This window comes from Leisingera sp. ABD4_442 (assembly GCF_056160905.1).
The window spans coordinates 1-57,122 of sequence record NZ_JBSWYB010000014.1; the positions used below are offsets into that span (position 1 = coordinate 1).

Sequence of the window (57,122 nt, forward strand, 5' to 3'; positions counted from 1 at the left end):
CTGGGGGTGCCCGCGCGCTTCACCGAACGACCGTATCACGCCAACCCCTATCTCATGCTCAATCCCCTTCGCTCTCCCCCCCCCCCCCCCCCCCCCCCGCCCTCTGGCGATTTGCGAAGCAAAGCGCAAAACCTCGGGCACACGCAAATTTGCGTGCCTGGAAAGGATTAAAATTCCACGCCCTTCTGCGCCTTCACCCCGGCGCGGAACGGGTGTTTGATCTGGCCCATCTCGGTCACCAGATCGGCGATCTCGATCAGCTCCTCCTTGGCGTTGCGCCCCGTCAGCACCACATGGGTCATCGGCGGTTTCTGCTCCACCAGGAACTCCAGCACCTCCTCAAGGTCCAGATATTCATAGCGCAGCGCGATGTTGATCTCATCCAGCAGCACCATGGTGTTGCGCTCGTCCAGGATCATCTCCTTGGCCTTCTCCCAGCCCTTCTGGGCGGCAGCGATATCACGCGCCTTGTCCTGGGTCTCCCAGGTAAAGCCCTCGCCCATCGCGTAGAACTGGCAGAGATCGCTGAAGTTCTCCTCGATCAGAGTGCGTTCGCCGGTCTGCCAGGCGCCCTTGATGAACTGCACCACCGCAGACGGCATCCCATGGGCAATGCAGCGCATGATCATGCCAAAGCCCGATGAGGATTTTCCTTTGCCCGGCCCGGTGTGGACGATGATCAGTCCCTTCTCGCCCTCCTTGGTCTTCATCATCCGGTCGCGCGCGGCCTTCTTCTTAGCCATCTTCGAGGCGTGACGGGCGGCTTCTTCTTCTGAAATGCCGGTTTCAGACTTTTCGCTCATAGGGGCTCTCCAGCTGTTTGACCCCATGTCTTGACAAAGAAGCCCGCCATAGCGCAAGGGGGTTCCGCTGGTTCCTGTGAAAACAGGCGAAGAGGGAATGTGAAGGCCTGCTCAGGCTGAAGCACAGCCGCCCCCGCGACCGTGACCGGATGAGGCCGCCATGCCACTGGGAGATATCCCGGGAAGGCAGGATGGCCGGCAAGGCGAACGCCTTGGCATCCGCAAGCCGGGAGACCTGCCAGCGACGACGAGATCAACGGGCAGACGGGGTGTTCTGCAACCGGGTGAGGGGCTGGCACGACACTGCCCCTTTCTGGCCATCCCGCACGCCCTGCCGCGACAGGAGACGCGCTGATGGCTGACGATATGGCAGGCAAGACTGCCAGCACCCAGGGACCGGTCACGCTGACCGTTTGCCTCACCTGCCGCCGCGAGGGCGCCGATCCCGAGGCCGCACGCCCCGGCGCCATCCTGCACGCAGCGCTGGAAGAGGCCGGAATGCCCGAAGGCGTCCGTTTGCGGGGCGTGGAATGCCTGTCCTCCTGCAAACGCGGCTGCGCTGTTGCGCTGGTCGGCGGCGAAGAACGCTGGACCTATGTCTATGGCGACCTGGACCCAGACCAGCATGTCCCCGAGATCCTGGAAGGCGCAGCCGCCTATGCCGCCACCGCTGACGGCGTCGTGCCCTGGCGCGAGCGCCCGCAGACCTTCCGCAAGCAATCCGTTGCCCGCATCCCGCCGGCCAAGTTCTTCTCCCAGGAGTAAACATGAGCGACCTCAATAAGATCCCCGTCACCGTCATCACCGGCTTCCTCGGTGCAGGCAAGACCACCCTGATCCGCCACCTGATGCAGAACCCGCAGGGCAAGCGCCTGGCGGTTGTGGTGAACGAGTTCGGCACCGCCGGTGTCGACGGCGACATCCTGAAATCCTGCGCCGATGACAATTGCCCGGCCGAAAACATCATGGAGCTGGCAAACGGCTGCATCTGCTGCACCGTGGCCGATGACTTCATCCCCACCATCGAGCAGCTGATGGACCTGCCGGAAAAGCCGGATCACATCGTGATCGAAACCTCCGGCCTGGCCCTGCCCAAACCGCTGCTGAAAGCGTTTGACTGGCCCGCGATCCGCTCGCGCATCACCGTTGACGGCGTGATTGCGCTGGCCGATGCAGAGGCCGTTGCCAAAGGCCAGTTCGCCCCCGATCTGGACGCGGTTGCCGCCCAGCGCGAAGCAGATGAGAGCCTGGACCACGAAACTCCGCTCAGCGAAGTCTTCGAAGACCAGGTCTCCTGCGCCGACATCGTGCTTCTGTCCAAGGCCGACCTGGCCGGCGACGAAGGCGTCGAGAAGGCCCGCGCCGTGATCGAGGCCGAGGCGCCGCGCAAGCTGCCGATCCTGCCGATGAGCGAAGGCGTCATCGACCCGCGCATCATCCTAGGGCTCGAGGCGGCTGCCGAGGACGATCTGGACGCCCGCCCCAGCCACCACGACGGCCATCACGACCACGAGCATGACGATTTTGAAAGCATCGTTGTCGAAATGGGCGAAGTCTCCGATCCGGAAGCGCTGCAAAATGCCATCGTGAAACTCGCCCGCGAGCGCAATATCCTGCGCGTCAAAGGCTATGTCGCGGTGGAGGGGAAACCGATGCGGATGCTTGTGCAGGCCGTGGGCGAGCGCCTGCGTGCCCAATACGACCAGCCCTGGGGCGCGCAGCCGCGCAAGACCGCCCTGGTGGTCATCGCCGAGCATGACGACATCGACGAACAGGCCATCCGCGCCGAGCTGGGGGCCTGAAGCATGCTCTTGACCCGCAATTTTCATGAGCGGAAAGGATCGCGCCCGTCCCGGGGTGGGCGCAATCGCGCCCGCCCATGGGGGCGGGTCGGGCGCGATCCGGGGCTTGCGCCCCGGGACTCCATTTTGCTGGCCGGGAAAGGCAGAAACTGATGCACGTCGTCTTCCGCGAAAGCCACGGCCTTGACGAGACCGATACCCCGCAGGACCTTGGGCAGACGCCTGCGGACCTTGTGGTGCTGTCGTTTTCCGACAGCGACCTCGGCGCCTTTGCGGCGGGCTGGCACCGCGCGGGCGGCAAGTTGCCCAGCTTGCGCCTCGCCAACTTGGTGGCGCTCAAGCACCCGCTGTCGGTCGACGTGTATGCAGAACAGACACTGGAGGGCGCCAAGGGCGTCCTCGTCCGCCTGATCGGCGGCGAAAGCTACTGGTCCTACGGCCTCGCCACCCTGCAGGACCTCGCCCGCCGCAAGGGTATTGCGCTGGCGATCCTGCCCGCTGACGGGCGCGAAGATGCGCGGCTTGATGAGCTGTCCACCCTGCCCGTCTCCACTCTGCGCCGCCTGCAATCCCTGTGCGACGCCGGCGGTGCGGTTGCGGCCCAGGCAGCACTTGCCCAGCTGTCGCTGGCTGCAGGGCTTTACGCCGGCCCCGTCCTCGGCCTCAAGACGACACCGGAACACGGCTTCTACGACCCGGCCAAGGGCGTGCTCGCCGACCTGCCGCCGCAGGACAAACCGCTGGTGCTGGTGAGCTTCTACCGCTCCTACCTCACCGCCGCCGACACCGCCCCGGTGGATGCGCTGATCGCGGAACTGCGCGCCCGCGGCTATGCCGCTTATGGCGCCTTTGCCGCCAGCCTCAAGGCGCCTTCTGCCGCGGACTGGCTGCGCAAGAAACTCCCACAGCTGGCCCCCGCCGCCATCATCAACGCCACCGCCTTTTCAGCGCAAGGAACAGACGGCAGCGCCTCGCCGCTCTCCGCCACCGGCTGCCCGGTGTTCCAGGTCGCCCTCTCCACCGCCCGCAAGAAGGACTGGGCCGAGGCCGACCGCGGGCTGTCGCCCGCCGACCTCGCCATGCATGTGGTGCTGCCGGAGGTCGACGGACGCATCTTTGCCGGTGTCGTCAGTTTCAAATCGCCAGGCAAGAAAGACCCGGACCTGCAGTATTCCCGCTTTGCTCACCGGGCTGATGCGGACCGCATCAAGGCGGCTGTGGACCGCGTCGAAGGCTGGCTGCGCCTCGCCAAGCTTCCAAATGCAGACAAGCGCCTTGCCCTGATCCTCTCCACCTACCCAGGCCGCGACCACAACCTGGCCCATGCCGTGGGACTGGATGCGCTGGCGTCCTGCGACGAAACCCTGCGCACGCTCTGGGACCAAGGCTATACCGTTGAGCCGCAGGAAAACACCGGCCTGCGGCTGATGGACGAAACGCTAAGCGTCCCGCTCACGGAGTACAAAACTGCTCTCGCCGCCCTGCCGCAAGACCTGCAGAACACTTTGGCTGAGGCCTGGGGAGACCCGGAGGAAGATATTGATTGCCGTGACGGTGCCTTTCACTTCAAGGCCTTGCGTGCAGGCAACGCCCTGATTGCCCTGCAACCCGAACGCGGCGAGGTCAAAACCCGCGTCGACGACTACCACGACCTCGACCGCACCCCGCGCCACGCCTATGTGGCGTTTTACCAGTGGCTACGCGCCCAGACCGACGCGTTGGTCCACATCGGCGCCCACGGCACGCTGGAATGGCTGCCGGGCAAGGCGGTGGCTCTGTCCGGCGCCTGCTGGCCCGAGGTTCTGACCGGCCCCCTCCCGGTTGCCTATCCCTTCATCGTCAACGACCCCGGCGAGGCCGCACAGGCCAAACGCCGCATCGGCGCTGTCACCATCGGCCACCTGCCGCCGCCGCTGGCGCAAACCAACCTGCCCGAAGGCATGTCCCGCCTCGAAAGCCTGCTGGACGAATACTCCACCGCCGACGGCCTCGACCCGGCCCGCCGCGACCGCCTGATCGGCGACATCCGCGCCGAGGCACAGGGCACCGGCGTCGAAGCCGACCTGGGCCTTACCCCTGAAACGTCGCCCGCAGAGGCGATCACCCGCATCGACGCCTTTGTCTGCGACATCAAGGAAAGCCAGTACGGCGAGGGGCTGCACATCTTCGGCTCCGGCCAATGCGGGGCAGAGGAACGCGCCGGGCTGATCGCTGCGCTGGAAGGGAAGATCGTCACGCCCGGCCCCTCCGGCTCGCCGTTCCGCGGCCGCGCTGATGTGATCCCGACCGGGCGCAACCTCTTTACCACCGACCCGCGGGCGGTGCCGTCGCGGGCGGCGCATGCGCAAGGTGTCAAACTGGCTGAAGAGCTGCTGCGCCGCCACCTCCAGGACCACGGCGACTGGCCCAAGGGGCTGGTGATCGACCTCTGGGGCTCCGCCACCATGCGCACCGCGGGCGAGGAATTTGCCATGGCGCTGCACCTCGCGGGGCTGGCGCCCAAGTGGGACGAAGGCTCCGAACGCGTCTCCGGCTTCGACGTGCTGCCGCTCTCCATGCTGAACCGCCCGCGCATCGACGTGACCCTGCGGGTTTCCGGCCTGTTCCGCGACGTCTTCCCGGGCCTCGCCCAGATGTTCGAAAGCGCCGCCACCGCGCTGGCAAACCGCGAAGAGACCCAGGCCGACAACCCCTATCTTACCGAGACACCGCGCGTCTTCGGCCCCAAACCGGGCCAGTACGGCCTGTCGATGAACCCGCATCTGGATGACTACAGCGACGAGGCCCGTGCCGCGGCGGGCGAGGCCTGGCTCAACGCTTCCTCCCACGCCATCGACGCCAAGGGCGCGATCACCGACGCCCGTGAGGCGCTGGAGACCCGCCTGCAAGGCGCCGACAGCTTCGTGCATCTGCAGGACCTGCCGGAAACCGACCTGCTGGTCGCCTCGGACTACGCCGCGCATGAGGCCGGCTTTGCCGCCGCCATGGCCCGCATCGGCCAGACCGCCCCGGCGCTCTACCACATGGACGCCACCCGCCCCGACAAGCCGCAGGCGCGTTCGCTGGGCGAGGAGATTGCCCGCGTCACCCGCGCCCGCGCCGCCAATCCGGACTGGGCCACCTCGATGATGAACCACGGCTTCCGCGGCGCTGCTGAGATCGCCGCCACGCTGGACCACATGGCCGCCTTTGCCCATCTGGCGCAGGTGGTGCAGCCGCATCTCTTTGACCTCTACTTCGAGGCCACCCTGGGCCGCGATGATCTGGTCGATTTCATGGAGCGCGAAAACCCCGAAGCGCTCGCCGCCCTGCGCGACCGCTTCCGGGCGCTGTTCGATGCAGGCCTCTGGAGCACCCGGCGCAATTCGATCATGGCTGAGCTGGAGGGCGCCGCATGAGTGCCGCCGCCGCCCCCAAGGTCTACGGCTGGTGCCCCGGCGCCCTGCGCCCGATGATGTCCGGCGACGGGCTGGTGGTCCGCGTGCGCGCGCCGCTCGGTAAACTGTCCGTTAGCCAGGCGCGCGGTGTCGCAAGACTTTCTGAAGAGTTCGGCAACGGCCTCCTCGACATTTCCGCCCGCGCCAACCTGCAGATGCGCGGCATCCGCGAAGACGCCCATGATGAGCTGATCGCAGGTTTGCGCGATCTCGGCCTGATCGACCCGGACGCACAGGCCGAAGCCCGCCGCAATGTCCTGCTTGCTCCGTTCTGGAGCGAAGGGGACGACACCCACGCAATCGCCACAGACCTGAGCGCTTCTCTGACCGCGGCAACGGACCTTGCCCTGCCCGGCAAGTTCGGCTTCGCTGTCGACTGCGGCGCCGAACCCGTCCTGCAAGACACCGGCGCCGACATCCGCATCGAGCGCGCCGGCGAAACCCTGGTTCTGCGCGCGGACGGCGCAGACGCCGGCAAGCCGGTCACACGTGAATCCGCGGTGCCCGAAGCCCTGGCGCTGGCCCGCTGGTTCCTGGAACAGGGCGGCGCGCCCGAAGGCCGCGGCAGGATGCACCGTCTGATTGCGCGCCGCGGGCCGCCGCCGGAGCATACCGCTCTCCGGGCCGCGGCAAGCTTCACCGCAAAGCCGGACGCTGTCCCTGCAGGGACACTCGCCGCTTTGGAGTTCGGCCAGATGCCTGCTGCCACGCTCGCCAGTCTCGCAGAGTACGGCGCAATCCGCCTGACTCCCTGGCGGATGCTGCTGGTCGAGGGCGCGGCCAGCCTCCCGCCCCTGCCCGGCCTGATCCTGGATACGGCGGATCCGCGCCTGCAGGTAGTCGCGTGCACCGGCGCGCCCGGCTGCCTGCAGGCGCTTTCCTCCACGCGCGATCTGGCACGGGAACTGGCGCCCTATGTCCCTGCCGGAACAAAGCTGCATGTCTCCGGTTGCGCCAAGGGCTGCGCCTGCCCCGGTGCCGCGCCGCTGACCCTGACCGCCACCGGTCCGGGCGAATTCTCCCTGATCCGCCATGGCACTGCCGCGGATCTCCCGCTAAAGACCCGCCTGAGCGCCGACGCCTTGCGCGCCGCTCCCGAACTTCTGAAAGAGGGCAGCTGACATGCTCCACACCTACGAGACCAACGGCGCCGCGATCTACGCCGAGAGCTTTGCCACCATCCGCCGCGAAGCCGACCTGGCGCGCTTCAACAAGGACGAGGAAAGCGTTGTCGTCCGCATGATCCACGCCGCCGGCATGGTGGGGCTGGAAGAGCACGTGCGCTTTTCCGAAGGCATGGCCGAGACCGCCCGTGCCGCGCTGGCCAAGGGCGCGCCGATCCTTTGCGACGCCTATATGGTGAGCGAAGGCATCACCCGCCCGCGCCTGCCCGCGGACAATGAGGTGATCTGTACCCTGCGCGACCCGCAGGTGCCGGAGCTGGCCAAGGAGATGTCCAATACCCGCTCAGCGGCCGCGCTGGAGCTGTGGCGCCCGAAGCTGGAGGGCGCCGTGGTCGCCATCGGCAACGCCCCCACCGCACTGTTCCACCTCTTGAACATGCTCAAGGACCCGTCCTGCCCCCGCCCCGCCGCCATCATCGGCTGTCCCGTGGGCTTCGTCGGCGCGATGGAATCCAAAGACGCGCTGATGGAGGACCTTCCGGTTCCGTCCATGATCGTGAAGGGCCGCCTGGGCGGTTCCGCCATCACCGTCGCCGCCGTGAACGCGCTGGCGAGCTGGAAAGAGTAACCATGGGTACAGTCTTTTGCGCAGGGCTCGGCCCCGGTGATCCAGACTTGATGAGCGTCCGCTCGCACCGGCTGATCTCAAACGCGCGCCACATCGCCTATTTCCGCAAGGCCGGCCGCCAGGGCCAGGCCCGCGCCATTGTCGAGGGCATGCTGGCCGAGGGCGTCACCGAACACGCGATGGAATATCCGGTGACAACCGAGATCCATTTCTCGGACCCCGAATACAACCGGGTGCTGGCTGAATTTTATGACCAATGGGCCGATACGCTCGCCGAGATCGCGCAGGACGAAGACGTGGTGGTGCTGTGTGAGGGCGACCCGTTCCTCTATGGCTCCTACATGCATCTTTACACCCGCCTGCAGGGCCGCGCCGCGCAGGAGATCGTGCCGGGCATCACCGGCATGTCCGGCTGCTGGACCGCCTCCGGCCAGCCGATCACCTGGGGGGACGATGTGCTGACCGTGGCGATGGCCACCCTCAGCGAGGATGAGCTGGCTAAACGCGCCGCCGAGACGGACGCGCTGGTGGTGATGAAGATCGGCCGCAACCTGCCCAAGCTGCGCCGCGCGCTGGAGCGCGCGGGCCGCGCGGATGACGCCTGGCTGGTCGAACGCGGCACCATGCCCGGCCAGACCGTGCAGAAGCTCTCGGAGATCACGGGCGAGGTTCCCTATTTCTCCATCGTATTGGTTCACGGACAGGGGCGCCGGCCATGAATGTATCACAAAACGGCTGGGTGGTGATTGCGGGGCTTGGCCCGGGCAACGAGGCGCTGGTGACCCAGGAAGTGCGGGACGCCATTGAGGAAGCCACTGATATCGTTGGCTATATCCCTTACGTCAAACGCATCGAGCCGCGCGAGGGTCTGACCCTGCACGCAACCGACAACCGGGTCGAGGTCGACCGCGCCACCCACGCGCTGGAGATGGCCGCCGAAGGCAAGCGGGTTGTCGTGGTGTCCTCCGGTGATCCGGGTGTCTTTGCCATGGCCTCCGCCGTGTTCGAAGCGCTGGAGAACAATGCGGAAACCCATCCCGCATGGCTGAACCTGGACATCAAAGTGCTGCCCGGCATCACCGCGATGCTGGCCGCTGCCGCCGCCATCGGCGCGCCGCTGGGGCATGACTTTGCCGCCATCAACCTCAGTGACAACCTGAAACCCTGGAGCCTCATTGAACAGCGCCTGCAGCTGGTGGGCGAGGCCGGGCTGGCGATGGCGTTCTACAACCCGCGCTCCAAATCGCGGCCGCATCAGTTTGCCCGCGCGCTGGAAATCCTGCGGGAGGCTTGCGGTCAGGACACGCTGATCACCTTTGCCCGCGACGTGACCAAGCCGGGGCAAGAGCTGCTGACGGTGCCGCTGAAAGAGGCCACGCCCGAGATGGCCGACATGCGCACCGTGGTGATTGTAGGCAACCGCGATACCCGCCGGGTCGGCAACTACGTCTATACCCCCCGCTACGCGGCTGAGGCCTAAGCCGGGGAATGGGACAGCCAGGCCATAACCTCTGCCACGCTGCCCAGGACGGGCCGTTCGGGTACCTGCGGTCTGCCGATCATGATGACCGGCAGGCACAGCTCGCGTGCGGCGGTGAGCTTGGCTGCGGCCCCCGTGCCGCCTGCATTCTTGGCCACCACATGGGTGATACCTTGGCGCTGCATCAGCGCGGTGTCTCCCGCCGCATCAAACGGCCCGCGGGCGATCTCAACCGTGGTGTATGGCAGCGGCAAAGGGGCCTCGGGTTCATCGACCAGCCGCAGCAGGTAGTGATGCTGAGGCTTGGCCGCAAACTGGGCAAGGTTCTGCTTGCCGATTGCGAGGAACACCCGCGCAGGGACCTGGGGCAAAGCGTCTACGGCCTCTTCAATGCTGAGGGTGTGGATCCAGTTGTCACCCTGCCCCGCCTGCCAGGCAGGGCGTTCGAAGGCGCAGAGCGGCACGCCGGCCATCTCGCAGGCATGCACCGCGTTGGTGCTCATCTGCGCCGCAAAGGGATGGGTGGCGTCAACCACATGGGTGATGGCTTCGGCCTGCAAATAGGCCGCCAGCCCTTCGGCGCCGCCAAAGCCGCCGACACGGGTCGGCAGCGGCTGGCTGACCGGCTTGGCGGTGCGGCCCGCGTAGGAAAACACCGCATCCGCACCCGACTCTCCCAGGGCTTTTGCCAGCGTCGAGGCCTCAGAAGTGCCGCCCAGAAGAAGGATGCGTGTCATGTCTGATGGCCTTTCCAAACACTGGCTTACGATCATTGGTCTGGGCGAAAATGGACTGGAAGGCTTGGGGGATGCAAGCCGGAAGGCGCTGGCCGAAGCCGAAGTTATCTTTGGCGGTCCGCGGCATCTGGAACTGGTGGATGCTGGCAGCAAAGGCCAGCCCTGGCCGGTGCCGTTTTCCACCGGACCGGTGCTGGAAATGCGCGGGCGCAAGGTGGCTGTTCTGGCCTCGGGCGATCCGTTCTGGCATGGGGCCGGCGGCTCGCTGATGCGGGATCTGACGCCCGATGAGTGGGTCTCACACCCGGTGCCATCCTGTTTTGCACTGGCGGCCAACCGGCTGGGCTGGAAGCTGGAGGACGTTCTGTGCCTTGGCCTGCATGCCGCGCCTTATGCGCGGCTTCTGCCGCTGTTGGGCCGGGGTGTGCGGGTTATCTGCACCCTGCGGGATGGAAAGGCCCCGGCAGAGTTGGCGGAATGGCTGGTCGCGCATGGTCAGCCTGATGCTGAACTGACCGTAATGGAACGGCTTGGCGGCCCCAGGGAACAGCTGCACCGCACCACGGCCGAAGGCTGGGATATGCCGCCAGGGGGGGCTCCGGTCCTTATGGCCATCGAGGCCATGCAGCCCGGGCTGCCGCAGGCGTCGGGGCTGGCGGATGCGCATTTCATCAGTGACGGGCAGATCACCAAACGCCCAGTGCGGGCGCTGACGCTGTCGGCACTGGCGACGCGGGCGGGCGAGCTGCTGTGGGACATTGGCGGCGGCTCCGGCTCGGTCTCGGTGGAGTGGTGTCTGGCGGCGCGCAGGGCACGGGCGATCACATTTGAGCCGCGCGAGAGCCGGCTGGAGAATATCCGCGCCAATGCAGCGGCGTTCGGGCTGGATCATCGGATGACTGCGGTACTGGGCAAGGCGCCGGAGGTGCTGGAAGGCCAACCGCTGCCCGATTGCGTGTTCATCGGCGGCGGCGGCTCCCAGACCCTGCTGGACCACCTGTGGGAGCTGCTGCCAGAAGGCACGCGGCTGGTCGCCAATGGCGTGACGCTGGAGACCGAGACCCTGCTGATGCAGGCCCATGCGGCGCGCGGCGGGCATTTGCTGAAGGCGGAGATTGCCGAGGCCGGGCCGCTGGGGTCGATGCGCGACTGGCGGCGGGCACGCCCTGTGATCCAGTGGAGCGTCACGCGATGAAAGTGGCAGGGATCGGATTTCGCGGTACTGCCACGGCGGCGGATTTGCAGGCGGCGCTGGCGCTGACCGGGGTGCAGGTGGATGCGCTGGCTTCAATCGCGGAGAAGGCCGCAGCGCCGGCCATGCAGGCGTTTGCACAGGCCGCCGGGCTGCCGGTGATTGCCTTGCAGGAACAAGATATTAGCGGGGAGCAGACCTTGACCTGCTCGCACCGGATCAAGGCGCGGTTCGGCACCGGCTCGCTGGCGGAAGCCGCGGCGCTGGCCGGGGCGCGCCATGGGGCAGCGGGTGCAAAATCGCGCCTTCTGGCCCCCAGAGTTGTCACCGCGGATGGGCTTGCCACCGCGGCCATAGCAGAAAGACTTGAGCCATGACCGTTCACTTCATTGGCGCCGGACCGGGCGCTGCCGACCTTCTGACCTTGCGCGGGCGCGACATCATCGCGTCCTGCCCGGTGTGCCTGTACGCCGGTTCGCTGGTGCCGGGGGAAATCCTGAGCCACTGCCCAGCGGACGCGAAAATCGTGAACACCGCAGCGATGGACCTGGAGGCCATCGTGGCAGAGATCAAGGCGGCGCATGAGGCGGGCCAGGACGTGGCGCGGCTGCATTCGGGCGATCTGTCGGTGTGGTCGGCGATGGGCGAGCAGCTGCGCCGCCTGAAGGCCGAAGGCATCCCCGTCAGCGTCACTCCCGGTGTGCCGTCCTTTGCCGCTGCCGCTGCTGCGCTTGGCACTGAACTGACGCTGCCGGGCCTGGGCCAGTCGGTAGTGCTGACCCGCACCCCGGGCCGCGCGTCCTCCATGCCTGAGGGCGAGTCGCTGGAGAATTTTGCGCGTACGGGCACCACCCTGGCGATCCACCTGTCGATCGGCAATCTGGACCATGTGGTGGACAGCCTGACGCCGCATTATGGCGGCGATTGCCCGGTGGCCGTGGTCTACCGCGCCAGCTGGCCGGACCAACAGATCATCCGCGCGACGCTGGACACGCTGAAAGAATCGCTGGACGAGAAGATCTCCCGCACCGCGCTGATTCTGGTGGGTCCGGTGCTGAAGGGCGAGGGCTTTGACGAAAGCTGCCTGTACGCCGCCGACTACGACCGCCGCTACCGGCCGCAAAGCGCCGACAGCCCTTGGTCGAGCTGGAACCATGGGGACGACTAAGGCCATGACCAACATGAACCCTCCCGGGCTGATGATCTCGGCGCCTTCCTCGGGCACCGGCAAGACCACCGTGATGCTGGGCCTTTTGCGTGCGCTGGCCGAGGACGGGCTGACCGTGCAGCCCTACAAGAGCGGGCCGGATTATATCGACCCGGCCTTCCACCTGGCAGCGGCCAAGCGGCCCAGCTTCAACCTCGACACCTGGGCGATGGACGGCGGGCTGCTGGATGCGGTCACCAGCCAGTCGGCAGGCGCAGAAATCTGCGTCGGTGAGGGCTCGATGGGCCTGTACGATGGTGTGGCAACGCGCGGGCAGTCGGGCTTTGGCTCCTCTGCCGAAACAGCAAAACGGATGGGCTGGCCGGTGGTGCTGGTGGTGGATGTGGGCGGCCAGGCGCAATCCGCGGCGGCCACCGCGCTGGGGTTCAAGAACTACGACCCTGACCTGCCCTTTGCGGGCGTCATCCTGAACCGGGTGGCCAGCCCGCGGCATGAACGCCTCACCCGGTTGGGGATGGAGAAGACTGGCATCAAGGTGCTGGGCTCCCTGCCCCGCCGCGGCGACCTGACCCTGCCGGAGCGCCATCTGGGCCTGATCCAGGCGGTGGAACACCCCGATCTGGAGGCCGCCATCGCGGGCTATGCGGCGTTCCTGCGCGAGCATGTGGATCTGGAAGCCATCAAAGCCGCGGCACTGGCGGGCCAGGCGCCCGCGCCGGCAAGCCTGCCAACTCCGCCTGCCCAGCGGATTGCGCTGGCGCGCGATGCGGCGTTTTCCTTTACCTATCCGCATCTGCTGACCGGCTGGCGCGCGGCAGGGGCAGAGATCCTGCCATTCTCGCCGCTGGCCGATGAAGCGCCCGCGGCGGATGCCGATCTGGTCTGGCTGCCCGGCGGCTATCCCGAATTGCATGGCGGCACGCTGGCGGCGGCGGAGACCTTCCGCGCCGGTGTCCGCAAGCACGCCGAGACCAAACCGGTGCACGGCGAATGCGGCGGCTACATGGCCCTGGGCGAGGCGCTGATCGACAAGGAAGGCAACCGGCATGCAATGCTGGGGCTCCTGGGCCTTGTGACCTCCTACGAAAAGCGCAAGTTCCACCTTGGCTACCGCCGTGCCATTCTGCAGGCCGGGATGCCGGGCTTTGACGCAGGCACGGCGCTGCGCGGGCACGAGTTCCACTACTCCACCATTCTGGAAGAACCCGACGCGCCACTGGCAAATGTCATGGACGCCGACGGCGGCCCGGTGCCGGAGACCGGTTCCATTAAGGGCCATGTGACAGGCACCTTCTTCCACCTGATCACGGGAGAACAGGCATGAGTGGCTTTGTGAGCTTTGTCTCCTCCGGCCCCGGCGATCCGGAACTGCTGACCGTCAAGGCGGTGAAGCGGCTGGAAGCAGCGGATGCGATCCTGTTCGACGATCTATCCTCAGGCCCGATCCTGAGCCATGCCCGTGCTGAGGCGGATCTGGTGGGCGTGGGCAAACGCGCCGGCCGCCCCTCTCCCAAGCAGGATCATGTGAGCCAGCTGCTGGTCGATTACGCCCAGAGCGGCCTCAACGTGGTGCGGCTGAAATCCGGGGACTCCGGCGTCTTCGGACGGCTGGAGGAAGAGATGACCGCGCTGCGCGAGGCCGGCATCGGGTTTGAGATTGTGCCCGGCGTCACCGCAGCCTCTGCGGCAGCGGCGGCGGCCAACATTCCGCTGACCCGGCGGCTGACAGCGCGGCGGCTGCAATTCATCACCGGCCATGACGTGACCGGCGGTCTGCCGGACGACCTGAACATGGCGGCGCTGGCCGACCCGCATGCCACAACCGTGGTCTATATGGGTAAACGCACCTTTGCCGATCTGGCGGAAAAGCTGATGGAGGCAGGCCTGCCCGCGGACACACACGCGCTGGTGGCGCAGGGGGTTTCCACTCCCGAACAGAAACTGTTCTGCCACAATGTGGGCGAGCTGCCATCAGTGCTGCGCGCGATGGAAACCAAGGCACCGGTGCTGATCCTGTACGGCCCGCTGGCCGATCAGGACCTGCCCGCCGCTTGAGCCTGCAATTCAGAAAGACCCTTCTATGATAGAGCTTTCCCTGATCGGCATCGGCACCGGCAACCCGCAGCACATGACGCTGCAGGCGATCGAGGCGCTGAACGCGCAGGATCTGATCCTGATCCCCAATAAGGGTGCGGGAAAGGACGACCTTGCGGGGCTTCGCCGGGAGATCTGCAACCGGGCGATCAAGGGCGATGCCCCGAAGATCGTCGAATTCGCCTTGCCGGTGCGCGACGAGGCCACCAAGAGCTACCGCAAGCGCGTGGACGACTGGCATGACGCCATCGCCGGCATCTGGTGGCAAACCATCACCGCCAACCTGCCGGAGGGCGGCAAGGCCGGCTTTCTGGTCTGGGGCGATCCATCGCTTTACGACAGCACCATGCGGATTGCCGAACGGCTGAAGACGCTGGCCGAAATTAAGCTGACGGTGGTCCCGGGCATTACGTCGATGCAAGCGCTGACCGCGGCCCATGCTATTCCAGTCAACGAAATTGGCGCCCCCTTCACTGTCACCACCGGACGGCAGCTGCGCGAAAACGGCTGGCCGGACAGTGCTGATACGCTGGTGATCATGCTGGACGGGGAGTGCTCCTTTCAGGCGATTGCCCCGCAGGGGGTGGAGATCTTCTGGACGGCCTATGCCGGGATGGAGAACCAGATTTCCGTCGCCGGGCCGCTGGCGGATGTCACCGGGCAGATCATCGCCACCCGCGTCAAGGCGCGCGCAGAGCACGGCTGGATCATGGACATCTACCTGCTGCGCAAGACCTGAACAGCCCGGCCGTTGCATGAAACGGCCGGATCACATCTGCAGCTGTTTGATTTGGCCGCGAGGACACGGGGTTGCGGCCCCTGGGAACGCTGTCACGTTCAATGGTTTTAATGCCTGCGGTATATTAAGCGAATTCAGCCGCTTAGTTTAAAGTCACGCAAAACACATGCGAAACAGGGAGTGACGGTTAAAGTCATCTCCGTTCCTGATTATTCTCTTTGTGCGCTAAACTACGCAGCATCCCTTGGCCGGTGCTGCGCAGTTAACTGCGCCTATTCCCCCAGCAGCCGGCTCACCACGAATTTTCAACCGCCTGCAAGGTGCAGCGGCACTCGGCAGTACAAACGCCGGCGGGGGTTCGGCAACAGACGTCAGCCAGGAGTTCAAACCTGCCGATCTTCGCCACAAGGAAGTCAGCAGCGCCGCAACCCTCGGCATAAGTCAATGTTCCAGTTGCGGCAGAAAAGCTCAGCTTCTCCTGTATCCTATCCGACCGACACCTTCGTAAGCGACAAAGCCCGCGGCTTTTGCATCGTCTGCAGAATGCACATTCCGCAGATCCGCCAATCGCGGAACATCCATTCGTTTTGCAAGCTCTTGCAGATCCAATGCACGGAACTCGTTCCACTCAGTGAGAATGACCAACAAGTCTGCACCCTCTGCGGCCGCATAGGGATCTTCCAGCCAAGCCACCCCCGGTAAAAGCTCTTCGCCTTCACGCCGTCCTTGCGGATCGCAGACCCTCACTTTTGCTCCATGACCAATCATGTTGGGAATGATTGTCAGACTAGGAGCATCGCGCATATCGTCAGTGTTCGGCTTGAAGGTTACGCCTAGAACGGCAACGACCTTGCCGCTGAAACTACCATCGCAAAGATCAAGCAGCTTCTCGATCATACGATGCTTGATTTCCTCATTCACCTTTATCACGGTCTCGGTAATCTGCATCGGAACACCGTACTCATGGCCGATCCGCGACAAGGCTTTGGTATCTTTCGGGAAACATGATCCGCCATAGCCAGGACCGGCATGCAGGAACTTATTACCAATCCTGCCGTCAAGCCCGATTCCCCGAGAAACCTCTTTCACATCCGCTCCGACACGTTCGCAGAGTCTGGCAATCTCGTTAATGAAAGTAATCTTCGCTGCCAAGAATGCGTTCGCAGCATACTTGATCATTTCAGCGGACTCGAGATCCGTGCTCAAAATCGGAAAATCACGCAAGTAAAGCGGCCGGTAAATGTCAGCCATTACTTTCTCTGCGCGCTCGCTCTGCACACCGACAACCACGCGATCAGGGCGCATGAAGTCTTCGATTGCAGCTCCCTCTCTCAGGAATTCAGGATTAGAGGCCACGTCAAAATCCAATTCAGGATTTGCCTCTTTGATTACGGATTGAACTTTGCGGTTGGTACCAACTGGCACCGTGGATTTGGTAACAACCACCAAATACCCCCGAGCAAATTCCGCAATCTCCTTAGCAGCAGCCATAACATAAGAAAGGTCAGCGTGGTTGTCTCCGCGCCGGGTGGGAGTTCCAACAGCGATAAAAACCGCCTGGGCACCCTCAATAGCGGAAGCAAGATCTTGCGTGAATGAAAGGCGTCCAGCCTTCATATTCCGGGAAACAAGTTCGTCCAGGCCAGGCTCAAAGATAGGCACTTCACCTTGGTTGAGTTGCTCAATCTTTTGGGGATCTTTATCCACGCAGACGACCTCATGCCCGAAATCGGAAAAACAGACACCAGACACCAGCCCGACGTAACCAGTGCCAATCATAGCAATCTTCACAGAACTTCCTTTGGACTGCGTTAGATTTCCCTGACCTGAACCAAGTCAGGTCAGACACGGCGAAGAATCATCCCAAGTGCTTGGCAAGACACTCTGAGACTTCTTCAATCGGCGCCGCGAAAGAAGTCGAGTGATCTTTTTGATCATCTTCTGCGCACACAACCGCAAAATTCAGATCACGGGCGGCAGCAAGCTCCCAGAAAATTCGCACGCGATCCAGAGTGAAGGTCTTGGTTATTTCCAGAACAAAGGTGCCGGGACGGCAATATCCAATGTTCGTTAGCCCTGCTCCGTGTCCCGCGACGACCGCTTCTGCATTCGAGAACAGCTCGACCTGCTCATCAATGGTCATACCGCTCAACACGACTTCTTCAAACCCGAACTTCTTCAGAGTTTCTACCAGCTCAGCTTCGTTCAGAAGCCCTCGTTTTGAGACATCCTTGCGAGAAATGAAAATTCGTTTGGGTGTGCTGCCGCGGTTGCCGCCCCGATAATTGTCAACAGCGAAGTCAAAATAATCGAGCGTGGCAGCCGTAACAAACGTTCCCCTCGTTTCCGTATGCATCGCAACATCAGGCCTGATTAATAGCGGTGCAGTCATATACGCGGCGTCAGTAAACAGCACTTTCTGAGTATCAATCTCCAGAAATTCGAGCATCTGCAGCGTCAAATCAAGAAAGTCATTACGCCTCAGAAGCACTTTAATCCCTTTGGGCTCAAACACCTCTTTCCATGTGAGCAAATGGCACACTTGCTCTATAATAAAATGATAGTAATTGACCATCGGATGACGTTGAAAAAGGAAAACGGGCTCACCCAGGTCATCCGGTTCTTCATCCAAATCGACATGCCAGCCCAAACCAGGGGCAAAGTAGACACCAGACAATTTGTGATGCCCAACACGATTGGTGTTAATGGCTTCAAAGTCCCTGGTTACGAATGCTCCTTTCGCACTATACCGTGCGTTCGGAAAAGCAACAGTTCTGGAACCAGGAAGCTCAATAGTGATGTCGCGGTGTTTGAATTCGGGGTGCTGTTGAACTTTCTCCGGGAGATCCTGAAAGTTCAGTGGCGTCCTCAGCTTGAAGGACCTGCCGTTGTCACGAATTGAAACTGGCGGGATATCCGGATAATCGCTGCCTGCTGCCAGAACCCGGCTTTCAAGTTCCGGATCACTTTGCGAGACCATTTTCAGCGACTTCGGATTGGATGGCTTCACAGGGCCAGGGAGAAGGCGCCGCGCCTCTTCATCGCGGTTGCATCCCCGATAGGCTTGAGCCAAGGCCTCCCGCGTTGCTGTGTCGAAATAATTCTTTTGAAGAAGGTCCTTGCCAACCTCGACAGCCCTGGCGGCCCCTTGTGTTTCAAGGGTCGCCAGAATCTGCATCGACGGGCTTATTTCCTCAGTAGCACCATGCGCTTGGTCATTATTCTTGGTCTTCATTACACGTGATATCCTCAAGCGTTTCCTGCAGAATTGTCCAAGTATTGGCCCGGCTCGTGTCCTTTAACGCGTTTTACCGCTTTATAGCCTGACATGGCACAGGGTGGATTTGGCCCGTATTTTAGAGGAGCTCCAACTCCTTCAAACGCTTACTAAAGTACTCAATTGTTTTGCCCAAACCTTCTTTGAGTTGAACCTCAGGCTCCCATCCCAGTGTATTTTTGGCCAGGGTAATATCGGGTTGTCTTTGCTTTGGATCGTCCGAAGGCAGAGTTTCATAGACGATTTCGGATTTCGACCCCGTCAACTCCACCACAGCCTCTGCAAGCTCGGATATCGTAAACTCACAAGGATTTCCCAAATTCACAGGACCAGTTACGTCACTTGACGTTTCCATCAAGCGCATGAAGCCCTCGACCAAATCCGAAACGTAGCAGAAGGATCTCGTTTGGCTGCCGTCGCCGAAGATCGTGATTGGCTGCCCTGACAATGCCTGAACAATGAAGTTCGACACCACGCGGCCATCAGCGTGGTGCATCCGCGGCCCATAGGTATTGAAGATCCTCGCAACCTTGATTTCAAGGTTATGCTGCCGGTGGTAATCAAAGAACAAGGTCTCTGCACAGCGCTTGCCTTCATCGTAGCACGAGCGAATGCCGATGGGGTTCACGCTGCCCCAGTACCCTTCAGGCTGCGGATGAACATCCGGATCGCCATACACCTCACTGGTGGAAGCCTGAAAGATTTTGCATTTCAGCCTCTTGGCAAGCCCCAGCATGTTGATCGCGCCGTGGACAGAAGTCTTCGTCGTTTGCACTGGATCGTGCTGATAGTGCACCGGCGATGCCGGGCAGGCCAAATTGTAGATTTCATCAACCTCAACATAGAGCGGGAAGGTGACGTCTTGCCGAACGAACTCAAACCGCGGATGGCTATGAAGATGGTCAATATTCCTCTTCGTGCCCGTAAACAAATTGTCGACACAGAGAACTTCGTGACCTTGCTCAAGCAACCTGTCCGTGAGATGGGACCCGAGGAAACCAGCTCCACCGGTAACAAGGATGCGCTTTCTGCTTTCGTAATAACGTGCCATTTAGGCCCTCTGGTTGCTGTATCAAAATTTGTGGCTGCGCTATCTTGGCGATCAACAGCTGCCTAAGATCATTAGTTCCATCTAAGGGTCAAGACAGATCCATCAGATTTGTTCGGGACTTTTTTTCACCCATTGAACTGCCCCCATAGGCCTTGGAAAGGTTTCCGCATAGATCCTGCCCTTCTCCCCCTCCATGCTGGCCGGGCTGGGGTTTGAACCACCACCCCCGGCAGGAGAATTGCCGCCCAGTACGGCCCGGGTGCACTTGCGGCTGCAAAGCCGGATCCATTTTTTATGTCTGCCTCTGCTTCTGCTCCGCCTTCCTGGGTGCGCCGGCAACCACATCCGGGCTTCGGGCCTAGCCACAACCCTTGCACGAAAAATGTTCGCGGAGAAGCGCCCCTTTTCAGCCTGTCAGGATCCGGGCGCAGTACAGGCGCAGGCAAAGCCCGCCCCCCCAAAGACCAGCACATCACCGCAGCATTGTCTCAGAAGACTTTTGACACCCCTAAAGAACTGGCAAGCAGCATGTCAGAAGCAATTGGCATACTGAGGCGTGAAGTCTCCGGGACAGAACCGGAAGCAGACCATGACCGCATTAAAATACTGGAACCACCCGGCGGCCCGGCCTCTTTGGCACTCTTATTAGTCAGCAGCACTTATCTGATTTGGTGGCGGGGAGACAGGGATTCGAACCCTGGGAACGCTCTCACGTTCAACGGTTTTCAAGACCGCCGCATTCGACCACTCTGCCACCTCCCCGGTCCGTGCAGCGGTTTAGGACGCAACGCGCAGCGAGGCAAGGGGGAATCCGCACTGCAAGAGAAATCCGCACGCGCCTCTGCGCCGCGCGGATTTATGCCACCGCCGCGGGTTTACCGGACACCGCAGCCCGTCAGGGTTTTCATGGCTGGATGTGCAGGCTATCATGCCGCCAAATCAAAAAGACCGGACATCCCGGCGGGGGCGCAAAAGCGCCGCGGGCACAGGCAAGGATGAGAGCATGAAAGACACCGTGTCGAGAGCAAGGACGGCCCCGCGGATCGCCGTGGCGGTCGCAGGACTGCTGGTACTGGCCGGCTGCGAAGACGGGCCGAAACTGGGCTTTCTAGAGCCGAAACCGGAAGCCGCCGCCACTGCCGGCAGCAGCAGCGGCGCCAAGGCGTCCAGCCGCACCAAGCTGGTTGAACGCGACGTCGAAGCGCCGGATGTGTTCCAGGTCACCGAAGCGGGCCTGTGGGACGGGCGGCCCTCGATCGGCGGCGTCTGGGTGGCGCATCCGGACACCAAGGACCCGGAACGGGTGATCATCCGCAACAATGCAAACGGCCAGTTTGTGATCGGCGCCCTGTTCCGGCGCGAGCGGGAGATCCCGGGCCCGCGCCTGCAGGTCTCCTCGGACGCTGCCGCCGCTCTGGGTATGCTGGCAGGCGCCCCGTCCGAGCTGAACGTGACCGCATTGCGCCGCGAAGAAGTCAGCAATGAACCCGCCGCAGAGGATCCGGCTGCGAAACTGCCCGCTGCTGAGGCCGAAACGGATGCCGCCTTGGAGCTGGCCTCTGCTGCCGGCGCGGACATCACCGAAACGCCACTGGACCCGATTGCCGGTGCTGCCGCTGCAATTGACGCCACGGCGCCCTCAGCCCTGGCTGCAACCGCGCCGCCGGCCCGGGCGGAACCAGCTGCTGCGCCGGCCCCTGCCGCCAAGCCGCAGAAATCCTCGCTGGACAAGCCTTTCATTCAGATCGGTATTTTCAGCGTCGAAGCCAATGCCAAGCGCACAGCCAATATGATGCGCAGCGCCGGCATGGTACCAGTGGTGCGCGAACAATCCTCCAGCGGCAAAGCCTTCTGGCGGGTGCTGGTCGGACCGGCGCAGAACAAGTCCGAACGCAGCCAGCTGCTGAAAAGCGTAAAGGAAACCGGATTTGCGGATGCCTATGCTGTCACTAACTAAGCAGAACACGGCGCGGCCGGCCCGCGCTTTCCCGTCTTCGCTGCGTCTCGCCTTGGCCGCAGGCCTGGCTGTCAGCCTGTCGGCGCTCTCTGCCGCGGCTTTCGACACCAAGGCCCGCGCGGCCTATGTGCTGGATGCCGGGACCGATACAGTGCTTCTGTCCAAGAACGCCGATGTGCCGCTGCCGCCTGCCTCCATGTCCAAGCTTATGACACTCTATGTGGCCTTTGAGGCCCTGCGTGACGGAAGGCTGACACTGGACGAGCGGCTGCCGGTCAGTGAACACGCGATGAGCTACAAGGGCTCCACCATGTTCCTGGACACTCAGGACCGGGTCCGGGTCGAGGATCTGTTGCGCGGCATCATCGTGCTGTCCGGCAATGACGCCTGCGTGGTGATTGCCGAGGCGCTGAGCCCGGACGGAACCGAGGCCGGTTTTGCCCGGTACATGACCAAGCGCGGGCAGGATCTGGGCATGACTGCCTCGACCTTTGCCAATTCCAACGGCTGGCCTGCTGCCGGGCACCGGATGTCCGTGCATGACCTGGCGATCCTGGCGGAGCGGCTGATCGAGGACTTTCCCGAGTACTACCCGCTGTTTGCCGAGACCCATTTCGAATTCGACGGCCGCGCGCCCTCCAACACCCGCAACCGCAACCCGCTGTTGAAGCTGGGGATCGGGGCGGACGGTCTGAAGACCGGCCATACCGAGGAAGCAGGCTATGGCCTGGTCGGCTCCGCCAAGCAGGGCGACCGGCGGGTAATCTTTGTGGTCTCTGGACTGGACACAGAGCGCGGCCGGGCAGAGGAGGCAGAGGCCCTCGTTAACTGGTCGTTTCGCCAATTTACCAAGAAAACCGTTGCCAAAGAGGGCATCTCCATCGCGGAAGCCGAAATTTGGCGGGGCGCGCAACGATCGGTAGGGCTGGTGCCGGCCAAGGATCTGGAAATCCTGCTGCCCTCGCTGTCGGCCAAGACCATCCAGGGTGAAGTCGTCTATAACGGCCCGATCGAGGCACCGGTGAAAAAGGGCCAGCGCCTGGCCGAACTGGTCCTGCAGCCCGAGGAACTGCCAGAGGTGCGGCTGCCGCTGGTGGCAGAAAGCGATGTGCCTGCGGGCGGCTTTGTTGTGCGGGTGAAAACCGCGGCCCAGGTGCTGATCAAGCAGTTCCTGACCGGTCCCGAGGGGGCGCTGTGACGGCTGACACGGGACGCGGCCTGTTCATCACCTTTGAAGGTATTGACGGGTCAGGAAAATCAACGCAATGCCGCCTGCTGGCAGAGGCTTTGCGCGCAGCAGGCCGCGATGTGGTGCTGACGCGGGAGCCTGGCGGCTCGCCCGGGGCTGAGGAAATCCGCCGCCTGGTGCTGGAGGGCGATCCTGACCGCTGGTCGGCGGAGACAGAGCTTCTGTTGTTCATGGCGGCGCGGCGCGACCATCTGGAGCGCACCATCGAGCCTGCCCTGGCGGCGGGCAAGGTGGTGATCTGCGACCGCTTTGCCGACAGCACCAGGATGTACCAGGGCCTGTCGCGCGGCGACCTGCGCGCGGCTGTCGACCAGATGCACAAGCTGATAATCGGCCGCGAGCCGGATCTGACCCTGCTGATCGACATGGACCCGGCTGAGGGCCTGGCCCGCGCCAAGGGGCGGCAGGGCAAGGAAGAACGGTTCGAGGATTTCGGCGTCGGGCTGCAGGAAAAGATGCGCGCAGGCTTTCTGGCGCTGGCGCAGGAATTCGCGGACCGCTTCCGCGTGGTCGATGGCGCCCGCCCGGTGGAGGAGGTCGCCGCAGACGTCCGCAAGCTGGCGGAAGAGGCCCTGGCATGAGCGCTGACGACGAGCTGCCACGCGCCGACCAGGCCGAGGGCGCGCCGCATCCGCGCGAGACCCTGCGCCTGATCGGCCAGGAGGCGGCAGAGCAGGATTTCCTGACAGCTTATAATTCCGACCGGCTGCACCACGGCTGGCTGCTGACCGGCCCGCAAGGCGTCGGCAAGGCAACGCTGGCCTGGCGGATTGCGCGCTTTCTGCTGGCGACACCCCCGGCCGAGGACGGGCTGTTCGGTGCCCCGCCGCCGCCGCAGTCGCTGGACATCGATCCCGAACACCCGGTCTCGCACCGGATCCAGGCGCTGGCTGAGCCCGGCCTGGCGCCGATCACCCGCTCTTATGACGACAAGGGCAAGCTGCGCAGCCAGATCGTGGTCGACGACATCCGCAAGCTGAACCGGTTCTTTGGCCTGTCGGCCACCGACGGCGGCCGCCGGGTGGTGATCGTGGATGCTGCCGACGACATGAACGTGAGTGCCGCCAATGCGCTCTTGAAGATGCTGGAGGAGCCGCCGGCGCGGACCACGATCTTCCTGATCTCGCACCAGCCTTCGCGGCTTTTGCCCACCATCCGCTCCCGCTGCCGCACCCTGCGGCTGGGGCCGCTGTCCGCACCGGACATGGAGGCCGCCTTGGCCCAGTCCGGGGTGGAGCTGCCCGAAAACATGGAGAACCTGGCGGCCCTGGCTGGCGGCTCGGTCGGGGCGGCGCTGCGGCTGATCAACCTGGGCGGGCTCAGGATCTATGCCGAACTGGTGCAGATCCTGGATTCGATGCCGCGGCTGGACCGCCAGCGCGCGATGGCGCTTGCCGAGGCGGCAGCGCAGCGGGGTGCCGCGGAACGCTTTGAACTCCTCTTGTCGCTGACCGAGATGGCGCTGGCCCGGCTGGCCCGCACCGGCGCCACCGGCGCGCCGCCAGCGCCGGAAGCGGCACCGCAGGAGGCCGCGATGCTGCAGCGCCTGTCGCCCGATCCCCGCAGGGCGCGGGCCTGGGCCGACCTGGCAGCGGAAGTGACAGCGCGTGCGCGGCACGGGCAGGCGGTGAACCTTGACCCCGCCGCCCTTGTCCTAGATACGGTTTTCAAGATGCAGGAAACCGCGTCGCGCTGAGGCTTTCCGGCGCGGCGCAAGCGGCACCAGAGGATACATGACCGAGACGCCCCCCCAGATTACGGACAGCCATTGCCACCTGGACTTTCCGGACTTCGAAGGCCGCCTGGACGAGGTGATCGCCAGCGCAGCTGAGGCCGGCGTTACCCGCATGGTGACCATCTGCACCAAGATGAAGAACGAGCCTGCGGTGCGCGCCATTGCCGAAGCACACGCGCCGGTGTTCTACGCCGCGGGCACCCACCCGATGAGCGCCGCGGACGAACCCATGGTGACTGTTGATGAGCTGGTGGCGCTGGCCAAGCACCCCAAGTTTGTCGGCATCGGTGAGACCGGGCTGGACTATCACTACACAGCCGACAGCAAGGACGTGCAGCAGCAGTCCTTGCGCATCCATATCGCTGCCGCACGCGAAACCGGCCTGCCGCTGATCATCCATTCCCGCGCAGCTGATGACGACATGGCCCGCATCCTGGGCGAAGAGATGAAGAACGGCGCCTATACTTGTGTCATGCACTGCTTCTCCTCCTCGGCGGAACTGGCGCGGGCAGCACTCGACCTCGGTTTTTACCTGTCGATGTCCGGCATTGCCGCCTTCCCCAAGAGCCAGGAGCTGCGCGACATTTTCGCTGCTGCCCCGGTGGAGCGCATTCTGGTCGAAACCGACGCCCCCTACCTGGCGCCGCCCCCCTACCGCGGCAAGCGCAACGAACCGGCCTACACGGCCTTTACCGCCAAGGTCGGCGCAGAGGTGTTCGGCATGGATTACGCGGCGTTTGCCGCCCAGACACAGGCCAATTTCGACCGGCTGTTCTGGAAGGCCGCAGCTTATGAGGCCGCCGCCTGATGGCTGAGATGCGCTTTACCATCCTTGGCTCAGGCTCCTCCGGCGGGGTGCCGCGGATTGGCGGCCATTGGGGCGATTGCGACCCGGGGAACCCCAAGAACCGCCGCGGCCGCTGCTCGATGCTGGTGGAGCGCATTGATGCAGGCGGCACCACCTCGGTTCTGATCGACACCCCGCCGGACATGCGCAACCAGCTGCTGGATGCCGAAGTTGAGCGGCTGGACGCGGTGGTCTACACTCATTCCCATGCGGATCACCTGCACGGGATCGACGATCTGCGCATGGTTTACTTCAACATGCGCCAGCGCATTCAGGTTTATGCCGACGGGCCGACACAGGACGCCCTTTTGAATCGGTTCGGCTATGCTTTTGCACAGCCTGAGGGATCGCCCTATCCGCCTATTCTGGACCTGAAAACCATCGGCGGGCCGTTCACCATTGATGGCCCTGGCGGCGCGATCCAGTTCCGCCCGTTCGAAGTGAACCACGGCTCCATCGATGCCTTGGGCTTCCGCATTGGCGGGCTGGTGTATCTCCCGGATGTGAAGGAGATCCCGGACGCCGCCCTGCCGGAACTGGAGGGGCTGGATATCTGGATCCTGGACGCGCTGCGCCGTACCCCGCACCCGACACATTTCAGCTACGATGATGCGCTGGAGTGGTTTGCCAGGATGGCGCCCAAACGCGGCATTCTCACCAACATGCATATCGACATGGATTACGCCACGGTCGAGGCCGAGACACCGGGCCATATCACCCCCGCCTTTGACGGGATGGTGATCCGGATGGAGATCTAGGGGGCGCAATTGCGCCCTTTTTCATTCTTGCAGCTTTTAGGACCTAAAGTGTTTCAGAGCCTGATCGACGTCATCCTGCCGGTATTTCTGGTCGTGGGCGCAGGCTATGCTGCCACCGCGCGGGGCGTGCTGGACCAGGCACATGTCGATGGCGTGATGAAGTTCGCCCAAGGCTTTGCGATCCCTTGCCTGCTGTTCAAGGCAATGGCCGAATTGGACCTTTCCGCCAGTTTCAATCCGCAGCTGCTGGCAAGCTTCTACACCGGTGCCTTTACTTGTTTTCTGATCGGGCTGTTTGGCGCCCGTATCCTGTTCAAGCGGGACTGGGAGGATTGCATCGCCATCGGCTTTTGCTGCCTGTTTTCCAACTCGGTCCTGCTGGGGCTGCCGATCACCGAACGCGCGTTCGGGCCGGACAACCTGACCGGCAACTACGCAATCATCGCCTTCCACTCGCCGTTCTGCTATGGCGTCGGCATCACCGCGATGGAGTTTGTGCGCAACCGCGGGGCCGGTGGCATCAAGACTGTTACTGCGGTGCTGAACGCGATGTTCCGCAATGTGCTGATCCTGGGGATTACGCTGGGGTTCGCGGTCAACCTGTCGGGGCTGGCCATTCCGCTGGTGATAAACGAGGCGCTGTCGCTGCTGATCCGCGCCGCGCTGCCTGCGGCGCTGTTTGCGCTTGGCGGCGTGCTGGTGAAATACCGCCCCGAAGGCGATATGCGGGCGATCCTGTTTGTCTGCTTCACCTCGCTGATGATCCATCCGGCGATTGTCTGGACCATGGGATCGGTATTGGCACTGCCGCAGGACCTGTTCCGGTCGGGTGTGCTGAACGCGGCAATGGCGACCGGGTTCAACGGCTATATTTTTGCCAATATGTACGGGCGGGCCAAACGGGTGGCGGCATCCTCGGTGCTGATTGCCACCGGGGTGAGCATTCTGACCGTATGGTTCTGGCTGCTGGTTTTGAGCTGAAGAAAAAGGTCAGCACTTCTGCCCAAATGTTTCGCGCGCGAAACATTTGGACAACAAGACTGACCTTATCCTTCAGATTTCATTAGGAAATATCCAACTAAAGGTTACCGCCTTCAAAACCGGGGATCATCCAGTTCCAGCGGAAACCCCTTGGGCAGCAGACCGGCCTGAAACCAGTTGATGAAGGAGTGGATCGAGAACACCGGCAGCCCGGTGGCCTTCCTCACATCACGGGCGTAAGGCACCATATTGGTGCATTCCAGCACGATGGCACCCAGATCGGGTGTATCCGCGACCATCGCCCGGGCGGCATCGATCATGTCCAGGCGGCAGGCCTCAAAGTCGATCTCTGCCGCGTCGCCCAGGATGTCGCGGGTAAAGGCGCGCAGGCCGTCGGTGCCGGCAATGGGCGTATCCGGCGCAACACCTGCGGCAACAAGGTGCGCAGGTGTCAGCGTCGCCTTGGAGATGGTCAGGATGCCGCAGCGCTTGCCCGCGGGCAGCAGGTTCTGCACCATCGGCACCTGCATCAGCGAGGAGGTTGCCACCGGCACGCCCAGCGCCTGTTTCACCTCGTCCTGGATCAGCGCCAGGAAACCGCAGTTGGTGGTGATGCCATCGGCGCCCATGGCCACAAGGTCACGGCCGGCCTCGACAAACAGGTCGATCAGCTCCTTGGGATTACCGCGCACCACGTTTTCGGGATTGGCGCCGCGCACCACCTTGTAGTGGACCGGGAAGTCCCAGGTCATCGCGTTGCCCATGTCGCCATGGATGCGGGGAAAGCGCGTTTCCAGCATCAGGATGCCAACCGCCGCGCCAAAGACCGTCTTGCCGCCATGTTCCATGTGAATCCCCTATTCGTCCGGCACGTAGAGCTGGGAGAAGGCGATGCGGACGGCTTCCGTCGCTTCCTCCCGGCGTTTTTCAATATGGCTCCGCATGGCTGATGTGGCGGCGTCCGCGTTGCGGGCGGCGATGCCCTCGACAATCTGGCGGTGGGCCGAGATGTCGCCCGGCGCCTTGCCCCCTGCCCGGTCGCGCATGCGCTTGAGGTCAATGAGGCGGATATAGCGGATCCGGCCGTTGAGATTGTTGAGGATCCGCTGCAACTCGCTGTTGCCCGAAAGCTGCGCCAGCCGGGCGTGGAAGCTTTCGTCCATCGCCAAGAGCGCCTCCGGGTCGGTGGCGCTTTGGTACTCCGGCTCCATCCGGTTGAGGTAATCCGCCAGTGCTGCGATATCCTCGTCCGACGCGCGGGTGCAGGCCAGCCGCACGGCTTCGCATTCCACCGCCACCCGGGCCTCGTAGAGGTCCATGATGTAGCTGGGCGTCAGCGGGCGGCAGAAGAAACCGCGGTTGTTCTGGAAGGTCAGGAAGCCCTCGGCCACCAGCCGGTTCAGCGCCTCGCGCAGCGGCGTGCGGCTGGCGCCCAGCACCTCGGACAACGCGCTTTCGTTGATCCGCTGGTCGGGCTTGAAGGCAAAATCCGCCGCCATCCGGCGCAGTGCCTCGTAAACCCTATCCACATTGCTTTCGCGTTTGGCCATGGTTCCGCCATTTGTTCATTCCGCGCTGCAGACTAGGCGGGGCGTCAGGTCTGCGCAATGCTGAATTCTGGGTTGCATACAATTTTCAAGTCCCAGAAGCGTCCCCAGCGGAATAAGGCGCCAGTTCCTGCTTCAAGAGCGCCAGAAACTCCTGCCCTACCGCCGACAGCGGCCGCGACTTGGAGGTGATCACGCCCATTTCCATCATGATACGCGGGCGGAACGGACGGGAGACAAAGCCGCCGCCGGTCTCAAAATCCAGCACGAAAGGGTCGAGAATGGAAACCCCCATCCCCTCTTGCACGAAGCTGAGGAGGTTTTTGAACAGATGCGAATGCACCCGGGTTTTCAGCGGCACGCCCGCCTGCTGGAACACCTCGCGGGTGCGGCGGTGGGTCATGTGCTCGGGGCCCATGACGATGAAAGGCACGCCGTCCAGCAGCTCCGGCGTCAGTACCTCATGTTCGGCCAAGGGGCTGTCCGCCGGGATCGCCAGCCGGGTTTCGACGTTGATCGGATGCACCTCCAGCCCGTCGTGAATGAGGGGCATTTCGCAGATGCCGATCTCGAACAGGCCGGAGATCACCCATTCCTGGATCTTCAGCGAATACTGCGCCTGAAAGGAGATCGACAGGTCCGGGCGGGTGCGGGCAAAGCGGGCGATCAGCGCGGGCATGAAGCCGAAGGACATGGAGTGCTGCGAGGCGACCTGCAGCTGGCCCGCCTGCTTGTTCTGGAGATCAGTCACCGCCTGCGCCACATGGTCAAGGCCGCGCACCACGGTGTCGACCTCCTGGAACAGCACGCCGGCCTCGGGCGTTGGGATCAGCCGCCCCTTGCTGCGTTCGAACAGTTTCAGGCGGGTCTGGCGTTCCAGCTGGTACAGCAGGTTTGAGATGCCGGGCTGGGAAATCCCCAGCTGCTCCGCCGCGCCGGTGACGGTGCCGGTTTCGACAATCGCGTGGAACGCCTGCAACTGGCGGAAGCGGAGGGACATCGGCAGCACATCATTTTTTATGATACTCTATCGAATTCTTTGTATTTGTAATGATAGCCAAGTCAAGGCACCCTTCCGCTCGCACCTGGGAGGATGTTGAAAGTGCTGGAAGAAAAGATTGCCGGGATGGATTTGTGGCATCTCGCGCTGCCCGTGATGTCGCGCCGCGACCATGGGATCGGGTCTGTTGAGGGCTCTTGCGAAGTCATCATCGTGCGCCTGCGCAGCGAAGGCGGGGCGGAAGGATACGGCGAGGCCTCGACCTGGTCGGTGTTCACCGGCACGCCGGAGGCCAGCCTGGCGGCGCTGGACCGTTACATCCGCCCGCTGGTGGAGGGCCGCCGGGTGGCGGATCGCGCCGCGATCATGGAGGACGCGGCCAAGGCGGTGGCCCATTGCACCGAGGCCAAGGCGGCACTGGAAAGCGCGCTGCTGGACCTGACCGGGCGGATCACCGGGGCGCCGGCCTGGGCGCTGCTGGGCGGTAAGTGCCGGGATACCATCCCGCTCAGCTGTTCGATTGCCGATCCGGATTTTGACAAGGATGTTGACCTCTTACACCGGCTGCGCGCCGACAAGGTGGAGCTGATCAAGCTGAAGACCGGCTTCAAGGATCATGCCTTTGACGTCATGCGGCTGGAGCGGATCGCCAAGGACTTCCCCGAGTTCCGGGTGCGGGTGGATTACAATCAAGGTCTCAGCATCGAGGATGCGCCGGCGCAGGTGCGCGATGTAGCCCAGTTCAAGCCGGACTTCATCGAACAGCCGGTGCGGTTCCATCACTTTGCCATGATGGCCAAGCTGCGGGAAATGATCGACGTGCCGCTGCTGGCGGATGAGAGCGTCTTTGGTCCCGAAGACATGGTGCGCGCCGCGCGCGAGGGCATCTGCGACGGTGTCTCGGTGAAGATCATGAAATCCGGCGGCCTCACCCGCGGCCAGACGGTGGCGCGGATTGCCGCGGCAAACGGGCTGTCGGCCTATGGCGGCGATATGTTTGAGGCGGGCCTCGCCCATCTGGCGGGCACCCACATGATTGCCGCCACGCCCGAGATCAAGCTGGGCTGCGAGTTCTACCAGGCGAGCTATTTCCTGAAGGAAGACATTCTGGAGACGCCCTTCCAGGTTGAGGATGGCCAGGTGGTGGTGCCGGACGGGCCGGGCCTGGGCATCAAGCCGGATGTTGAAAAGCTGAACCGCTATGCGGTCACCAAGAAGGTTGCCGCATGAGCGAGGGCAGGAAAACCGTTGCCATCATCGGCGCCGGCATTGTCGGCGTCTCGGCAGCGATTGAGCTTCAGCGCGACGGGCACCAGGTGATCCTGATCGACGGCAAGGGGCCGGGTGAAGGCACCAGCCACGGCAACGGCGGCATTCTGGCGTCGTGCTCCATCGTGCCGGTCACCGGACCGGGGCTGTGGAAGAAGGCGCCGAAGATGCTGCTGGACCCGAACCAGCCCTTGTTCATGCGCTGGGGCTACCTGCCCAAGCTGGCGCCCTGGCTGATGAAATACATGAGCCACGCCAATGCCGAGGACACCACGCGCATCGCCGCGGCCCTGGCGCCGGTGGTCGGGGATTCGCTGGCGGATCACCAGGCTTTGGCCGCGGGCACCGCGGCGGAGCGGCATCTGAAACCCTCGGACTACCTGTTCATCTACAACGACCGGGCGCATTTCGGTGAAGACGCATTCGGCTGGGGGCTGCGCAAGAAGCATGGCTTCCGCTGGGATGAACTGGAGGGCGCGGATTTCCGCGCCTATGACGGTATCTATTCCGAAGAGTTCGGCTTTGCTGCCCGGTTGAAGGATCACGGGATCATTTCGGATCCCGGCCAATATGTGAAAGACCTGGCGGCGCATGTCACCGCCAATGGCGGACGGCTGATCCAGGCCTATGTCACCGATGTGGCCCGCGAAGGCAGCAAGGTGACCGGCGTGCGGGCGGGCGGCGAGACCATTGCTTGCGACGCCGTGGTGGTGGCCACTGGCGTCTGGTCCAAGCCGCTGGCAGAGAAACTGGGAATTTCCGTACCACTGGAAGCAGAACGCGGCTATCATCTTGAATTGTGGGAGCCTTCGGCGATGCCCAAGGCCCCCGTCATGGTGGCAGCAGCCAAATGCGTGGTGACCCCGATGGAGGGACGGATCCGGATTGCGGGCATTGTGGAATTCGGCGGGCTGGAGGCCGGGCCGTCGAAGGGACCGCTGGAGCTGTTGCGCAGGAACGCACGGCGCATTCTGCCCGGTGTCACCTGGAAGCACGAAGAGGAGTGGCTGGGGTTCCGGCCCGCGCCTGCGGATTCGATACCGGTGATCGGCGAGGTGCCGGGGCTCAGCGGCGCCTATGTCGGCTTTGGCCACCATCACATCGGCCTGACGGGAGGGCCGAAGACCGGGCGCCTTTTGGCGCAGATGATTTCGGGCCGCACCCCGAACATGGATATGAGCGCCTACGACCCGGCGCGCTATGCGATTTGAACTTGAACCAGTGCCCCCTAAGGGGCCGTGACTAAACACAGGGAGAAGACCATGAAGAAACTGACCAAACTGCTGGCCGCCACCGCGCTGACCGCGGCTGCCGCCCTGCCCGCCGCTGCCGAGGTCTGGGACATGCCGATGGCCTATTCGGCCTCCAACTTCCACTCGGCCACCGGCGCCGAGTTTGCCGAATGCGTGACCACCGGCACCGGCGGCGAGATTGAGATCAAGACCCATCCGTCGGGCTCCTTGTTCAAGGGCGCCGACATCAAGCGCGCCATCCAGACCGGCCAGGCCCCCATTGGCGAGCGGCTGCTGTCCGGCCACCAGAATGAAAACGCGCTCTTTGGTTTTGACTCGATCCCGTTCCTGGCGACCTCGTTTGATGACAGCGACAAGCTGTGGAAAGCGGCCAAGCCGGCGCTGGAAAAACTGCTGGCCGAGCAGAACCTGACCCTGCTTTATGCCGTTCCGTGGCCGCCGCAGGGCCTGTACTTCAAGAACGAAGTGAACTCGGTCGCCGAGATGAAGGGCATCAAGTTCCGCTCCTACAACAACGCCACTTCGCGCCTAGCCGAGCTGACCGGCATGCTGCCGGTGACCATCGAGGCGGCTGAGATCAGCCAGGCCTTTGCCACCGGCGTGGCGGATTCGATGGTCTCCTCCGGCTCCACCGGCTATGACCGCAAGGTCTGGGAAAGCCTGAACTACTTCTACGAAGTGGATGCCTGGCTGCCGCGCAACTATGTGATGGTGAACTCGGACGTCTGGAACGGCACCTCGGACGCCAACAAGAACGTGATCCAGGGCTGCGCCAAGCTGGCGGAATATGCGGGCAACTGGCGCGCCAAGGAATACACCGGCTTTACCCTGCAAGGCCTGCGTGACGGCGGCATGACCGTGGGTCCGGCGTCGGAGCAGATGACAAATGAGCTGAAGGAAATCGGCGTCACCATGACCAATGAATGGCTGGAAGCCGCCGGTGACGAAGGCAAGGCCATCGTCGACGCCTTCCACGCCGAATAACCACCTTGAATGATACGGGCGGCGCGGCAGGTGCCGCCCGTATTCTCATAAAATATGCCGATGGGGATGATATGACTGTGCTCAGGGGGCTGCGCTCCGGACTGGATTTTCTCTACCTTGCGGCGGGGGTGCTGGCCGCCCTCTGCCTGATCGCAATTCTGGGGCTGATCGTGGTCCAGATGCTGGCCCGCTGGACCGGTGAAGTCTTTCCCGGCGCGCCGGACTACGCGGGTTACGCAATGGCCGCGGCCTCCTTCCTGGCCTTTGCCAATGCGCTGAACCGCGGCAGCCATATCCGGGTGTCGATCCTGCTGAATGCAGTGCCCGAACGTTTCCGCCGGGTGCTGGAGATCTGGTGTTTCGGCATCGGCACCGCGGTGATGTGGTACTTTTGCTATTACGCCTACCGTTTTGTCTACTGGAGCTGGAAGTTCCACGACGTGAGTCAGGGCCAGGACCGCACCCCGCTGTGGCTGCCGCAAAGCACCATGCTGATCGGCGCAGTCATTCTGGCCATCGCCCTCACTGACCATCTGATCCATGTGATTTTCCGCGGCGATCACCGCATCACCACGGATCTGGCTGACCAGAGCCACGCGGAGTAAGACGTCATGGAAAATATCTCAGTCATCATCCTCTTCCTCTTCGTGCTGTTCACGCTTCTGGGCACCGGCGTCTGGGTCGGCCTGGCGCTGATGGGCGTGGCCTGGGTCGGTATGGAGCTGTTCACCACCCGCCCCGTCGGCGACGTGATGCTGACCACCATCTGGTCGGCCTCCTCCAGCTGGACCCTGACGGCACTGCCGATGTTCATCTGGATGGGCGAAATCCTGTACCGGACCCGATTATCGGAGGACATGTTCAAAGGTCTCAGCCCCTGGATGGCGCCTCTGCCCGGCGGGCTGGTGCATACCAATATCGTCGGCTGCACAGTCTTTGCCGCGGTTTCCGGCTCCTCTGCCGCAACCCTGACCACCGTCGGCAAGATGTCGATCCCGGAACTGCGCAAGCGCAACTATCCGGAGCGGATGGTGATCGGCACCCTGACCGGCGCGGCCACGCTGGGTCTGATGATCCCGCCGTCGCTGACGCTGATCGTCTATGGCGTCACCATCAATGAATCGATCACCAAGCTGTTCTTTGCCGGCATCCTGCCTGGGCTGGTGCTGGCGGCGATGTTCATGGGCTACGTGGCGATCTATTCCAAGGTGGGCAAGGACTGGAACCCGGATCAGGAGAGCAAGCTGACCTTTGCGCAGAAGATCCACAACTCCCGCTTCCTGGCGCCGGTGATTGCGCTGATCGTGGTGGTGATCGGGTCGATGTATCTGGGCTTTGCCACCGCGACCGAAGCGGCGGCGTTCGGTGTCATCGGCTCACTGCTGCTGGCGCTGGGACAGGGCTCGCTGAGCTGGAAGACCTTCACTGAAAGCCTGATGGGCGCCACCCGCACCAGCGCGATGATTGCGCTGATCCTGGCAGGTGCGGCGTTTCTGTCGCTGTCGATGGGCTTTACCGGTCTGCCGCGCGGGCTGGCTGACCTGATTGCCGGCTGGGAACTGTCGCGCCTGGAACTGCTGATGGTGCTGCTGGTGTTCTACATCATCCTGGGCTGCTTCCTCGACGGCATTTCTTCGGTGGTGCTGACCATGGCGGTGGTGGAGCCGATGATCCGTCAGGCGGGCATTGACCTCATTTGGTTCGGCATCTTCATCGTGGTGGTGGTTGAGATGGCGCAGATCACCCCGCCGATCGGTTTCAACCTGTTTGTGATGCAGGGCATGACCCACCACGAGATGAGCTATATCGCCCGCGCTGCGGTGCCGATGTTCCTGATCATGGTGCTGATGGTCTTTGTGCTGATCGCCTTCCCGGAACTGGCGACCTATCTGCCCAATAACCTCAGGCCAGGACCGGTCTAGAGGCATGATGCGCGCGCTCGCCTTTGCCGCCCGGCACGGGCGGGCCGCCTTGGTCCTGGGGCTTCTGGCCGGGCTGTTGCTGCCCGGGGTGGCCGCATCCCTCCAGCCCTGGCTGCCGGAAATGGTGGCCGGGCTTTTGTTCTTGAACGCCTACCGGATCGGGTTCCGCAAGGCCGCCGGCGGGCTGGCGGACGGGATCGGCAGCCTCAAGGCCATCGCCTTGCTGCAGGTTGCCCTGCCGCTACTGGCACTGGGTCTGGCGGCGCTGGCCGGCGTGGCGCAGACGCCCGCCGCGGTGGCATTGATCCTGATGCTGAGCGCGCCATCGGTGACCGGCAGCCCCAATATCACCGCGCTGATGGGCCACGCGCCGGAACCGGCCTTCCGCCTGCTGATCCTGGGCACCGCGCTGATGCCGCTGACGGTGATCCCGGTGTTCCTGCTGGCTCCCAGCCTTGGCGACCTGGGGGATGTGCTGCGGGCCGCCGGGCGGCTGATCGGCGTGATCGGCCTCACTGTCGCGGCCGCCTTTCTGCTGCGCCGCCTGACCCTGCCCCGCCTGAGCGAGGAACAAGGGAAGGCCATCGACGGGCTGACCGTGATCGCGCTGGCGGTGATCGTGGTGGGATTGATGGCCGCGCTTGGCCCTGCACTGCACGCGGACCCAGCGCTGGTTCTGCAATGGCTGGGCTTTGCGCTGGCCGCCAACCTGGGCCTGCAAATGCTGACCTTTGCTGTGGTGCGCCGCCGCGCGGGCAGTGGCGCCGTGCCTGTCTCCGTTGTGGCCGGCAACCGGAACTTCGCTCTCTTCCTGATCGCCCTGCCCGCAGCCACGACCGATCCGCTGCTGGTCTTTCTCGGCTGCTATCAGATCCCAATGTATCTGACGGCAATTCTGATGAAGCCGCTTTACAGCCAGGCCGGTTTCAGGACAGGAATGTGACCCCTGGCATCCAGCGGATCAGATCTGCATCGGCAAAATACGCCTCGCTCATGTCATCCACCAGCGCCTGCGACCAGCCGGGCAGGTCGATTTCCTCTTCCACCGCGTCTTCGGAATGAAAATAGCTGAGGAAAAGCGACCGTACCCGCTCCCGCTGATCCTCCGAAAGCCCGGGCCGCTCGGAGAGATAGGCCTCCAGCCGCTCATACCCGGATTCTGAGATAATACCGCGGGTGATATCCAGCTCGCCGCTGAACCTGAAGCCATCGCCCAGGCCTGTGACATGCCCCAGAATGCTGGGCCAGATCACTGGCGTTTCCTCGTTGCACCAGACGGTGATGCGGCAGCCGGGATTGCGCTGCTGAATATCCGCGACCACTTCGGACCAGCGCAGGTTCATGAAATCGGTGCTGCCGGCGAACTGGTCCCAGGTCCGGCTGGACTGGGACCGGAACACCGGGCCGATCAGGGTTGCGGGGTTGCGCAGCCCCAGAAAGAACTCACAGGGGTTGCCGGGAAAGATCCCCCGCAAAGCGGCGGTGTTGCTGCCTGCATTCCGGTAGAGCCGCCCGCCGCTGAGCATCCAGCCGGGCACCCCCAGAAACCCCGAGTTTGTCAGGATGATGCGCGATACATCCTGGTCCTTCACAATGCCCGCCAGAAGCCCCTCGCGCTCCTGATCGGTGACAAATTCCTGGCTTTGCTTGCGCAGCATCTGATTGAGTGCCGTCATGTAGGTTCCGGGACGGCGGACCATCACCCCACGGTCCAGCAGCGGCTGCGCGTCTTTGCGCAGCGACCAGGTCAACTGGCCGTTGTCCGTGTTAGGCGCGCCCACATGAAAGGCAAGGGTTATGCCGCGCATGTCCGTATTTGCCTGGCTCATTCTTCTGTCCAGCCCCTGCCTGCTTTGCTTGTTGACGGCTGCTGCTGTCTCCGCCCCGGTGTGCACCAGATCATAGACGCGCCCTCATCTGGCGGAAGAACCGGTCGTCCCGCTGGTTCAGGATATAGTCGCACACCTGTTTCGCAAGGCGCGGATGGCCGCGGTCCAGGGCCAGGTTGGCCAGCTCCCGCTGAAACCGGGGAAAGGCGTGTCGGCGGCGCAGCAGCTGATGGAAACGCTGCGGCGTCAGCTCTCCTGCGATGGCCCCTGCGGCGATGTCCTGCAAGACGCCCATCTGCTGCAGAGAAGAGCCCAGCCGGTGCCCCAAGAGCGGGCAGCGCCAGAATGTCACATTATCACCGGTAAACCGCGCTGCGTGGGCGGCATCCGGAGCGACAAACGGGTCGAACATGATATGCACATCACCTGCCGCCCGGCTGGCCTGTGCCGCGTCCCCGAACGGGCCGGAAAAGTCGCGCTCCCAGACCTTCTTGTAGCGCATTTCCCAAGGCACCACCGTCTTGTCGAGCGTCGATTGCGGGCTGATGGCAAAAACCGTGGAACCAGGCGCCGCAGCAGCAAAGGCTGCCGCCGCATAGCCGCCCATTGAGGCGCCGTAGAATACCACCCGGTCAAACCGGGAAAAGAAACCGCTGTCCCGCAGCTCCTCGAATTTCCGGGTGACTTCCGGGTGGCGGAACCAGGTCCAGCCGTTGGCCATGACCCCCAGCATCGACCAGCCCTGCGATTCAATGAAACTGTATCCCCAGGGGCGGCGCTCCTCCCGCTTGGACATCGCAATGTCAAGATTGTCGAATGTCACAACCAGAGTGCTGCCGCGCGGCACATAAAGGAATGAATGCGCGCTGAGGTCCGTAAAAAAACCCTGATCCCCGGCCAGGCCCCGGGCCACCTCAGCCCAGCCTTCGGCCGGTTTTGCCTCCTCCTGCGGTTCGACCGAGAGGATGGCGAGGCCATTGGCGCCGGCTTCCGGCATTTTCAGGGTATTGCAGCCGCCGTACCCCTTGAGGAACGGATAGCTGCCCGACCCTTTGCGGATTTCGAACACTGCCCGGCTGAGCGGATGCAGCGCCCGGTCCATGACATATCTGAGGTTCTGGGGCTTGTGCGCGGCTCCGAAGCCATTGAGGGAGAGCAGCACATCATACTGGCGCAGCTTGCGCGGGCGGGCCACGACGCGGACCGCCTGCGGGTCCACGCCGCCGCGTTCCAGCTCTGCCAGATAGTGTTGCAGCTGCGTATCCGGCAGCGGGGCAAAGGCGCCCTTGCCATTCAGGCACAGCACATCAACCGTGCAGCCATAGCGCTGATGCAGCAGAATTGCCAGTTCAGGCGCTTGGCCGTTTATGTCCGCGACACTCCCGATTTCGTCCGCATCAAGGGCGGACAAAACCGATTTAACTTCAAAGCTGTCATCCAGCATATTGCTTGAGCTGCCATCTTGGGATGCGCCGGAACAGAACCGAACCGCCGCGGCTGACCTGCTGATCATAGCAGAAACCGCTCTGCGACAGCGCGTCGAAGCACTGTTTTATACCAATTCTCTTAATTTTCCGCGTATGGATTTCGAGGAATACCTTGTCGATCCCGGTCAGGTCGGCAGGCGAAAAGAGATCGCGCTCGCCGCCCTCGATATCCACGATCAGCGTGTTGGCCCTAAAATCACGGATCAGCTGCGACAGGCGGATGCCGGGCACTTCTATGGCCTTTTCGTAGGGTTCTTCACCGTCCAGGGAAGAGGACCAGAACTGCTCGCGGACGTAAAAGGACATCGGGCCTTCGGCGGTTGCGTCGTTCAGCGCCACGCAATTGCGTACCTGCGCGGAGGCCAGCCCGTTCAGTTCATGCACCTGGCTGATGAACTTGCACAAGGAAGGGTCCGCTTCGACACAGAGGACATTTTCCACCCCCAGGGTGACACCGAGAAAGGAGGAAATGAAGCCGATCCCGGCGCCCAGCTCGATCACCCGGTCCTCCTTGCCGATGAACTTGGGCGTGCCGGAAACCTCATCCAGCTCGTAGCGGTCCTTGCGGATTGCGCGTTCGATCTTGGAGGTAATGACATCCGGATTGAGCGGGATCTTGACCCCGTGCGTTTCAAGAATTTCCATCATTGCTGCTGCCCCGCCCGCGTGATGACTGTGGAGTATTTGCCGTGTTTCGCCAGGACTTCGACCGCGCCAAAGGCCTTCATCGCCGGGATGCCGCCGGATCCCTTGCGGATATCCAGGACAATGCCGCCACCCTTGGATATCTGACGGCTGAACAGGTTTTCATAGGCCTGCACCGGATAGTGGAACCCGCAGGACGCAAGGCTGACAACCAAGTCAAAATCACCCAGCGCCGGAACATCCTCTGTCTTGGGATTAACCGTGGTGATCTTTTCCGCCGGCACGCCGTTTTGCTCCAGAAAGGCGCGGGCGGTCTGCAAGCAGGCGTAGCCTGAGCCTTCGCTTTGAAAACCGAACTGCCGGGTATCGCTGCTTTCGATGTCAATCAGCACAGCCTCGCAGCCGTAACGGCGCTGCAGGATCAGGCTGGCAAAAGCATAGCCGCATCCGATATCGGCAATCCGTTTGGGCTCAATCATGTCAGCCGAGCGAAGGAAGTGCCCGCATTCGCGCTCGGCAATCCGGATGGCACCCGGCAGAATCTGATCGCGGTTCTGCCGGGCTTCTGCCAGCAAAGGCTCCATATTGCCGCCGACCCATTCCTTGATGGCCTGGTTCGACTGTGCCAGTTCAGAACGCTGCAGCAGGATGTTCGCCACATCCTGATCGCTGAACATGGAAAAATCCAAACCCGTCGGGTCAATCAATTCCTCTGCTACCTGTTCCGGTGCGGACGCAGGCAGCAACAGATGCCGGGTCTGCTCCGGGTCGATCCGGTGCTTGGCCAGCAGGTCATGCACATAGCAGCCCGGCGCCGGCACGCCGCCGTATTTTGCCGCGATATTGCGGAAGCGGCGGCCCCAGAAGTGGATCGACAGCGTGTCGCTGCGCACATAGCTGCGCGCCTGGTTCGGCCGGTTCGGGTTCAGGACAACGCCGGCGTTCTTGAACGGTACGGGGTAAATTACATGGCCAGGCCGGGAGTGCGAGACCTCGCCTGTTTCCTGCAAGAACCAGGTCAGCGCATCCGGCCCCCAGACCCCCCAGGGCAGCAGCGAAACATGAACGCCGTCGCCGCGATCCTTGCGCGCCTGAAGATCCGCCTGTTTCTGAGCGCTGTACCAGGGCGGGATGGGGTATTCATCGCTGGTGAACCGCAGCATCGCGGAGAGCGTCTTGGAGGTCTTAGGCAGCCGCAGCACGCCGTTGTTGATCATCGGCTTGTCATCGGAGATCCAGCCGTGGAAATGCTTGCCCTTGATGTTCCACGGCTGGCAGCAATAGGCATCGGTATCTGCCCAGACGTGATTGGTCTTGCGCAGCATATGCAGGCGGAACACATCGGCGTGGTAGGCCGGGCTGCCGGTGCGTGCGTGGCGGATGATCCAGTCTGACGGCAGGATATCATTGGCATCCTCCAGCTTGACACCATCCGGCACCCCCTGCACATCGTCATACGTGTAGAGGATGGTCTCATGACCATTGTCCAGAAAAGACTGCAGGCAAAGCTGCTCAAGCCAGCTGAGCTCCGGGCCCACCCATAGCGACGCAACGGCTGGAAGTGCCATGATAACTGCCCTCGAGTTGCCTGCTGCTGCGCGGCAGCTGGATGTTATTGTTAACGAATTTTAGCGCGTGCCCCGGAGGGCTGTCAACGCAGGGTGCCAAAGCCCTTAATGGGTGGTTTCGCCGCGCTCCACCGTGAACCAGAAATCGCTGCCGGGTTCGTTCTCAGCAACGCCGTCCGGGATCACCCCGGGGCCGCTGAGGAAGACATTGGCCCCGAAATGCGCGTGCATCCGCGACAGCCGGCACAGTTTGCGGCTGGTCAGTTCGCGGAACAGCTCAATCATGTCATCGCGCAGCTTCAGCTCCTCGATCTTCTCGCGGTGCTTGCGGCAGGAGTGTTCATGCGCGGCAGCGATATCCGGGTCTGCCAAGAGCCGCGCCATCTCTGCCTCCAGCGCCGGGATCATCCGCTGGATCGAGCGTTCCTCTTCGGCGTTGTTGTTCATCCGGAACCAGTAGGACAGCCCCTGGTCGCGATCCACGTGGTTGACACGGCCCCGGTCGCGCTTGACCAGGAAACTTTCGGCGCTGCGCACGGCGTAGTGGTTCAGCTGCACCAGATCATAGCCATAGGTGCTCATTGAGGAGCGCCAGCCGTTGCGGAACATCTCCCGCGGCATGTCCTGCCCCGAGCCGTTGACCCAGCGGATATCCTCCCACAGCTGCGGCTTCAGCCCCTTGGGCCGGTGCACCCCAAGTTTCTTGAAGATGCCAGTGTTGCGGAACAGGGTCTTGAAGCCCCAGGCCTGATGCGGCTTGCGGGTGACCTCAAATGCGCAGCGGGTAAACTCGCGCAGCAGCAGGTCGCCCGTGAAATCGCGGACATCGTTGTTGCCGAACAGGCGCCAGGTCATCGAGATCATATTGGCATCACCGATAGCCGCAAACAGGTCGTCCAGCCTCCCCCCGCCGCATTTGATGTTGATGAACTCATCCACATCCATACAGACCAGCCAGTCGGCGTTCCGGATCACCGGCTCTTCCTCGGCCGCCTGCAGCGCCGCGTGCTGCGGTTTCAGATCGGTGTTGCGGAACGGGTTCTCGCGGTGCTGCACGATACCTTTGTCCTGCAGCATCTGCAGCATGGTGTCGGTGCCGTCGGTGCAATCGTTTGTATAGACCAGAAAATCATCCACCCCGATGGCCCGGTGATAGGCCAGCCATTCCAGGATGAACGGCCCCTCATTCTTCATCGTGGTGACGATGGTGGTTTTCGGTTTGCCGCCGGGGCGTATAACTGGCTTCTCCTCCGGAATGCGCACCGGGTTGGCCTTGAAATGCCCTGTTGCAAGTTCCAGCAGCTCAGGAGTTTCAACCAGGCTGGTCTTTGGCACGATCTTGGAAATTGTGTCCGTTGGATGTCGCAATGCCATGCAGCGGTAGAAGCGCGCCTCCTGTGCGGGGTCAGGGTCCACCCCCACTACCCGGATCAGCCGCCAGATGCATTTCTCCCCAGCCTTGGCAGGCGCCAGGCACCAGCGCGGGCGCTGGCCTGCCGCGTCGAACTGGGTGCAAATATGGTCGGCAAATGACGCCTCCGCCCCCTTGCGCACCCGCCAGGGATAAGCCTGAACCCCGCCAAGGCGCAGGCAGCCCGAAGGTGCCTCAACCGTCTTGTCAAAGACATTCAGGCCCTCGCCCGGTGCAAGCAGATCAAACAGGTCGATATTGGCCACCGCCCGGGCGCGGGCCAGAAAGCGCGCCCGCAAGATCTCATAGATCAGGAATTCACCCAAAGGCGCGCGCCAGGGATCAGCGGGCGGGATCTCCATCCGGTCCTTGCCTGGCGCGCCCGGAACATTGAAAGGATGCGCCTCTTCCGGCAGGCCGTCCTTGCCCAAAGGCAGCGCGCAATGCACGACCACGACCCGCTGCAGCCCAGCGATTTCCCCGGCCTGCTCCCGCAGCTCCGCAATGAAACGGCGGCTTTCCTGCGGCGGCGCCCGGTCGAAAATGACGGCGCCCTGCATCCCGTGCTGTGCCACGTGGTATTGCAGCCACTGCACTGCCGCCACGGCGGTTTCGCCATTGCGGACGGCTGCCAGTACGTTCAGCCCCGCAAACAGCTCTGTCTCATCGGGATGCAGCGTCAGCCTGTGCGGCGTTCCGTCAACAGAAAAACCGGCCTCTCCCTGCCCCTTTTGGACAAGGACATCCAGAACCGGCGCTCCGCCAATGTTATGCACTGCAGGCTTGCTGTCAGGGTCCAGACCGCTCAGGTCTTCGCGCGGGGTTCCGGACTTGAAGAACAGCCGCGCCTTGCCGCTGCCGGAACCTGAGGTTTCCACCGCATCCAGCAGCACTGCCCCGCTAAAGGACAGCGCACTGAGTTCGCGCTCAAGGATTTTACCGTCGCAAGTCCCGGAGGCTGGATTGAACATGCTGTTGCGTCACGCTGTTAGGGAATAAGCCCTTGGCGCTTAGCGCCAAGGGAAGACGCTGCTGGTAGCCCGGCCATTCACCCGCATTTGGAATGGCCGCAGCTGCGGCAAGTCATGCAGCCCTCGACCATCTGCATGTCGAACTGGCCGCAGCTGGGGCAGGCCTTGCCGCGGGGCGCGTTCAGGTTCACAACCTGTGCCTGCGGGTCGGACTTGAGCCCCATGCCCTCGCCTTCCAGGAAGCCGGTCTTGACCATATGGGTTTCGATCACGCCGCCGATCGCTGCCAGGATCGAGGGTATGTACTTGCCCTGCACCCAGGCGCCGCCGCGCGGGTCGAATACCGCTTTCAGCTCCTCGACGACAAAGGACACGTCGCCGCCGCGGCGGAACACGGCAGAGATCATCCGGGTCAGCGCCAGCGTCCAGGCGTAGTGTTCCATGTTCTTGGAGTTGATGAACACCTCGAACGGGCGGCGGTGGCCGTTGATGATGATGTCGTTGATGGTCAGGTAGATCGCGTGCTCGCTGTCCGGCCACTTCAGCTTGTAGGTATGGCCCTCCAGCGACTGCGGGCGGTCCAGCGGCTCGGACATGTAAACCACTTCGGCGCCGTTCTCATCCACGTCGCTCTCATGCGGCGCCTTGGCGGTCTCGCCCGGCGCGGTATCTGCGCTTTCGCTCACAGACAGGACCGAGCCGGTCACGTCGTTCGGGCGGTAGGTGGTGCAGCCCTTGCAGCCCTGATCCCAGGCCTGCATGTAGACATCCTTGAAGTCATCAAAGGAGATGTCTTCCGGGCAGTTGATGGTTTTGGAAATCGACGAGTCGATCCATTTCTGCGCTGCTGCTTGCATTTTGACGTGGGCCGCAGGGCTTAGTGTCTGCGCGTTGACGAAGTAATCGGGAAGCTTGGCGTCCGCGCCGAATTTCTCGCGGTACATCTGCACCGCGTAGTCGACCACTTCCTCCTCGGTGCGCGAGCCGTCCTTCTGCAGCACCTTGCGGGTATAGGCATAGGCAAACACCGGCTCGATGCCCGAGGACACGTTGCCTGCGTACAGAGAAATGGTTCCGGTCGGCGCGATGGAGGTCAGCAGTGCGTTGCGGATGCCGTGTTCGCGGATTGCGTCGCGCACGTCCTCGTCCATGTTCAGCATGTTGCCGGAGCTGAGGTAGGCCTCCGCATCGAACAGCGGGAAGGCGCCCTTCTCCTTGGCCAGGTCCACCGACGCCAGATAGGCGGCGCGGGCAATCGCGTGCAGCCATTCGTCGGTCTGGCGCGCCGCCTCGTCGGAGCCGTATTCCAGCCCAAGCATCAACAGCGCATCTGCCAGGCCAGTAACGCCCAGGCCGATCCGGCGCTTGTTCTTGGCTTCCTGCGCCTGCGCCTCGAGGGGGAACTTGGAAACGTCGACCACGTTGTCCATCATCCGGACCGCGGTGGCGACCAGTTCCTGCATCGCGGACTGGTCCAGCTGCGCGCCCTTCTCGAACGGATTGGCCACCAGCCGCGCCATGTTGATCGAGCCCAGCAGACAGGCGCCGTATGGCGGCAGCGGCTGCTCGCCGCAGGGGTTGGTGGCGCAGATGTTTTCGATGTAGCTGAGGTTGTTGGCCTTGTTGATACGGTCGATGAAGATCACGCCCGGCTCGGCATAATCATAGGTCGCCTGCATGATCTTATTCCACAGATCACGCGCCTCGACGGTGTGATAGACCTTGCCGTCGAATTGCAGTTCCCAGGAACCGTCGGCCTTGACCGCATCCATGAAGTCATCGGTCACCAGCACCGACATGTTGAACATGCGCAGGCGGGCAGAGTCGGATTTGGCAGTGATGAAGGCCTCGATATCCGGGTGGTCGCAGCGCATGGTCGCCATCATCGCGCCCCGGCGGGAGCCTGCGGACATGATGGTGCGGCACATCGCGTCCCACACATCCATGAACGACAGCGGGCCGGAGGCATCCGCTGCCACGCCTTTTACGTCTGCGCCGCGCGGCCGGATGGTGGAAAAGTCATAGCCGATGCCACCGCCCTGCTGCATGGTCAACGCCGCCTCTTTCAGCATGTCAAAGATGCCCGACATGCTGTCCGGCACCGTGCCCATCACAAAGCAGTTGAACAGGGTCACCTGGCGCGCGGTGCCGGCGCCTGCGGTGATCCGGCCCGCGGGCAGGTATTTGAAATCCTCTAGCGCGCCAAAGAACTTCTCTTCCCACACGTCCGGCTTCTTTTCCGCCCGCGCCAGGTCGCGTGCGATGCGCCGCCAGGTATCCTCGACTGTCACGTCGATCGGCGCGCCGTCGGCCTGCTTGAAACGGTATTTCATATCCCAGATCTGCTCGGCGATGGGGGCGGCAAAGCGGCTCATGTGTCGGTCCTTTGAGTCGTTCGGGCTTCATGAAAACGGCTCCGCTGCGGCTGCTTTTTCAGGGCACCGTGGCGAATCCATTTTTTGTTAAGGCTTACTTGCAGCAAATGCGTGGAGAAACACAATACCTTGAAGTCGGCGATCCGTAAACTACTATATACTGTCAAAGCTCTGGACGACTCTGTGGGGAACCTGTGGATAAGCGCGTGAATCTCGTGAAGCTTTCGGTCGGCACCGAAAGCGTCGAAAGCCTGATGGCCTGGCAGGAAATGCGCCGATTGGAACTGCCCGAAGGCCTGCCGCGCCACGTGACCCGCATGTGGCCGAAACGCGAAGCGGAGATCCTGAACGGCGGTTCGATCTACTGGGTGATCAAGGGGCTGATCCAATGCCGCCAGCGCATACTGCGCATGGATGAGGTCATGGGCGAGGATGGCATCCGCCGCTGTGCCATCATCCTGGACCCGGAACTGCACCGCACCCATACCGCGCCGAAACGCCCGTTCCAAGGCTGGCGGTACCTGAAGACCGAAGACTCCCCCGCCGACCTGCCCGCAGGTAAAAGACAGGAGGAGCCGCTGCCGCCGGAACTATCGCAGGCTCTGGCGGAAATCGGGGTTATCTGAGGCCGTCTGCACTCCCCCCGCGGCAGCCTCGCCAGCGCCGGGCGTCAGCCCGGCGCCCGGCCCAACCGGGGCGGAAACATCTGTGATGTTTCCAGCAACGGGCGGGAGCACCCCGGCAGGCGGCATGCACCCGGAACCAACAAAGTCTTCCCGCCCCCCTTAGCAGGCATCCATAGATGCCTTGAAGGCGTTGGGCAAAGCCCGCGCTGACGCGCGGGCAGCAGTGCTTACCTGCGGTGCTCCAGCAGATCCAGCAGCGTGTTCAGCGCCGCCTTCTCATCATTGCCGTATTTCGCCACCCGGCTGCGCCACAGGGTGGCCTGCGACTTCAGCACCAGACCATCGCTCAGCAGCTTCAAGTGGTTGGCGCGCAGCGTCTCACCGGTGGAGGTGATATCGGCCACCATCTCGGCGGTTTCGTTTTTCACCGTGCCTTCGGTGGCACCCTGACTGTCGACCAGCTGGTAATCCGCCACTCCGGCGTCGGTCAGGAACTCCCGCACCAGCCGGTGGTATTTGGTGGCAATCCGCAGCCTGTGGCCATGCGCGGCCCGGAAGGCGGAAGCCGCGGCGTCCAGATCATCCAGCGTATCCACGTCGATCCAGAACTGCGGCACCGCCAGGATCAGATCAGCATGGCCGAACCCCATCTCCGCCAGGCCTTCTATTTGCTGCTCGAACCTCGGCAGCTTCTCTTGCACCAGATCGGTGCCGGTGACGCCGAGGTGTATGCGCCCGGCCGCCAGCTCGCGCGGGATTTCTCCCGCCGACAGCAGCACCAGCTCCATGTTCGCAACACCTTCGACGGCGCCGGCATATTCCCGGTCCGACCCGGTGCGCGACAGCGTCACGCCGCGCTTAGCAAACCAGTCAAAGGTCTTTTCCATCAACCGTCCCTTGGACGGCACTCCCAGCTTCAGGGTCATTTGCGCGCCTCCTCAAGCTGCAGCATCAGGTCCGGGCGCAGCACGCCGCCCACTGCGGGGATTTCCTCCCCCTCACCAAGCTGCCGGGTCAGCGCATCATAGCGTCCGCCGCTGGCCACCGGCGGCAGATCAGGCCGCGCCTCGGCGTAGAAACCAAAGACAAAGCCGTCGTAATACTCCATCGAGGTGCGCCCGTAGGAGGCCTCGAAATCGAGGTTGTCCACATCGACACCGCGCGCCTTCATCGCCGCGGTGCGCGCATCCAGCCGGTCCAGCGCGGGATTGATCTGCGGCAGATCCACCGCAATGTCGCGCATCTGCTCGGTTGCAAAGGGCACAGTCTCGCGCACAGCCATCAGCGCTTCCAGCGCCAAGAGCTCGTTTTCGGCTATCGGCGGATGCTTGGCATCCTCGCGCAGCGCTTCTACCCGCGCCTGCACCTCTGCCGCGCGGCGTTTGCCCAATTCCACTGCAGAGCCGGTCAGATCGCCCTCGGTTTCCAACAGCCTCTTTCGGCTCTCCGGCACCGGCGCCCGGCCCGCGAACCGGTCCAGCAGGGAACGGAAACGGCGCGGCCGCCAGATGTGGCGCATCAGCGCTGCCTTGCGCTTGCCCGTGGTGTTCAGCCCCTCGACCGCAGCCATCAAGATACCGATGTCGCCGGTTGCCGCCCGCAGCGGCAGCCCGCGCACCTGCAGGGCAAACAGCGAGAACACTTCCGCGTCCGCCGCCGCCGCATCATCGCGTTCAAACACCTCATAGCCGACCTGCAGGTATTCGTTGGGCCGGTCCGGGTCCATCTCCTGGCGCCGGAACACCTCGCCCGAATAGGTGTAGCGTGCAGGCTCTGCGCCATGGCGCATATGCGCCTCCACCACCGGTACGGTAAAGTCCGGCCGCAGCATCTGCTCGCCCCGCAGCGCATCAGAGGTCACATAGGCGCGGGCCCGGATGTCTTCGCCGTAAAGATCCAGCAAGGTGCCCGCCGGCTGCAGCAGCGGTGTATCCACCACCTGCGCGCCCGCGGCCTCGAAGCGGACCCGCAGCTGTGCAGCGCGGGCCTGAATGTCAGAACGAAGCGTCATGATCAGCCCTGCCCGTCCAGGATATCCCGCACCTTGGCGACCAGCTCGCTGCGCGGCACTTCGAACTGGCTGGGGCGTTCCTTCCACTCTTCCAAGGTGGCGCTTTCGGCGATCTTGGCGCCCAGAATCAGGTCCTTGATCTGCACCACGCCATTGGCCTTCTCGTCGCCGCCTTCGATAACGGCGACAGGCGAGTTCCGCTTGTCCGCGTATTTCAGCTGGTTGCCAAAGTTCTTGGGGTTGCCCAGGTATACCTCGGCCCGGATGCCCGCGTTGCGCAGCTCTGCCACCATCGCCTGGTAATCCGCCATCCGGTCCCGGTCCATCACGGTCACCACGACAGGTCCAGTTGCTTCAGCGCTCAGCCGCCCCTTGGCATGCAGCGCCGCCAGCAAACGATCCACGCCGACAGACACACCCACCGCAGGCACTTCCTGCCCGGTAAAGCGCTTGACCAAGCCATCATAACGGCCGCCGCCCGAGACCGAGCCGAACTGCCGCTTGCGGCCCTTCTCGTCGAGGATTTCGAAAGTAAGTTCCGCCTCGAACACCGGCCCGGTGTAATAGCCCAGACCGCGCACAACGGAAGGGTCGATCTCAATCCGGTCCTTGCCATAACCGCCCGCAGCCAGCAATTCGCCGATCTGCTCCAACTCAGCAATGCCCTCCTGGCCCACCTTGCTGTCGCCAACAGCCGCACGCAGGTTGGCGATGGTCCCAGCCGCATCCGCCGCCTTGGACGTCAGAAACGCCAGCACCGGCGCGGCCTGATCATCAGACAAGCCCACACCGTCAATGAAGGCGCCCGAAGCATCCAGCCGCCCACTGGTCAGCAGCTCGCGCACGCCGGCCTCGCCCACCTTGTCGAATTTGTCGATGGTGCGCAGCACGTCGTCGCGCTTGGCATCACCGTCGCCAAGGCCCATCGCCTCCAGCACGCCGTTCAGAACCTTGCGGTTGTTCACCCGCACCAGGTAATCGCCGCGCGGAATGCCAACGGTCTCCAGCGTGTCGGACAGCATCGCGCAGATCTCTGCATCCGCCGCCATCGAGGCGGTGCCCACGGTGTCCGCGTCGCACTGATAGAACTGGCGGAAGCGGCCCGGCCCCGGCTTTTCATTGCGCCAGACCGGCCCCATCGCATAGCGGCGGTAGGGGGTCGGCAAATCGTTGCGGTGCTGCGCATAAACCCGCGCCAAGGGCGCCGTCAGATCATAGCGCAGAGCCATCCAGTCGCCGTTCCCGTCCTCTTCGGTCTCCTGCCAGGCAAACACGCCCTCGTTCGGGCGGTCCACATCGGGCAGGAATTTGCCCAGCGCTTCAACGGTTTCCACCGCCGAGGACTCCAGCGCCTCGAACCCGTAATGATGATACACACCCGCGATGGCCCGCAGCATCTCGCTGCGCTGGGTCACCTCCACACCGAAATAGTCACGGAACCCCTTCGGCGTCTGCGCCTTGGGGCGGGGCTGTTTCTTCACTTTGGCCATCTGAGGCCTCCTCACGGGTAGCGGTTTCACTCGCGTGGCGGTCTAACGGAAGCGGGTCACAACGGCAAGACAGAGCCGCCGCCGCCCGGTGCCGCACCCCCGGCCAGTGACATTCGCCCCCTGCCTTCCTCTTGCCAAAAATATCCCCGCCGGAGGCCCGCAGGATTTCCGCAGGAAAACCTGCGTCTGCAGCATCCGCCCCATGGACCCAAGGCCGCAACCGCCCTATGACAGGGCCGCACCTACAGGAGAGCCCCCATGCAGCATCTGGAAGAGCAAATCGCCCATCTGACCCGCAGCGTGGAGGAGATGAGCGACGTGATCGCCCGCCAGCAGCAGGAGATCGACCTGCTGACCCGCCGCGTTGCCATGCTGATGCAGCGCGAGGCCACCCGCGAACAGGAAGGCACCGGCGGCATGGTCTTTGCCGACGAGCGCCCGCCGCATTACTGATCAGCGACCAGCACACCACGGTTTCCCTTGATCCAAACGCCCGCCCCGCGCAGGCTGTCACGCAGGTATTTGTGACAAGTGATTGGGGGACAGGGCCATGGCACCATCCAACGACCCGGTGGAATTCGTCGAAAAGGGCGTCGGCAAACTGCATGCGCGCATGCTCTACTACCTGAAAACCATCTGGAAGCGCATCCGCGCCCTGCTCACCCCGCTCAGCAAATTCCTGAAAAACCTGATCTCCGGCGCCAAATCTCTGGCCAAGACCGTCGGCAAGGCAGTGGTGAAGCAGGTGACCTCCGCCGCCCAGTACATTCTGAAATTGATCGACCGGGTGGAACTGACGCTGAAAAACCTGGTGAAACTCGGCAAACGCATCCTCGACACCATCCGCAAGAACATGGACCGCACCCGCGTCATCCGCATTCTGAAAACCGTGATCCGCAAATATGTCGAGATGATCCGCCAGGTCTGGGGCTGGATCCGCGAGATCTGGGATGAGCTTGGCGTGCTCGACACCGCGCTGTCGGTGATCAGCCGCTTTGCCTCCGTCCTGCAAATGGTCTTCCGCTGGATCCGCGACGTGACCGGAATTGCCGCTGCGGTGAAGCGGGTGAAGTCGATGCTGAAAAAGGTTCTGAAAACCCTGCGGCTGGAGGTGAAAGAGGCGATCCGCCTGCTCAAGGACGTGGCCAAACTGCCGGTGCCCAAGGAGGCGTAACGCTTGCGGCAGGCGTGACGGCGTTGAGGTTCAACTATCCCCCTCTAAAGTTAAGTGCTTTGAAACGGCTGGATGGTCTACTTCAAGGTCTACGCCCTGCTGCTCTGCACGCAAACGCACATAACCGCGGATCATTGTTTCTGTGAACTCATACCAACCTTGCCTAGTCCCAGTAAGAATCCTGGCGTGGTTTTCCTTCTTTAGGCTGTTGATACGCTGGTTGAACTTAGATCGGTCTAAGGTCTGTTCCTCACGCGGCTTCATTATTCTTTCGTAAGAGACAAAAATGTCAGCGCTTCGACGCCTAAGTTCGTGGCCATCAGCTACTGCCCAAAGCACGGACTCATAGTCGTTTCTGTATTTTTGAGTTGCATCTTCATAGGGTTTCCTAAGTTTCATATCCATCGCTTCAGCCGCGTCCGCCATGGCGAGCTGAAAAAGCTCAGGAGTAACCACCCCATCGTTTTGTGCTTCGAAAACACGCCAGAACAACTTCTCAGAAATCAGATGTACATAGTGCGGAAAACCATCACTGATGCGTGCGATCCGAATTACCGTATCCTTGTCAATTTTGATCCCGAGAGCTACAGCCGCTGTTTCAACAATTTCATATCTCGCCTCCCATGGGAGCTGGCCCAAACCTTCTGTGTGAAAGTAACGATCAGCGCTGCCGTGCGCATCCATAAGAGCCTCGACACTTTCACCGATCCCGCAAACAATGAACGTGGCCAAGACATGCTGATCTGAAACTTGTTTGAGAAAATTGGTAAAGACAACCTGCTCCTCGCGGCTCTCAATCAAATCAAACTCATCTACAACGATGACAATCCGTTTCTCAGTATTCTCTGCGAGAAACCGCATAAGACGGACTGCTTCGTTAACAGAGCTGGGATCAGTAGCTTTCCCCTCTTCCAGTGTCCACTTTCCTTCTCCACCCAATCCAAACTTGGAAAAGCTAAGACCCTTCTCAGTAATCTTCTTCTCGAACTGAGGGGATCGCCCGTTCATTTGATCAAACACTTCACGGATAATGGAGGCAAATGTGCTCTTTCCATCGCAACCGATGAGTACCGCTTCCTCAGAATCAGCAAGAGAATAAGCACTAGTCTGTGCTAGCGAGGATTTCCCTACTCCCCGTAGGCCATGAATCAGAGCGTGGCGTCCCGGCTGGATCAGGGCTCGTTTGATTCCGTTCAATTGTCTTGTTCGACCTCTTAGAAACTCTTCTGACTGCAATGGTCTGGACGGTGAAAGAACTTTGGACATCAGCTTTCCAAAGTCATTCTCCGGTTGGCTGATAACTGCTCGCAAACCCTGTAGCTCGGTCAAATCTGTTTCTCACTCTACCAGTAATGAGCGAACAGTATTTACTCCCAGAGCGCGAGTAAAGAGGTGGAACTCCCCTCAAATCTCCTCCACATCCATCACCCCTTCCAGCGACTTCAATGCGCCCTTGATCTGCGGGTTGATCGGGAACGCCTGGCCCAGGTCCATCTCCACATCGCCGGGCAGCGCGGGGTCCTGCAGGTACATATAGACCTCGCCGCGCGCGGCGTTGCGGGCGGCGGATTTGGCATCCTCCAGCACCTGCGCCACGGTGCCCACAGCGGCGGCGTCACTCACATAGACCCGCAGGGAACTGCGCCCGGCATCGGCAATGGCAGAATCCACCGGCCCGACCGAGCGCACCAGCAGTTTCAGCTGGTCGCTCTCCATCGTCGCCTCGGCGGTGATCACCACTTTGGAGCCGGTCTCCAGATACTCGCGGGACTTCTCCAGCACCTCAGAGAACAGCGTCACCTCAAACGCCCCCGAAGGGTCCGACAGCTGGGCAAAGGCAAAGCGGTTGCCGCGGGCAGATTTCCGCTCCTGCCGCCCAGCAACAACACCGCCCATCTTGGCCATGAACGGCCCGCGCTCGGCCTTGGCCGTCACCTCGTCCAGCGTCATCACCTTTTTGCGTTTCAGTGCCGGCATGTAATCGTCCAGCGGGTGGCCCGAGAGATAAAAGCCAATCGCCTTGAACTCTTCCGACAGCCGCTCGGCAGGCAGCCAGTCCGGCACCGATGGCAGACGCGGCTCAGGCAGGTCTTCGCCCGCCTCGCCGAACAGCGACACCTGGCTGGAGGCGCGCTGGTCATGCACTGCCGCCGAGTAATCCACCAGCGCGCCCAGGCTCTCGAACACCCGGCGGCGGTTGCTGTCCAGCTGGTCAAACGCTCCCGCCCGCGCCAGCATCTCCAAGGGGCGCTTGCCCACTTTCTTGAGGTTCACCCGGCGGGCAAAGTCATAGACGTTGACAAAGGGACGCTCGCGGCCGTCCTCATTACGCGCCTCAGCCACCAGCCGCATCACGTCCAGGCCGACGTTCTTCAGCGCGCCCAGCGCATAGACCAGCTCCCCGTTCACCACGTTGAAGGTCGCCAGCGAGCGGTTGATGCAAGGCGGCACGTATTTCAGCCCCAGGCCCTTCTTCACTTCCTCGAAGTAGATCGCCAGCTTGTCGGTCAGGTGAATATCGCAGTTCATGACACCGGCCATGAACTCCACCGGGTGGTTCGCCTTGAGCCAGCCGGTCTGATAGCTGACCACCGCATAGGCCGCGGCGTGGGATTTGTTGAAGCCGTAGTTGGCGAATTTCTCCAGAAGGTCGAAAACCTCGGAGGCCTTCTTCTTGTCGACGCCGTTCTCCGCCGCGCCCTTCTCGAATTTCGGGCGTTCGGCGTCCATCGCCTCTTTGATCTTCTTACCCATCGCCCGGCGCAAAAGGTCAGCGCCGCCCAGCGTGTAATTCGCCATCACCTGGGCGATCTGCATCACCTGTTCCTGGTAGACGATGATGCCCTGGGTCTCTTCCAGGATGTGGTCGATCAAGGGGTGGACAGAGGTGATCTCGCGCTGGCCGTTCTTCACCTCGCAGTAGACCGGGATGTTTTCCATCGGGCCGGGCCGGTACAGCGCCACCAGCGCCACGATGTCTTCGATACAGGTGGGTTTCATGCGCTTCAGCGCATCCATCATGCCGGTGGATTCCACCTGGAACACCGCCACCGTCTTGGCGCGGGAGTAGAGGTCGTAGGTAACCTTGTCATCCAGCGGGATGGCGTTGATCTGGTTCTCGGCGCCCTCCGGCGGATCATAGAGCTGGGTGCCATCCTCGGCGATATGCAGGTCGCGGCCCGACTGGAAGATCAGGTCCATCGCGTTCTGAATAACCGTCAGGGTCTTGAGGCCAAGGAAGTCGAACTTCACCAGCCCCGCCTGCTCCACCCATTTCATGTTGAACTGGGTGGCGGGCATGTCGGAGCGCGGATCGCGGTAGAGCGGCACCAGCGCGTCCAGCGGCCGGTCGCCGATTACCACACCCGCGGCGTGGGTACCGGCAGAGCGCAAGAGGCCCTCGACCTGCTGGCCATAGGTCAGGAGCCGGTCCACCACCGGCTCGTTCCGCGCCTCCTCGCTGAGACGCGGCTCTTCCTTCAGCGCGTCGGCGATGGACATCGGCTTCACGCCCTCGACCGGGATCAGCTTGGACAGCCGGTCCACCTGGCCGTAGGGCATCTGCAAAACCCGCCCCATGTCGCGCACCGCTGCCTTGGACAAAAGCGCGCCGAAGGTGATGATCTGCCCCACCTTGTCGCGCCCGTACTTCTCCTGCACGTAGCGGATCACCTCTTCCCGGCGGTCCATGCAGAAGTCGATGTCGAAGTCGGGCATCGACACCCGTTCCGGGTTCAGGAAGCGTTCGAACAGCAGCGAATACCGCAATGGGTCAAGGTCGGTGATCGTCAGCGCATAGGCCACCAGGGAGCCCGCACCGGAGCCCCGCCCCGGTCCCACCGGAATATCGTGATCCTTGGCCCATTGGATAAAGTCGGCAACGATCAGGAAGTAGCCGGGAAAGCCCATACCCTCGATGATGCCCAGCTCGAAATCGAGCCGTTCCTGGTATTCCTCCACGCTCACCGCATGGGGGATCACCGCCAGACGCTGCTGCAGGCCCTCGTTGGCGATGCGGCGCAGTTCGGCTACCTCGTCATCGGCGAACTTGGGCAGGATCGGGTCGCGCCGGTAGGCCATGAAGGCGCAGCGCTTGGCGATTTCCACGGTGTTCTCAACCGCCTCCGGCAGGTCGGCAAACAGCGCAACCATTTCCTCCTGGCTCTTGAAGTAATGCTGCGCGGTCAGCCGGCGGCGCGGCTCCACCTGATCGACATAGGCGCCCTCGGCGATGCAGATCATCGCATCATGCGCCTCGAACATTTCCGTACTGGGGAAATAGACGTCATTGGTGGCAACCAGCGGCAAGTCCATCGCATAGGCCATCTCCACATGGCCGCGTTCGGTCTGCTTCTCTGCCTCCGGCTGGCCGTGTTCCCCCGGATGGCGCTGCAGTTCAACATACAACCGGTTCGGGAAGATGGCCTTCAGCCGCTGCATCAGCGCCTCCGCTGCCGGGCGCTGGCCCATCTGCAGCAGCCGCCCAACCGGCCCATCCGGCCCGCCGCTGAGGCAGATCACATCACCGGCATTCGCCTCCAGCTCCTCCAGCGTCACATGCGGCAGCTCGCCGCCCTGGCGCAGGTACAGGCAGGAGTTCAGCTTCATCAGATGCTCATAACCCGCCTCGCTTTGCGCCAGCAGCACCAACGGCGCGGGCGGTTTGGGCCGCTCACCCGGGGCCGGGTCGGTGAACCGCAGATCCACCTGGCAGCCAATGATCGGCTGCACTCCTGCCCCGCTTGCCGACACCGAAAACTCCAGCGCCGAGAACAGGTTGTTGGTATCCGTCACCGCAATCGCCGGCATCTCGTGCTTCTTGCAGAGGTCCGGCAGCTTCTTTAGCCGCATGGCGCCTTCCAGCAGAGAGTATTCGGTATGGGTGCGCAGGTGAATGAATCGGGGAGAGCTTGTCATGCCGCCACGCTATCTTATTGACATGGATGGGTGAAAGGGCGATCTGCGCACTGAACACCCGCCAAAACCGGTGCGGTGGACGTTGCATTTTATCCATTTTGTTGAAACTCTTTCGCAGCCAGCGCGTAGAGCCTTCGCAAAGCTGCGGATAAAACGCATAAATATGAATACTCTACACGCATCACCGGCAATTTTCTTACTTTTCAGAATACTGCAGCGCAGCACTGGTTTTCCTTGCTTTGGCAACGGACCGCTCCCTAGGCTGTTGCCAGCAAGCAATAATCAGCCCGCCATCCCTTCTGCGCCGCATCGAGGGGGCGGCACACCGGGTCAACAGGGTAAAGCGGCGGTATCGGGATGATGTGCAACTCGCAATGCAATGTGGGTCGGTTTGATCTGTGCTCAGGGCTTAAGCAGCCCAGCGCAGACATCGCTGGTGCCGTTCCCTGCAGATTTTTCCTCCGCCATACCGCTGAAATCGCAGGGCATTTGCCCAAACACTATTCCCAAGGCAGGAAACCGGCAGTATCCCTTGGCGTTGCTGAGACTGGATGTCCGGAATGATACGGATGCCGGGACACCTGCCGCGGCGGCGGATGATTGGGGTATCAGAACAATGAAAGAGGACCGGCACACGTGACTGTACCACTTCTGAGCCTGCAAGGGCTGACCAAGGCCTATCCCGGCGTGGTGGCAAATGACACCGTCTCCTTTGACATCGGTGAGGGCGAAGTGCATGCCTTGCTGGGCGAGAACGGCGCCGGGAAGTCCACCTTGGTCAAGATGATCTACGGGCTGGTGAAACCCGACAGCGGCCAGATGCTGTTGCGCGGCGAGCCCTTTGCGCCCGCCGAGCCCCGTCAAGCGCGCGCCGACGGCATCGCCATGGTGTTCCAGCATTTTTCACTGTTTGATGCGCTCAATGTCGCGGAAAACATCGCGCTCGGGATGGAGAACCCGCCGGAAATGCGCGACTTGGCCGCCCGTATCCGTGAAGTGTCGGAGAACTACGGCCTGCCGCTCGACCCCTTCCGCACCGTCGGCGACCTGTCCGCGGGCGAGCGCCAGCGGGTCGAGATTATCCGCTGCCTTCTGCAGGATCCCAAACTGCTGATCATGGATGAGCCGACTTCGGTGCTGACGCCGCAAGAGGTTGAGATCCTGTTCAAGACGCTGCAGAAACTGCAGTCCGAGGGCACCTCGATCCTCTATATCTCCCATAAGCTGGAAGAAATCCGCACCCTGTGCGACCACGCCACCATCCTGCGCTTAGGCAAGAACGTGGGGGAGTGCATCCCGGCTGAGACCTCCGCCCGCGACATGGCCGAAATGATGGTCGGCAGCACCCTGCAAACGCCTGAACGCGGCAGCCGTGACTTCGGCGCCGTGGCAATGGACATCTCCGGCCTGTCGGTGCCAGCCCCTTCGGCCTTTGGCACCGCGCTCAAGAACGTGCATCTGACCGTGCGCAAGGGTGAAATCCTGGGCATCGGCGGTGTGGCCGGCAATGGCCAGGACGAATTGCTGGGCGTGCTGTCAGGCGAAACCCTGACCGAGGCGGATGCAGTGAAACTGCATGGCGAG

The 57,122-nt window shown here is 62.7% G+C and carries 49 protein-coding genes, 1 tRNA gene and 1 riboswitch (1 of these 51 running past the window's edge); of the genes, 30 read left to right on the plus strand and 20 right to left on the minus strand.

The window, feature by feature from the left end; genetic code table 11:
• Positions 1-167: 167 nt before the first annotated feature.
• Complete coding sequence (gene cobO / locus ACXAHG_RS12435) at positions 168-803, minus strand: cob(I)yrinic acid a,c-diamide adenosyltransferase (protein WP_039173313.1); 636 nt, start codon at positions 801-803, stop codon at positions 168-170.
• A 51-nt stretch (positions 804-854) separates the two neighbouring features.
• A riboswitch (cobalamin riboswitch) is annotated at positions 855-1,060 on the plus strand.
• A 97-nt stretch (positions 1,061-1,157) separates the two neighbouring features.
• On the opposite strand from cobO, the gene ACXAHG_RS12440 reads away from it, so the two are divergent.
• The 7 genes from ACXAHG_RS12440 to cobJ all read left to right on the plus strand — a co-directional run bounded on the left by ACXAHG_RS12440 (position 1,158) and on the right by cobJ (position 9,274).
• Positions 1,158-1,568, plus strand: coding sequence for a DUF1636 family protein (locus ACXAHG_RS12440; RefSeq protein ID WP_475057741.1), 411 nt, complete (start codon positions 1,158-1,160; stop codon positions 1,566-1,568).
• Between the two features lie 2 nt (positions 1,569-1,570).
• Complete coding sequence (gene cobW, locus ACXAHG_RS12445) at positions 1,571-2,605, plus strand: cobalamin biosynthesis protein CobW (RefSeq protein WP_475057743.1); 1,035 nt, start codon at positions 1,571-1,573, stop codon at positions 2,603-2,605.
• Between the two features lie 152 nt (positions 2,606-2,757).
• Positions 2,758-6,003, plus strand: coding sequence for a cobaltochelatase subunit CobN (gene cobN, locus ACXAHG_RS12450; RefSeq protein ID WP_475057745.1), 3,246 nt, complete (start codon positions 2,758-2,760; stop codon positions 6,001-6,003).
• Complete coding sequence (gene cobG / locus ACXAHG_RS12455) at positions 6,000-7,163, plus strand: precorrin-3B synthase (RefSeq protein ID WP_475057748.1); 1,164 nt, start codon at positions 6,000-6,002, stop codon at positions 7,161-7,163. Before cobN ends, cobG begins: the two co-directional genes overlap by 4 nt.
• Before the next feature lies 1 nt (position 7,164).
• Positions 7,165-7,794 (plus strand): precorrin-8X methylmutase, encoded by a 630-nt coding sequence (locus ACXAHG_RS12460; protein ID WP_475044608.1) that lies wholly within the window; start codon positions 7,165-7,167, stop codon positions 7,792-7,794.
• Between the two features lie 2 nt (positions 7,795-7,796).
• The gene (locus ACXAHG_RS12465) at positions 7,797-8,513 is read left to right on the plus strand and encodes a precorrin-2 C(20)-methyltransferase (protein ID WP_475044610.1); all 717 of its coding nucleotides are present in this window, start codon (positions 7,797-7,799) and stop codon (positions 8,511-8,513) included.
• Positions 8,510-9,274, plus strand: a complete 765-nt coding sequence (cobJ, locus tag ACXAHG_RS12470; RefSeq protein ID WP_475044612.1) for a precorrin-3B C(17)-methyltransferase — start codon at positions 8,510-8,512, stop codon at positions 9,272-9,274. The genes ACXAHG_RS12465 and cobJ overlap by 4 nt, the downstream gene beginning before the upstream one ends.
• On the opposite strand, the gene ACXAHG_RS12475 is transcribed toward cobJ, so the two are convergent.
• Positions 9,271-10,011 (minus strand): cobalt-precorrin-6A reductase, encoded by a 741-nt coding sequence (locus ACXAHG_RS12475; protein ID WP_475057751.1) that lies wholly within the window; start codon positions 10,009-10,011, stop codon positions 9,271-9,273. The two genes, cobJ and ACXAHG_RS12475, sit on opposite strands and share 4 nt — an antisense overlap.
• On the opposite strand from ACXAHG_RS12475, the gene cbiE reads away from it, so the two are divergent.
• From cbiE to cobF, 6 genes are read left to right on the plus strand one after another with little or no spacing between them, the layout of a single operon-like run.
• Entirely contained in the window at positions 10,010-11,206 is a 1,197-nt protein-coding gene (gene cbiE / locus ACXAHG_RS12480) for a precorrin-6y C5,15-methyltransferase (decarboxylating) subunit CbiE (RefSeq protein ID WP_475057752.1), read from the plus strand. The two genes, ACXAHG_RS12475 and cbiE, sit on opposite strands and share 2 nt — an antisense overlap.
• Positions 11,203-11,580: a cobalamin biosynthesis protein gene (locus ACXAHG_RS12485; RefSeq protein WP_475057755.1), complete on the plus strand. Its 378-nt coding sequence runs from the start codon at positions 11,203-11,205 to the stop codon at positions 11,578-11,580. Before cbiE ends, ACXAHG_RS12485 begins: the two co-directional genes overlap by 4 nt.
• Positions 11,577-12,371 (plus strand): precorrin-4 C(11)-methyltransferase, encoded by a 795-nt coding sequence (gene cobM, locus ACXAHG_RS12490; protein ID WP_475057757.1) that lies wholly within the window; start codon positions 11,577-11,579, stop codon positions 12,369-12,371. Before ACXAHG_RS12485 ends, cobM begins: the two co-directional genes overlap by 4 nt.
• A gap of 4 nt (positions 12,372-12,375) precedes the next feature.
• Positions 12,376-13,695: a cobyrinate a,c-diamide synthase gene (locus ACXAHG_RS12495; protein WP_475057759.1), complete on the plus strand. Its 1,320-nt coding sequence runs from the start codon at positions 12,376-12,378 to the stop codon at positions 13,693-13,695.
• Positions 13,692-14,426: a uroporphyrinogen-III C-methyltransferase gene (cobA, locus tag ACXAHG_RS12500; protein WP_475057761.1), complete on the plus strand. Its 735-nt coding sequence runs from the start codon at positions 13,692-13,694 to the stop codon at positions 14,424-14,426. Before ACXAHG_RS12495 ends, cobA begins: the two co-directional genes overlap by 4 nt.
• A 25-nt stretch (positions 14,427-14,451) precedes the next feature.
• Positions 14,452-15,204: a precorrin-6A synthase (deacetylating) gene (gene cobF / locus ACXAHG_RS12505; protein ID WP_475057763.1), complete on the plus strand. Its 753-nt coding sequence runs from the start codon at positions 14,452-14,454 to the stop codon at positions 15,202-15,204.
• A gap of 468 nt (positions 15,205-15,672) precedes the next feature.
• Here the strand turns inward: cobF and ACXAHG_RS12510 are convergent, their stop codons facing one another.
• The 4 genes from ACXAHG_RS12510 to ACXAHG_RS12525 form a co-directional block, all read right to left on the minus strand.
• Complete coding sequence (locus ACXAHG_RS12510; RefSeq protein WP_475057766.1) at positions 15,673-16,995, minus strand: UDP-glucose dehydrogenase family protein; 1,323 nt, start codon at positions 16,993-16,995, stop codon at positions 15,673-15,675.
• A gap of 67 nt (positions 16,996-17,062) precedes the next feature.
• Entirely contained in the window at positions 17,063-18,439 is a 1,377-nt protein-coding gene (locus tag ACXAHG_RS12515; protein WP_475057769.1) for a glycosyltransferase family 61 protein, read from the minus strand.
• Positions 18,440-18,560: 121 nt separating this feature from the next.
• Positions 18,561-19,532 (minus strand): UDP-glucuronic acid decarboxylase family protein, encoded by a 972-nt coding sequence (locus tag ACXAHG_RS12520; RefSeq protein ID WP_475057771.1) that lies wholly within the window; start codon positions 19,530-19,532, stop codon positions 18,561-18,563.
• Between the two features lie 672 nt (positions 19,533-20,204).
• Positions 20,205-20,294, minus strand: a tRNA-Ser gene (locus tag ACXAHG_RS12525).
• 241 nt (positions 20,295-20,535) lie between these two features.
• Here ACXAHG_RS12525 and ACXAHG_RS12530 point away from each other — a divergent pair.
• Genes ACXAHG_RS12530 through ACXAHG_RS12560 form a run of 7 tightly spaced genes read left to right on the plus strand, consistent with a single transcriptional unit; the run spans position 20,536 to position 27,059 of the window.
• On the plus strand, positions 20,536-21,489 hold the full coding sequence (locus tag ACXAHG_RS12530) for an SPOR domain-containing protein (protein ID WP_475044632.1): 954 nt from the start codon (positions 20,536-20,538) through the stop codon (positions 21,487-21,489).
• Positions 21,473-22,687, plus strand: coding sequence for a D-alanyl-D-alanine carboxypeptidase family protein (locus ACXAHG_RS12535; protein ID WP_475057910.1), 1,215 nt, complete (start codon positions 21,473-21,475; stop codon positions 22,685-22,687). Before ACXAHG_RS12530 ends, ACXAHG_RS12535 begins: the two co-directional genes overlap by 17 nt.
• A complete protein-coding gene (gene tmk / locus ACXAHG_RS12540; RefSeq protein ID WP_475057774.1) occupies positions 22,684-23,319 on the plus strand; it encodes a dTMP kinase in 636 nt (211 codons plus the stop codon). Before ACXAHG_RS12535 ends, tmk begins: the two co-directional genes overlap by 4 nt.
• The gene (locus ACXAHG_RS12545; protein ID WP_475057777.1) at positions 23,316-24,434 is read left to right on the plus strand and encodes a DNA polymerase III subunit delta'; all 1,119 of its coding nucleotides are present in this window, start codon (positions 23,316-23,318) and stop codon (positions 24,432-24,434) included. Before tmk ends, ACXAHG_RS12545 begins: the two co-directional genes overlap by 4 nt.
• A gap of 37 nt (positions 24,435-24,471) precedes the next feature.
• Positions 24,472-25,281 (plus strand): TatD family hydrolase, encoded by an 810-nt coding sequence (locus tag ACXAHG_RS12550; RefSeq protein WP_475057780.1) that lies wholly within the window; start codon positions 24,472-24,474, stop codon positions 25,279-25,281.
• The gene (locus ACXAHG_RS12555; protein WP_475057782.1) at positions 25,281-26,078 is read left to right on the plus strand and encodes an MBL fold metallo-hydrolase; all 798 of its coding nucleotides are present in this window, start codon (positions 25,281-25,283) and stop codon (positions 26,076-26,078) included. Before ACXAHG_RS12550 ends, ACXAHG_RS12555 begins: the two co-directional genes overlap by 1 nt.
• A gap of 48 nt (positions 26,079-26,126) precedes the next feature.
• Positions 26,127-27,059 (plus strand): AEC family transporter, encoded by a 933-nt coding sequence (locus tag ACXAHG_RS12560; protein WP_475057785.1) that lies wholly within the window; start codon positions 26,127-26,129, stop codon positions 27,057-27,059.
• A 113-nt stretch (positions 27,060-27,172) separates the two neighbouring features.
• On the opposite strand, the gene ACXAHG_RS12565 is transcribed toward ACXAHG_RS12560, so the two are convergent.
• The 3 genes from ACXAHG_RS12565 to ACXAHG_RS12575 form a co-directional block, all read right to left on the minus strand.
• Complete coding sequence (locus tag ACXAHG_RS12565; protein ID WP_475057787.1) at positions 27,173-27,907, minus strand: aspartate/glutamate racemase family protein; 735 nt, start codon at positions 27,905-27,907, stop codon at positions 27,173-27,175.
• A 9-nt stretch (positions 27,908-27,916) separates the two neighbouring features.
• Positions 27,917-28,609, minus strand: coding sequence for a GntR family transcriptional regulator (locus tag ACXAHG_RS12570; RefSeq protein ID WP_475032320.1), 693 nt, complete (start codon positions 28,607-28,609; stop codon positions 27,917-27,919).
• 85 nt (positions 28,610-28,694) lie between these two features.
• Positions 28,695-29,606, minus strand: a complete 912-nt coding sequence (locus ACXAHG_RS12575; RefSeq protein ID WP_475057789.1) for a LysR family transcriptional regulator — start codon at positions 29,604-29,606, stop codon at positions 28,695-28,697.
• A 93-nt stretch (positions 29,607-29,699) separates the two neighbouring features.
• Here ACXAHG_RS12575 and ACXAHG_RS12580 point away from each other — a divergent pair, with 93 nt between their 5' ends.
• From ACXAHG_RS12580 to ACXAHG_RS12605, 6 genes are all read left to right on the plus strand, one after another.
• The gene (locus tag ACXAHG_RS12580; protein WP_475057792.1) at positions 29,700-30,836 is read left to right on the plus strand and encodes an enolase C-terminal domain-like protein; all 1,137 of its coding nucleotides are present in this window, start codon (positions 29,700-29,702) and stop codon (positions 30,834-30,836) included.
• Positions 30,833-32,086 (plus strand): NAD(P)/FAD-dependent oxidoreductase, encoded by a 1,254-nt coding sequence (locus tag ACXAHG_RS12585; RefSeq protein ID WP_475057794.1) that lies wholly within the window; start codon positions 30,833-30,835, stop codon positions 32,084-32,086. The genes ACXAHG_RS12580 and ACXAHG_RS12585 overlap by 4 nt, the downstream gene beginning before the upstream one ends.
• A 51-nt stretch (positions 32,087-32,137) precedes the next feature.
• Complete coding sequence (locus ACXAHG_RS12590; protein ID WP_475057797.1) at positions 32,138-33,112, plus strand: TRAP transporter substrate-binding protein; 975 nt, start codon at positions 32,138-32,140, stop codon at positions 33,110-33,112.
• 71 nt (positions 33,113-33,183) lie between these two features.
• The gene (locus ACXAHG_RS12595) at positions 33,184-33,717 is read left to right on the plus strand and encodes a TRAP transporter small permease (RefSeq protein ID WP_475057799.1); all 534 of its coding nucleotides are present in this window, start codon (positions 33,184-33,186) and stop codon (positions 33,715-33,717) included.
• Positions 33,718-33,723: 6 nt separating this feature from the next.
• Positions 33,724-35,034 (plus strand): TRAP transporter large permease, encoded by a 1,311-nt coding sequence (locus tag ACXAHG_RS12600; protein ID WP_475044656.1) that lies wholly within the window; start codon positions 33,724-33,726, stop codon positions 35,032-35,034.
• Between the two features lie 4 nt (positions 35,035-35,038).
• Positions 35,039-35,977, plus strand: coding sequence for a hypothetical protein (locus ACXAHG_RS12605; protein ID WP_475057801.1), 939 nt, complete (start codon positions 35,039-35,041; stop codon positions 35,975-35,977).
• Here the strand turns inward: ACXAHG_RS12605 and ACXAHG_RS12610 are convergent.
• The 6 genes from ACXAHG_RS12610 to ACXAHG_RS12635 form a co-directional block, all read right to left on the minus strand.
• Entirely contained in the window at positions 35,961-36,863 is a 903-nt protein-coding gene (locus ACXAHG_RS12610; protein ID WP_475044660.1) for a hypothetical protein, read from the minus strand. The genes ACXAHG_RS12605 and ACXAHG_RS12610 overlap by 17 nt on opposite strands.
• Positions 36,864-36,933: 70 nt before the next feature.
• Positions 36,934-38,307 carry a hypothetical protein gene (locus ACXAHG_RS12615; protein ID WP_475057804.1) on the minus strand — a complete coding sequence of 458 codons (1,374 nt, stop codon included), beginning with the start codon at positions 38,305-38,307 and terminating at the stop codon, positions 36,934-36,936.
• Positions 38,297-38,998 (minus strand): FkbM family methyltransferase, encoded by a 702-nt coding sequence (locus tag ACXAHG_RS12620; protein ID WP_475044664.1) that lies wholly within the window; start codon positions 38,996-38,998, stop codon positions 38,297-38,299. Before ACXAHG_RS12620 ends, ACXAHG_RS12615 begins: the two co-directional genes overlap by 11 nt.
• Entirely contained in the window at positions 38,995-40,563 is a 1,569-nt protein-coding gene (locus ACXAHG_RS12625; protein WP_475057806.1) for an SAM-dependent methyltransferase, read from the minus strand. Before ACXAHG_RS12625 ends, ACXAHG_RS12620 begins: the two co-directional genes overlap by 4 nt.
• 105 nt (positions 40,564-40,668) lie before the next feature.
• Entirely contained in the window at positions 40,669-42,945 is a 2,277-nt protein-coding gene (locus ACXAHG_RS12630) for a glycosyltransferase family 2 protein (protein WP_475057808.1), read from the minus strand.
• 77 nt (positions 42,946-43,022) lie between these two features.
• On the minus strand, positions 43,023-45,320 hold the full coding sequence (locus ACXAHG_RS12635) for an adenosylcobalamin-dependent ribonucleoside-diphosphate reductase (RefSeq protein ID WP_475057811.1): 2,298 nt from the start codon (positions 45,318-45,320) through the stop codon (positions 43,023-43,025).
• Positions 45,321-45,514: 194 nt separating this feature from the next.
• On the opposite strand from ACXAHG_RS12635, the gene ACXAHG_RS12640 reads away from it, so the two are divergent.
• Positions 45,515-45,946 (plus strand): DUF1489 family protein, encoded by a 432-nt coding sequence (locus ACXAHG_RS12640; protein ID WP_475057813.1) that lies wholly within the window; start codon positions 45,515-45,517, stop codon positions 45,944-45,946.
• Positions 45,947-46,173: 227 nt separating this feature from the next.
• Here the strand turns inward: ACXAHG_RS12640 and hisG are convergent, their stop codons facing one another.
• From hisG to hisS, 3 genes are read right to left on the minus strand one after another with little or no spacing between them, the layout of a single operon-like run.
• The gene (gene hisG, locus ACXAHG_RS12645) at positions 46,174-46,872 is read right to left on the minus strand and encodes an ATP phosphoribosyltransferase (protein WP_475044674.1); all 699 of its coding nucleotides are present in this window, start codon (positions 46,870-46,872) and stop codon (positions 46,174-46,176) included.
• Positions 46,869-47,957, minus strand: coding sequence for an ATP phosphoribosyltransferase regulatory subunit (locus ACXAHG_RS12650; protein ID WP_475044676.1), 1,089 nt, complete (start codon positions 47,955-47,957; stop codon positions 46,869-46,871). The genes hisG and ACXAHG_RS12650 overlap by 4 nt, the downstream gene beginning before the upstream one ends.
• Positions 47,958-47,959: 2 nt before the next feature.
• Positions 47,960-49,447, minus strand: a complete 1,488-nt coding sequence (gene hisS / locus ACXAHG_RS12655) for a histidine--tRNA ligase (protein WP_475044678.1) — start codon at positions 49,445-49,447, stop codon at positions 47,960-47,962.
• Between the two features lie 258 nt (positions 49,448-49,705).
• On the opposite strand from hisS, the gene ACXAHG_RS12660 reads away from it, so the two are divergent.
• Together ACXAHG_RS12660 and ACXAHG_RS12665 are read left to right on the plus strand one after the other, a co-directional pair.
• Positions 49,706-49,900: a SlyX family protein gene (locus ACXAHG_RS12660; RefSeq protein ID WP_475044680.1), complete on the plus strand. Its 195-nt coding sequence runs from the start codon at positions 49,706-49,708 to the stop codon at positions 49,898-49,900.
• A 97-nt stretch (positions 49,901-49,997) separates the two neighbouring features.
• Entirely contained in the window at positions 49,998-50,621 is a 624-nt protein-coding gene (locus ACXAHG_RS12665) for a hypothetical protein (protein ID WP_475057815.1), read from the plus strand.
• Positions 50,622-50,651: 30 nt separating this feature from the next.
• On the opposite strand, the gene ACXAHG_RS12670 is transcribed toward ACXAHG_RS12665, so the two are convergent.
• Both ACXAHG_RS12670 and dnaE read right to left on the minus strand, forming a co-directional pair.
• Positions 50,652-51,950 (minus strand): AAA family ATPase, encoded by a 1,299-nt coding sequence (locus tag ACXAHG_RS12670; protein ID WP_475057817.1) that lies wholly within the window; start codon positions 51,948-51,950, stop codon positions 50,652-50,654.
• A gap of 75 nt (positions 51,951-52,025) precedes the next feature.
• Positions 52,026-55,538, minus strand: coding sequence for a DNA polymerase III subunit alpha (dnaE, locus tag ACXAHG_RS12675; protein ID WP_475057819.1), 3,513 nt, complete (start codon positions 55,536-55,538; stop codon positions 52,026-52,028).
• 636 nt (positions 55,539-56,174) lie between these two features.
• On the opposite strand from dnaE, the gene ACXAHG_RS12680 reads away from it, so the two are divergent.
• Positions 56,175-57,122, plus strand: the 5' portion of a protein-coding gene (locus ACXAHG_RS12680; protein ID WP_475044686.1) for an ABC transporter ATP-binding protein. Its footprint extends 570 nt past the window's final position; only the first 948 of its 1,518 coding nucleotides appear in the window; the start codon lies at positions 56,175-56,177; its stop codon lies off the right edge, out of view.

Excerpts from the sequence above, each read along its gene's own strand:
- cobO (WP_039173313.1), bottom strand. The coding sequence starts at position 803 with ATGAGCGAAAAGTCTGAAACCGGCATTTCAGAAGAAGAAGCCGCCCGT.
- ACXAHG_RS12440 (WP_475057741.1), top strand. The coding sequence starts at position 1,158 with ATGGCTGACGATATGGCAGGCAAGACTGCCAGCACCCAGGGACCGGTC.
- cobW (WP_475057743.1), top strand. The coding sequence starts at position 1,571 with ATGAGCGACCTCAATAAGATCCCCGTCACCGTCATCACCGGCTTCCTC.
- cobN (WP_475057745.1), top strand. The coding sequence starts at position 2,758 with ATGCACGTCGTCTTCCGCGAAAGCCACGGCCTTGACGAGACCGATACC.
- cobG (WP_475057748.1), top strand. The coding sequence starts at position 6,000 with ATGAGTGCCGCCGCCGCCCCCAAGGTCTACGGCTGGTGCCCCGGCGCC.
- ACXAHG_RS12460 (WP_475044608.1), top strand. The coding sequence starts at position 7,165 with ATGCTCCACACCTACGAGACCAACGGCGCCGCGATCTACGCCGAGAGC.
- ACXAHG_RS12465 (WP_475044610.1), top strand. The coding sequence starts at position 7,797 with ATGGGTACAGTCTTTTGCGCAGGGCTCGGCCCCGGTGATCCAGACTTG.
- cobJ (WP_475044612.1), top strand. The coding sequence starts at position 8,510 with ATGAATGTATCACAAAACGGCTGGGTGGTGATTGCGGGGCTTGGCCCG.
- cbiE (WP_475057752.1), top strand. The coding sequence starts at position 10,010 with ATGTCTGATGGCCTTTCCAAACACTGGCTTACGATCATTGGTCTGGGC.
- ACXAHG_RS12475 (WP_475057751.1), bottom strand. The coding sequence starts at position 10,011 with ATGACACGCATCCTTCTTCTGGGCGGCACTTCTGAGGCCTCGACGCTG.
- ACXAHG_RS12485 (WP_475057755.1), top strand. The coding sequence starts at position 11,203 with ATGAAAGTGGCAGGGATCGGATTTCGCGGTACTGCCACGGCGGCGGAT.
- cobM (WP_475057757.1), top strand. The coding sequence starts at position 11,577 with ATGACCGTTCACTTCATTGGCGCCGGACCGGGCGCTGCCGACCTTCTG.
- ACXAHG_RS12495 (WP_475057759.1), top strand. The coding sequence starts at position 12,376 with ATGACCAACATGAACCCTCCCGGGCTGATGATCTCGGCGCCTTCCTCG.
- cobA (WP_475057761.1), top strand. The coding sequence starts at position 13,692 with ATGAGTGGCTTTGTGAGCTTTGTCTCCTCCGGCCCCGGCGATCCGGAA.
- cobF (WP_475057763.1), top strand. The coding sequence starts at position 14,452 with ATGATAGAGCTTTCCCTGATCGGCATCGGCACCGGCAACCCGCAGCAC.
- ACXAHG_RS12515 (WP_475057769.1), bottom strand. The coding sequence starts at position 18,439 with ATGAAGACCAAGAATAATGACCAAGCGCATGGTGCTACTGAGGAAATA.
- ACXAHG_RS12520 (WP_475057771.1), bottom strand. The coding sequence starts at position 19,532 with ATGGCACGTTATTACGAAAGCAGAAAGCGCATCCTTGTTACCGGTGGA.
- ACXAHG_RS12530 (WP_475044632.1), top strand. The coding sequence starts at position 20,536 with ATGAAAGACACCGTGTCGAGAGCAAGGACGGCCCCGCGGATCGCCGTG.
- ACXAHG_RS12535 (WP_475057910.1), top strand. The coding sequence starts at position 21,473 with ATGCTGTCACTAACTAAGCAGAACACGGCGCGGCCGGCCCGCGCTTTC.
- ACXAHG_RS12545 (WP_475057777.1), top strand. The coding sequence starts at position 23,316 with ATGAGCGCTGACGACGAGCTGCCACGCGCCGACCAGGCCGAGGGCGCG.
- ACXAHG_RS12550 (WP_475057780.1), top strand. The coding sequence starts at position 24,472 with ATGACCGAGACGCCCCCCCAGATTACGGACAGCCATTGCCACCTGGAC.
- ACXAHG_RS12555 (WP_475057782.1), top strand. The coding sequence starts at position 25,281 with ATGGCTGAGATGCGCTTTACCATCCTTGGCTCAGGCTCCTCCGGCGGG.
- ACXAHG_RS12565 (WP_475057787.1), bottom strand. The coding sequence starts at position 27,907 with ATGGAACATGGCGGCAAGACGGTCTTTGGCGCGGCGGTTGGCATCCTG.
- ACXAHG_RS12570 (WP_475032320.1), bottom strand. The coding sequence starts at position 28,609 with ATGGCCAAACGCGAAAGCAATGTGGATAGGGTTTACGAGGCACTGCGC.
- ACXAHG_RS12575 (WP_475057789.1), bottom strand. The coding sequence starts at position 29,606 with ATGTCCCTCCGCTTCCGCCAGTTGCAGGCGTTCCACGCGATTGTCGAA.
- ACXAHG_RS12580 (WP_475057792.1), top strand. The coding sequence starts at position 29,700 with ATGTTGAAAGTGCTGGAAGAAAAGATTGCCGGGATGGATTTGTGGCAT.
- ACXAHG_RS12585 (WP_475057794.1), top strand. The coding sequence starts at position 30,833 with ATGAGCGAGGGCAGGAAAACCGTTGCCATCATCGGCGCCGGCATTGTC.
- ACXAHG_RS12590 (WP_475057797.1), top strand. The coding sequence starts at position 32,138 with ATGAAGAAACTGACCAAACTGCTGGCCGCCACCGCGCTGACCGCGGCT.
- ACXAHG_RS12595 (WP_475057799.1), top strand. The coding sequence starts at position 33,184 with ATGACTGTGCTCAGGGGGCTGCGCTCCGGACTGGATTTTCTCTACCTT.
- ACXAHG_RS12600 (WP_475044656.1), top strand. The coding sequence starts at position 33,724 with ATGGAAAATATCTCAGTCATCATCCTCTTCCTCTTCGTGCTGTTCACG.
- ACXAHG_RS12605 (WP_475057801.1), top strand. The coding sequence starts at position 35,039 with ATGATGCGCGCGCTCGCCTTTGCCGCCCGGCACGGGCGGGCCGCCTTG.
- ACXAHG_RS12610 (WP_475044660.1), bottom strand. The coding sequence starts at position 36,863 with ATGAGCCAGGCAAATACGGACATGCGCGGCATAACCCTTGCCTTTCAT.
- ACXAHG_RS12615 (WP_475057804.1), bottom strand. The coding sequence starts at position 38,307 with ATGCTGGATGACAGCTTTGAAGTTAAATCGGTTTTGTCCGCCCTTGAT.
- ACXAHG_RS12620 (WP_475044664.1), bottom strand. The coding sequence starts at position 38,998 with ATGATGGAAATTCTTGAAACGCACGGGGTCAAGATCCCGCTCAATCCG.
- ACXAHG_RS12625 (WP_475057806.1), bottom strand. The coding sequence starts at position 40,563 with ATGGCACTTCCAGCCGTTGCGTCGCTATGGGTGGGCCCGGAGCTCAGC.
- ACXAHG_RS12630 (WP_475057808.1), bottom strand. The coding sequence starts at position 42,945 with ATGTTCAATCCAGCCTCCGGGACTTGCGACGGTAAAATCCTTGAGCGC.
- ACXAHG_RS12635 (WP_475057811.1), bottom strand. The coding sequence starts at position 45,320 with ATGAGCCGCTTTGCCGCCCCCATCGCCGAGCAGATCTGGGATATGAAA.
- hisG (WP_475044674.1), bottom strand. The coding sequence starts at position 46,872 with ATGACCCTGAAGCTGGGAGTGCCGTCCAAGGGACGGTTGATGGAAAAG.
- ACXAHG_RS12650 (WP_475044676.1), bottom strand. The coding sequence starts at position 47,957 with ATGACGCTTCGTTCTGACATTCAGGCCCGCGCTGCACAGCTGCGGGTC.
- hisS (WP_475044678.1), bottom strand. The coding sequence starts at position 49,447 with ATGGCCAAAGTGAAGAAACAGCCCCGCCCCAAGGCGCAGACGCCGAAG.
- ACXAHG_RS12660 (WP_475044680.1), top strand. The coding sequence starts at position 49,706 with ATGCAGCATCTGGAAGAGCAAATCGCCCATCTGACCCGCAGCGTGGAG.
- ACXAHG_RS12665 (WP_475057815.1), top strand. The coding sequence starts at position 49,998 with ATGGCACCATCCAACGACCCGGTGGAATTCGTCGAAAAGGGCGTCGGC.
- dnaE (WP_475057819.1), bottom strand. The coding sequence starts at position 55,538 with ATGACAAGCTCTCCCCGATTCATTCACCTGCGCACCCATACCGAATAC.